This window comes from Caldalkalibacillus salinus (assembly GCF_016745835.1).
Classification (GTDB): domain Bacteria; phylum Bacillota; class Bacilli; order Caldalkalibacillales; family JCM-10596; genus Caldalkalibacillus_A; species Caldalkalibacillus_A salinus.
Map to the genome: position 1 here is coordinate 1 of NZ_JAERVL010000004.1, position 57,671 is coordinate 57,671.

The window sequence follows — 57,671 nt, forward strand, 5'->3', positions numbered from 1 at the left end:
TGACGCAAAGCTATAGGGGCTAACGTGATTGAAGATCACAAAAGCCAGCCAGCTACCGAAAGATATAGGCGAGAAATACCCCTCTTCCTTTTTGAATCAAAAATTGTTAAGGAGAGGTAACAAAATGAAGAAAAAGTTAACAGGACTTATTCACGAAGAAGAAGGACAAGGGATGACTGAGTACGGTTTAGTATTAGGTGTTATTGCAGTTTCAGTACTTGTAATTATAGCCACATTAAGAGAAGAGATTGTAAAGCTTTATAAAGAAGCAGTAACAAACATCCAGTCACGTGGAAGTACTAGTTCATAATCTATATTATATGTAGAACAAACAAGAAAATGAGATCAAAATAAAAATGCCTTACGTAACCACGTAAGGCATTTTCAAAAGAAAACTGAGAGGGATCAAAGTGTGGTTTGATATTTTACTCGTCATAATCCTAACAATTTGTGTTGCAACAGATATTAAAAGTAGAAGAATCTACAATAAATTTATATTTCCCACATTACTGATTGCCCTTATTTCTCATTTGTTCTACGGTGGATGGGAAGCTTTGTTAGGGGCTTTTTTAGGCTTTCTAGTAGGGTTGGGTATCCTTTTAATCCCGTATCTGTTAGGAGGAATGGGTGCTGGGGATGTGAAGCTCTTGGCTCTAATCGGCGCAATTAAAGGTACAACATTTGTGATAGACACAGCACTCTATATGGCCATATTAGGTGGATTAATGGCTATCTTCATCCTCCTATTTAGACCAGGTTGGAAAAATAGATTCAAGGCAATCTTTTATTTTCTATACGCTTTAAGATATGGGGTTAAAATTCCTTTAGGGATGAAGAGGAAGGGAATGCAGGCAACATATCCTTATGGTGTACCTATTGCTGCCGGTGCATTATTATGCTTATTTGCGGAAGGATGGAGAATTTTATGATGAAAAGAATTTGGAGAAATTCTCTTGTCAAAGATCAAAAAGGACAATCATTGCTTGAGTTCGCTATTGTCATTCCCCTTTTACTGTTACTTGTCATAGGCATCTTTGATTTTGGCCGTGTGATGTACACCTATATGCAGGTCAATATCACAACACAAGAAGCAGCGAGGCTGGGTGGACTTGGCAATGATGACGAGACAATCGAGCAACACGCTAAGAATAATTTACATTTAGGGAACCCTGAGAAACTGATAGTGAAGACAAACCCAAGTTATGATGAAAGAGGCCCTGGGGATTATATGACAGTACAGTTAGAATATCCTGTAAACTTTATTACCCCGTTTATGAATAACATTCTGAATAGTCCACACATTGTCCATGCTGATTCAACCATTCGAGTAGAGTAGAAAGGAGGAAAAAGAATGTGGTCTAAAATTAAGCACCTTGTAAAAAAGGAAAGCGGTAATTCCATTGTCATGGTTGCCTTATCACTAGGGGCCTTATTATCTATGACAGGTCTAGTTATTGATGGTGGAACAATGTACGTGACCAAAAGCCATCTTCAAAAGACCGCCAATGCAGCTGCATTGTCAGGTGCTCAAGAATTAACTAATAAAGAAGATGAAGTAAGAAGAGTGGCTAAGGAAGTCTTAGAAAGACATGGCGAGTCGGAGAGCTTAGAGAATATTAAGGTACAGATGGAAGATAGAGTAGACGTTTTTCTTACCAAGCCAGTTGATCTAAATTTTGTAGGGATATTTGGGATTGAGCAGGCAGATGTGAAAGTATACGCTGCAGCCGAAATACTACCGATGAACGAAAGCACAGGGATGGCACCATTCTCAGTACCGAACAATGTTCCTATTAGATCACCTGAGGACCCTGAATATGATGAAAGTGAAGACATTCATACCATTAAGTTTAAACCAGGGAACGATAAAGATGATGCGGAGGTGGATAAGGAAGGGAGTACATCAGACTACGGGATTTTAAGTTATGAGTATACGTATGTCGATACAAATGATCCTGAAACCTGCTGTACTGAAAAAGACGAACATTATCCTGAAGGTGGTAGCGGTAACGATAGATATAGACATGACTTTAAATATGGCTCCGAATCTTGGATCGAAATAGGAGACGTTGTCGGCGTTGAAACAGGGCAAAATAACAAGGGGACAATGGAGGCTATGGATTATCGCTGGGAGAATTGTCCTTACAAGGATGGCAGTGTTGAGGATCCTTGGAAATACCGTGACTGTACACGGGTCATTTTATTGCCTAGAACAGAGGATGCAAATACTAAGACGGGGACCAATAAAAAATATAGAGTAACCGGTTTTGCTTATTTCTTCATTATTGAGCCATATAATAATGGTAAAAAGGAAATTAAGGGTCATTTTGTAGAGAAAGCAGATACTGGTTATGGTAGAGATGGAGATAAAACAGAAAACTCAGGCGCATTCGCAATTAGACTAACGGAGTAGGTGACAGTAATGAGGACAAAATTTATATTAGTTTTGGCAATACTCATGGCAGGAGCAACAACATTCTTTTTCTTTAATAACGTGAAGGACTCATATGAAGCAGAAACAGAATTTACTTCCAATATGATTGATGTGTACGTGGCAACACAAGTCATCGAGAGAAACCAAAAAATCTCAGCAGACATGTTAGAACAGATAACCGTTCCAGATGCAGGTGTACATCCAAACGCCATTCGTAGCATTGAAAATGCTGAAGGATTATATGCGACCGCACGTATAGAACCCGATGAAATTATATTATCTCATCGAGTTTTGTCGGAAAAAGAGGAAAATCTCTTTGTATCTAGAAAGATAGAAGAAGGAAATCGTGCTGTATCATTAGATGTGGATTTTGTACGCTCTGTATCTAACTTGATAGAACCGGAAGATACCGTAGATATATTGCAAACACTGTGTCAGAGTTCTCCTGATCCACTGAGAAGTCAAGATTGTGAGACAGAAGTGATTCAGAATGATGTAAGGGTACTCGCAGTTGGACGTAAGATGTTAGAACCAAACAGTCCAGAAGACTATGTCTCTTATAGTGCAATTACATTAGAGCTTCCACTTGACGAAACATTAGATCTTGTTAGCGAGTCAAAAGTCGGAGACATCTCATTCATATTACAGAGTCGTATCATACCTTCTGATGCACAGCAGGCGGAGTCCGGGACTGAGACTGAAGAGACTGAAAACGAGTCTGAGTCCGAGTCCAATTAACTGATAAGGAGAGGGTTGTCATGTCAGAGCAAGAGCAATTACGCGAACAATTCCTTAATCAGGAAAGAGATAGCGTAGGAAGTAGTAATCATAGTCGCGGAGAGATGATCGCTATATGTAGTCCGAAGGGCGGCGTAGGAAAAACGGTCTTAGCGATCAACCTCGCAGTAGCTCTTTCTAAGAGAAACATTAAAACTGCCTTGCTAGACGGGGACTTTCAGTTTGGAGACGTCACGCTGTGTATGGATTTGAACGACTCCTTTTCAATTAAAGACTTAGATGATGAATTAGAAGAGCTCGATGACTTCACGTTAGATAGTCACATGTTAAGACACGAAAGTGGCGTGAAGGTATTAGCTGCTCCAGACCGCCCAGAGTATGCCGAGACCATCACCCCTATCGTGATCGAAAAAGTGACTCGTATTTTGCTAGGAATGTATGATTACGTGATTGTAGATACAGGAGTAGGTTTCCAAGACCAAAACTTGCATCTACTAGAAAAAGCAGATCAAATACTTGTACTAACGAATCTAGAAATGTCGACACTGAAGAACACGAAGTTGTTTGTGGAGACGTTGGAAATACTAGGTTTAAGGGAGAAAGCTAGAGTTGTAATTAATCGTGCGACGATGGACAGTGTCATTAAGGCATCGGAAGTGCCAGATATTTTAGGGGAAGAAGCGCCGATTTTTATCCCAAATGAGCCACAGATGGTGTCACAATCATTAAATACGGGTATCCCGTTCGTTACGAGTTTTCCAAAATCGGACATGGCAAAGTCTTTACATCAAATGGCTGAGCAGCTCTCCTCTCGTCGGGAAATTAGTTTCTTAGAAACGAAAGAAACGTCGTTGTTGAAATCAATGTTCCGAAAAACTTTCCTAAAGGAGAGGACGTAATATGAGTTTACTAGAAAAAATACAAGCACAACAGCAACAAGGAAAAGCAATAGAAAAAGAAGTTGATGAAGTTTCACAATCTCAAGAGAACCCTACCCGTAAGGAGCTGTTAGCGTCTGTTAGGGAAACGACCCAGAGTGGTAAAAGTAAGAAAAAAGCGAATCCAAAAGTAGATAAAGAGCAGGAGCTTAAAAATAGGATACATAAACAAATAATTAATGAATACAAAGATGACGATATAGAAAAGGTCATTCCTAAACTAGATACTATGGCTATAGAAATCATGAAAGAGGATGACACCTTTAGAGGCAAGATTGATCGCAAATCGGTCATTAACGAACTTGTAAATGATTTAACTGGTTTTGGACCTATCAATCCTCTCCTTGAAGATGAAGAGGTAACAGAGGTTATGGTTAATGGTCCTCATCAAGTTTACTGTGAACGCAAAGGTAAAGTTGAACTAACCAACGTTCGTTTTCGTGATGATGACCACGTTATGAATATTATTGAAAAAATTGTATCTCCGATTGGAAGAAGAATTGACGAGAGTAGTCCAATGGTTGATGCACGTTTACCGGACGGTTCCCGTGTAAACGCCATAATCCCGCCCCTCGCATTAAATGGACCTACCATAACAATTCGTAAATTCGCCAAGGATCCGTTCACGATTCACGACCTCATTAGCTTTGGTACGTTATCAGAAGAGATGGCCGTCTTTTTAGACGCATGTGTTAAAGCTAAGTTGAATGTTTTCGTAAGTGGGGGTACAGGTTCAGGTAAGACGACGACCCTTAACGTTTTATCTTCTTTTATACCGAATGATGAACGTATCGTCACCATTGAGGATGCTGCCGAGCTACAACTTGGACAGGATCACGTTGTATCTCTTGAGTCTAGACCACCTAACATTGAAGGGGAAGGGGCCATCACGATTCGTGATCTCGTAAAAAACTCTTTACGTATGAGACCCGAACGCATCATTGTCGGTGAGGTACGTAGTGGTGAAGCCTTGGACATGTTACAGGCCATGAACACTGGTCACGATGGTTCACTAGCGACAGGTCACTCTAATAGTCCACGTGATATGATTGCCCGCCTGGAAACCATGGTATTAATGGCTGGGGTGGACTTACCGGTACGAGCGATACGTGAACAAATTGCTGGTGCAATTGATGTTATCATTCAGCAAACTCGAATGAAAGACGGGACAAGAAGAATAGTGGCCATAACCGAAGTCCAAGGGTTAGAAGGTGATATTGTTGTTTTACAAGACATATTCGCTTTCCAACAAGATGGTATAGATGCTGACGGTAAAATCCAAGGACGCTTAGTTCCGACAGGTGTTCGTCCGAAATTCTACGAACGGTTGGAGAACTCAGGGATGGAAATTCCTCCTTCCGTCTTTGTAGCTGAAGAGGAGTGGGGTCTATGATCTATGTTGTCACATTAATGTTTGGAATCACCTCTCTTCTTGTTTTTTACCTCATCTTTAACACCTTATTTCTTTCAGATCGTCGCACTTCTAAAAGAATGAGAAAGTATTTAGACGCTGGGGACAATCAGAGAGTAGATAAGCAGCTCGTTAACTTTTTTGTGAATATGAAAGTCCTGAAGAAACAAGCAGCTCAACAAGCAGCTGAACGTAGTAGCAAAGATAAAGAATTGGTTCATATGTTACATCGAGGAGGTGTACCGTTAAAGCCTGAAGAGTACAATATGTTTAAATGGATTATCACAATCGTGCTCGGATTGTTACTTTACGCAATTGCAGGGAATATGCTCTTTTTATTTGTCGGTGCAGCTGTGGGTTATACGGCTCCTAAGTTTTGGCTCAAGCAAAAAGAAAAGCAGAGAACTAAGAAATTTAACGATAATTTAGCGGATACTTTATCTACTATTGTAGGTTCACTACGTGCCGGTTTTAGTTTCCCACAGGCACTTAAAACGGTTGTAGATGATGCTGATGAAGGTCCGATTAAGGAAGAATTTGGAACTGTCTTAAAGGAAATGCAATATGGTAGTACACTAGAAGAATCATTAAATGCACTAAAGGAACGCATGCCGAGTGAGGATTTGGATTTAATGGTTCAGGCGGTTGTTATACAGCGGCAGGTTGGGGGGAACCTTGCTCAAGTCTTAGAGGGGTTAACAAACACCATACGCGATAGAGTTAAGATTCAAAGACAAATTGTAACTTTGACTGCACAAGGTAAACTTTCAGGAAGAATCATAGGTGCACTTCCTGTCATTTTAGGATTTGCAATGTATTTTATCGACAGTGACTATATTATGATATTATTCAATACTGCAATTGGTTTAGGTATGGTTATATTTGGTGTGATTGCAGGAGGAATAGGCTTTTATCTTGTAAATAAAGTTACAGACATAGAGGTGTAGTCATGTTTTTAGTAATGATAAGTTTTTTTATCACAATGACACTCGTGATTTATTTCTTTCTATCCTTCTTTGACCGAGGTAAAAAACATGATATTGAGAAGGAGAAGAGGAGGAGGCTTGCTCACTTTACAGGTGAAGACGGTGAATTATTCGTCGGCGAAAAAGATGATTCAAGCTTAGTTGGGCGTATCTTTCTACCCTTCTGGAGAGAGTTAAGAAGGAGTTTTAAGAAGAAAATGCCCGGGGAAAAACAAGCAAAGATTGAAGTTAAATTACTGCAGGCTGGAAACCCATTTGGTATTACTGCTGTTGAGTACCGCTTAGGACAAATCTCTCTAGCTATTTTATTGCCTATCATTGTTGGCATCTGGTCTATATTTGCAGACATTGGTTTAGGCGGTCAATTATTTATGATTATTATTGCCGTAGTAGTAGGTTTGTTTCTTCCTAGTATGTACATCAAATCGAAAACACAGCAGCGTTACAAACAAGCACTAAAAGAGCTGCCGGATACATTAGATTTATTAACGGTAAGTTTAGAGGCAGGTCTTGGGTTTGATGCTGCCTTAAGTAAACTCGTTCAAAAACGTTCAGGTGTGCTCAGTCAGGAATTTCATCGTAGTCTAGAAGAAATTCGCTTAGGTAAAACACGAAAAGAAGCTCTTAATGGTATAAGAGAACGTTTAGCTGTTGACCAAGTTTCAAATGTTATCGGAAATATTATTCAAGCTGAACGACTTGGAATTGGTCTAGTACAGGTGATGCGTGTCCAATCTGCAGATGTTAGGGATCAACGAAAACAAAGAGCAGAGGAAGAAGCCATGAAGGCACCGGTTAAAATGCTATTTCCACTCGTATTATTTATATTCCCTAGTATTTTTATCGTTGTAGTTGGCCCTGCTGCAATTGGTTTTGTAGACGCAATGAGCAGTATGTAAGTTTTAACCCCTGTTTTATAAGGGGTTATTTTATTTTATAATTTTAGAAAGTAAATTTTTGTCAGAATATGTCTAGTTTAACCTTTTGTTAGCTCAATCCAAAATAAATATTTACAAATATATTCATATAGAGTAAGATTCAACATCATATATTTTTGCATTGCATCTTCAAGCCAATCAATTTTTGATATGAAAGGAGAGACAATGACCCATCGATTCAAACTCATTACAGCCGTACACTTATTTTTAGTAAAAGAGGACCACATTCTACTTCTGAGACGGTACAACACTGGTTACGAAGATGGTAAGTATAGCGTCGTAGCAGGTCATCTTGATGGTGGTGAAGAAGTCAAAACAGCGATGATGAGAGAAGCACGGGAGGAAGCTGGAATAGAGATAAAACCTGAACATTTAGAAGTGGTTGGCGTCATGCATCGTCAGTCAACGGATGAACGTATCGATTTCTTTTTAACTTGCCATGAGTGGAATGGTAACGTGACGAATATGGAACCTCACAAGTGTGATGAATTAGCTTGGTATCCGATAGATGGTTTACCGTCAAACATCATTCCTTATGTGCAAAGAGCTATACATAACTATCAATCTGGAGAATGGTTCGATTCTTATGGCTGGGAAAAGTCCCAAGTTTCTATTAAATAGGAGTATCTCTTTTAAAAAGAAAAAGAGCTGAAATGACTGTGTGGACTGTCTGTTGACAGTTCTTTTTTTATTTGTAAATCAATACTGAACATTTATGAGTGGGACTTTAGAATCAATTTTATAAAAAAGACAAAAAACGACAACTTAACAATAAATAACATGGTAATATTTATCTATATTTACAATAAAATGACGTTGGGTGTCAGATATGTACAGAGACTATAGTTTTAAAAGGGGATTATTTTTATGAAAGTCGGACATTTACGTGTTGCGATTGTATTGACCATGATAGGGAGTGTCTTTATCGTCGGAGGTTTGATTACACTTGTACTCACTTAATAGACTTGTGGCTTATTCACTTTTTAATAATCTTAGTAAGTATTCATAAAGCGGACGGTGAACGGGATGAACATAATCGTGATAGAACAAGACCAAGAATATGTTGATCTTTTGCTTCAATATATTAGAACAACTAAAAAGGGGAAGGATGTGAGAGTTTCCCATTTCACAGATGTGGCTTTATTCTATAAACAAAGTACACAATTAAATGCAGATGTCATCCTCATTCATGAGTCATTAATAGGCCCACAGTTTGACTCGTCTATCGTCCCAACGTCATCGTTATGCTTCATGCTAACAGAACAAAAACAATCGCAGGTCATGTTGGAAGGCGATGACAGCATTGATGTGGTATTCAAGTATCAGCCTTATAGTAAACTGCTCCATTCTATAAGACAATCCATGAATAAGAGTAAAGAAATACGGATGAGTAGCAAAGATAATAGTAGCAAAGTCATCGCTGTACATTCCTCTTCTGGGGGGACAGGTACAACGACTCTATCACTGACATTCTCTTCTCAACTCTCTCTATTTGATTTAAACGTTCTGTATGTCAATTTGGAGGAAATGAATTCGATCACATCCTTTCTTACTACAGAGGAAGAAGATGTATTCTCTAAACTATTATATTATGCACAGTCTGAGCGTGGGGCTGATAAGCTTGAACAGCAATTGTTAAGTTGTATCCGTTTCGACCCGAAATGGAAAATGGACTATATCCCACCTTTACACCTACCCGAGGAACTTAATGAACTATCTTATGATAATGTGACAACTCTTATACGGGCGATTCGTCAATTGCAATACGATTATATTATTTTAGATGTTGGACATTTGAATATGACCGTTCGAGACGCCATATTGTCTAGTTCGCACCAAATCTTTTGGATGATGAATGATTGTTTCCATAGTGTGAACAAAACGAAGCGTCATGTTGAATTACTCCAGTACAAAGATGAGCAGAAGACCAAGGCGTGGTTGGCCAAGACTTTTTTTCTATGTAATAAATATACAGGACAAAGAACGACGCTAGCATTCACACAGGACTGGTCTGTCACGGAGTATCTACCTTACATCCCCGAATGGAAAAATATTGTGAGCAAAGATCAAATGTTGACATCTCAAGTCTTCAATGAAAAACTTATACGTTTGCAACAACGCCTCAGTACTGAAGGGAGGGCTGTCCATGAATGAATATGAGTGGTTAGAACTAAAAAGAGAAGTCCAAAACAAAATAGACTTATCTACGTCTGTATCCGACAGCGACCTTCAGCAAGAAATTGAAGAAACTGTATTTCATTATGCTAAACAGCAATATATCGGTGTAAAAGAAAAGAAAGCACTAGTCGAACGTATTTTTCACTCACTAAGAGGGTTGGATATCCTACAGCCGTTAATGGATGATCCACACATTACTGAGATCATGATTAATAGTCCTAGGGAGATATTTATTGAGCGCGAAGGTAAGGTTTACCAGGAGAAAGTATTATTTGAAAATCAACAAAAGTTAGAGGACATCATCCAGCTTATTGTCGGTAAAGTTAACCGCATTGTCAATGAATCGACTCCAATTGTAGACGCTAGGCTAGAGGATGGTTCACGGGTGCATGTGGTACTACCTCCCATTGCTATAAAGGGGCCAACGTTAACGATTCGAAAATTCCCACAGAAACCCATAACGATGGATCAGTTAATTCAATGGGGATCGATATCAAAGGAAGCGGCCCTTTTTTTGCAAAGTTTGGTCCAAGCCAAGTTTAATATTTTTATAGGAGGAGGAACAGGGTCAGGAAAAACAACTTTTCTCAATGTATTATCCAGCTTTATTCCTGCTGAAGAGCGGGTGATTACAATTGAGGATTCTGCAGAGTTACAGATTCAAAATATTCCTAACCTCGTAAATTTGGAGACGCGAAACCCAAACACTGAAGGTAAAGGCGGTATATCTATTAAGGACCTTATTCGGGCATCGTTACGTATGCGCCCTAATCGTATCGTTGTAGGTGAAGTGAGAGGATCAGAGGCTTTGGACATGCTACAAGCTATGAATACAGGACACGATGGTTCTTTATCTACGGGGCACGCCAACTCCACTCACGATATGCTTAGTCGCTTAGAAACAATGGTATTAATGGGTGCCTCTTTACCAGTGGAGGTCATCAGAAAGCAAATATCCTCTGCTATTGATATTATGATTCACTTGTCACGACTCAGAGATATGACTAGAAGAGTAACGGAGATTAGCGAAGTGCTCGGTGTAGAGGATGGAGAAATTAAATTGAACCCATTATATGTTTTTGAGGAGCAGGAGGAAAGAGACAGCTTTGGGGCTATTGAAAGCTCACAGAACGTTCATCACTCTAAATTAGCGCAAGCGGAATCCAGACCTGGTAAGGTTGTGGGTGAGTTGAAGCCTACAGGTCGGGTGTTGCAAAAAGACTTTAAGTTAAAACTTGCAGGTGTTCAAAACCCGTTAATATCCATGTAACGCTATTAAAGTAAATCATAATTTATAGAGGGAGGTGGTATAGGAGTCAATGTTGACATTGCTGGCGCTTTCGTTAGTTGCAGGTGGATTGACCTATGGGTATTTGATAATTAGAGATAAGCGTGCGTCCTATGTGTCTGATTCATGGCAAAAAGATGAGGATCAGAATGGTGCTAGGAAACGTGTTCATCTAGCTCATGAAAATAAAAATCTCAATCAAAGTAAACAGCCTATTCACTATGAAACATACACGATGAGCACCTTTGAAAAAGTCGCATGGGCTTCATTGGCTATGTCTGCCCTTTTCGTTTTAGGTTATATATTTTATCAACGAATCCCGTTCGCGTGTTTAATATCACTTGCCGGCTTATATTATCCAAAGTTGAAAAGAAAACAAATAATTACCAAACGTCAACGGATATTGAATATGCAATTTAAAAATGCATTACACGCTTTATCTTCTAACCTATCTGCTGGAAGATCAATTGAAAATGCTTGTCTAGAAGTCATAAGCGATTTGAAACTTTTGTACCCAGACCTTGAAACATTCATGACCAAAGAATTTGAACGGATGACAAGGAAAATGCAAAACGGTGAAAGCTTAGAAGAAGTATTTTTAGACTTTAGTAAGAGGAGTGGTGTGGAAGATATAAAAACTTTTACTCAGATTTTAGTCGCATGCAAACGAAAGGGTGGGGACCTTGTGGATGTTATACGACGAACGAGTCAAATTATGGGTGAAAAGTTAGAAATCCAACAAGAGATTCATGTTCTTCTCGCACAAAAAAAATTCGAATCCCAGTGTCTTAGTATTATTCCTTTTACCATGGTTGCCATCCTTGCGTATAGTTCACCAGATTACGTCGCACCATTGTATGAAACTGCCGTCGGAACAGTCGTCATGACCATTTCATTATTAGCATTAGGCATGACTTATTGGTGGTCCACAAAGATTATGAATATTGAGGTATAAATGCAATGACCATACTGTTTATTTGTCTTGTTATACAGTGTTTGTGTCTCATTATACTTTGGTACTCGGCACACCGTTATTGGTTAAGACATGGGAATAATAAGCTAGATATAACGGCATACAAGGAAGCATACGCTCTACCATTCTTGGCACACATGTCATTCTATCTCGTAAAACACCTAGCATTACCTGTACGTTTTTCAAAGGTCGTACTTCCCCTACATCAAAGATGTATGATCATCTATGGTCAACAAGAAGGGAGTAAGCATACAGAATTTTTCATAACGCAATTGATATCTACTGTGATCACATCAGTTTTCATGACAACCTTCCTAGGATTAGCGAGTGGGGACATGGCACTATTTTTCTTTGGTTTATTTTTGTGCTTTCTAATCCCATATATTCTCATAATTGGCTTGGATAAACAGATAAATGAAAAGCATTATGACATTCATATGCAATTGCCAGAATTGATAGACAAAATGACATTATTTATAAATGCTGGTGAAACGGTACAGAAAGCACTCATCCAAAGTGTTGATCTCAAGGTGACCTCAAACAGTTTTTTTCAACAAGAGTTACAAAAAACGATTAAAAGACTGGAGCAGCAAATATCATTACCTCAAGCATTAGAGGAGTTAAGTCAACGTTGTGGTCTGCAAGAAGTCTCAGTTTTTACAACGACAATATTGTTGAATTATAAACGCGGGGGACATGAATTGGTAGACGCATTGAGAGATCTGTCAAAACGTTTATGGGAAAAACGTAAAATAGCAACAAAAACAAAGGGTGAACAGGCTTCTTCTAAACTTGTGTTTCCGATGGTTATTATTTTCATAATCGTAATGGTGATTATAGCGACACCAGCTATGATGATGTTTTAACGATATTTTACTTAGTATTATCTGATAAGGGGGATAACTAAAATGGCACAAGCATTTAAAAAATTTTGGAATAATGAAGAAGGGTTAGGAACATTGGAAGTGATTCTGATTGTAGCTGTATTAGTTGGAATCGCCATTCTATTTAGAAATCAGATTATAGAATGGGTCAACAAGATTTTAGGAAGTACGGATAGTCAGATCGATCAGTTTGACGCAGGATAGGCCGATGAGAGGTAGGATGACATTTTTTAAAGATACGAGGGGGAGTTTCACTTTAGAAGCAAGCCTCATTTTTCCTATTATATTCGTTCTTATAATCATGTTTTTGTTTGTCTCTATCCTTATTTATCAGAAAGTGACACTACACTATGTTGCATCTTTAGCAGCTGATCGTACAGCTTACACATGGGATAACAGCTTTAAACAACCTTTTGAAGGTGAATTTAATATATCTGAGCGAGATGATTTGTATTGGAGATTAACCGATGATCGTTTACTCAGCTCTATGTTTGGTCTCACTATGAGAGGAGAAAGTAACGTCACACTCGAGAAGGATAGGGAATATACGGGACTGTCAGAGAGAAAGCTATATCGTATTGTCCCTTATTTACCAAACGACCTTGAGGGCACCATGACTTTTCAGAATGGAACGACGTCACGAAGTATCAGGGTAGAGATTGAAAGCCCGTTGCGTATGCCACAGTTTATAACACATATTTTTGGTGAAACGCTAAAAGCTTTCGGTCAGTCAATTATCGTTGACCCCGTTGAGTATAATCGAAATGTCCAAATGATGTGGGATTATTATGATAAGTGGCCAAAAGACACAAATATAAACAAGATTCTTGAAAGGCAAAGCCAAAAAGAAGGTTCTTAAGCTTGTTCGTGATGTTTTACATCTAATAGATAAAAAGTGAACAAAGGTAGGGTTCAAAAACAGAATTTTGTATACTAATTTTTTTATTCGAATAACGAAGGACTGGTGATGCAACTCTTGAGACAGTTCTATTCATCTGAAAGGGGTTCAGTCTCCCTTTTTCTAATGATGATATTCATTGCAGTGTTTTTCTTTAATGCTGTACTCATCGATTACGCACGTGTCATGGCCGCTAAAAAGCAGGCAGACACTGTCCTTAAGTCAGCCACTAGATCGGTCATGTCTTCTTACGATACGGACCTTTTTCAACGTTTTGGCTTATATGGCCTAGAGAATAAAAACAATGAAGAGATGCTCAAAAGTATCATAGAAGATAGGCAACAAGATCAGGGCCTTTTTGAATTCGTTGACCTGGCTATAGAGGAAGTTGAAATGGAGGTGCCAGAGGAAAGACATTTAGGTCATGAAACTATTTTTACTAACCAAATCCTCGAAGATATGAAGTACAAAGCGCCTGTTAATTTCACATTGGAAGTCATAGATAAATTTAAACCTATGGCTCTAAGCTTAGGAGAAGCTTCATCAGCAGTAGATAAACTCCAGGATATCCAAACTTTATATGAACAACGAGAGCAAGAAATTGGACACATGTTAGCTCAGCAGGAACAAGCTTACGATTTAATTGATCAAAGTATGTACCGAGAATTAGTACAAGAGAACAAAATCGTTGATGGATATGAGGGTTATGTTCAAGCGTACTATGATGATCACCAATCTCAAGAAGAAACGCTTGACAATAGCATGGTTGGTGGGACAGACGATATCACAGCTCAAACCACCATGCATCAGTATAAACAAGATGCAAATGATCAAATTAAACAGTTGCAGGCTTTGCTGGATGCACATGAAAACAGTCTACAGATAGCAAAAGAAGCAGTGGCTGAAGCGCGACATTTCAATCATCAAATCAAAAGACGTATACAAAGAGAGGATGCCCAGGAGGATTATAAAGCTGTATATCATGATCAGTCCGTATCTGATCCTGTTAGGGCTAATGTAGATGGTAGAGATGCAATAAGAGAGGTGGAGCAAAGCTTAGAAGTCATGGTTTGGAAACAGAGTTTCTTCGATCAACTAGAACTTAGGCTAGAGGATCAAATAGAAGCGACTTCAGGGATCGCCAGTAACATAGAGCATTTTGAACAGAACTATAGACAAGCAATAGACTTAAATCCAGAATTAATTGCCGAGAGTGGCAAGGTTACGTTGTATCATGAAACTTTACAAAATGATAAACAAGCTATGCAAACAAAACTCAATGCTTATCAGAACGAAGTCCATTCCTTATTACAGGAACAGACGGAGGCTATTCAGGAACAGGAGGAAGGGCGTTCCAAAGACATTGAGGAGACCTATAAGCAGGAAGGGAATGAACAGCTTAACAGGTTTAAAGAGTGGTTAGAGAATATTAAATCCATTGATGAAAAAAGAGAGAGCTTTGAGCAGGTCTCTGAGTTGGCCAAGCATTATAAGGACATCAACCAAAACAGTCGGAATTTGTCCTCTCATAACCCCACTACATTTGAAGCAGAAAAAGGGGATGAGGCTATGGGGAATGCTGTAAACGGTATGAATCAATTATTTGGTCAAATGATAGATCATCTCAATACGATGAGAGACCACTTATATACTAATGAGTATTTAATGGAACGTTACACATCCTTCGAGCCTTCACGTTATGAAGGTATAAGTGTGAGAAATATGCACGAATATACGGATATATTCGACGTTCAGCAGCAGGAAATAGAATTTAGCCTGTATGGTTTATCTAGTCCAGAAGGTAATCTCATAGCTGCATTTGGGGAAATATTTGCTTTGAGAATGGCCATTAATACACCTAATGCATTCCAGTATTGTACAAGAGCAGGTCATCCTTTAGCTGTGCTTGCTTGTGTTATTGCCAGATCGATTCAGGAGGCGGTTAAAGATGTGCAATCTATGATCCGCGGCCAAAGTATAGCGCTTTTTCCTAAAACCAGCGTGCTCGTCAATTATAGAGACCACTTACGTTTCTTGTTGTTTATGCACTCAGGTCGTGATCGCCTATACCGTATGCAAGCTCTGATACACAACAGTGGGATAGACTTGGTACAGAAACAAACATACTTACATGCTAAGAGCGTTTCTTCGTTTCGTTTGTGGTTCCTACCAGGGGTGATGAAAGCCGTCAGCTATACCCCCTTAGACCAAGGAAGAATAGAGGGGAATATCTATTACATTGAGAAGCGTTCGGTATTCTCCTATGAGTAGTAGACTAGCCCTTGATCAGAGTGACAAATAATAAAATTCAGTCGTTACGAAAGAGAAGGTCATATGAGACACAAGCCTAACAGTTTTAAGACCCAATCAAACGGCGGTATTGTCCTTGAAGCGTCCATTATTTTACCTTTTTTTCTGTGCTTTATGCTCTTTTTAATCACGCTTATTCGGATTGCTCTAATAGATATTACCTTACACCATGGTGTGAATGAGGCTACAAAACAATTAGCTAGTCAAATGTATTTGGCCGATAAGACTTACCAAGCATTTAGTGAATCCGAGTATGGCACAGATTTAGAAGAGAATGTTGACAAGATAAAGGCGGATATGAACCCGTTAAAGGATCTCTCCGCTGATCAGAAACAAGAACTTGAGCTTTACTCAGAAATGGCACTTCAAACCTTGAGAACGAATCAAGGTTGGAGGGACCTAGAAGATCAATTCTATCACAGTATGGTAGGCCGTTACTTTCGTCCATTAGTCGATCGCCATGTTCATCATGCATGGATAAATATTGAACATGTGATGGTGACAGATGTTCAGCTTCCTAATCTAAAAACAAAAGAGCACCCTTATGTCAGTCTAGAAGTCCGTTATGACATGCAGCTCCCAGTTCCGTTCTTTTACAAAACTGTCCATTTTCAACATCGAGCGTATGAAAGAGCCTGGGTAGGTGATCACTATCTAGATCAAAATGGAAGACGTACGGGAGATGAAGATAATAGGGAAGAGGAGGAGAAGAGCGAAAATGGGGACGGCGATCATGACGGTCAAGACGACAAGGAAGAGAACCGAGAGAATGAGGAGGATGATGAAGAGGATAATCTCATCATTCATTCTGTCACATCACCCGTCCAAAGAGGCAGAGGTGTGACCATTATTGCTGAAGGTCCACCCAATCAAACGGCTAATATACGTCTTTATTATCAAAGTGGTTTCCAAAAAGAGGTGAGTTGTACTTCTAATGCTAATGGCTGGTTTAAATGTGATATTCGTATAGGCGGAAACTCAAATGAAGGATCTTACACCGCAAGAATGACCGTAGATGAATTGGAAGATGAAGGGTCATTTCAGGTCCTTTCTAAGGCGAATATGGAAGAGTACATCAGAGATAGGGAAGGCCAGGTTAATGGCCATTAACTGAGGAGTGACACAAATGGGGGCATATATTCTATTACTACTAGTGATTTGTATCGCATTTTATACCGATATACGGACAAATAAAATTCCTAATGCACTAACAATTGGTGCTGTCTTAGCAGGGGGCCTCTTTCACCTTTTAAGTCATGGTGTGAGTGGGTTAATCTTAGCTACAAGTGGACTGTTGATCGGAGGGGGTATATTTTTCATATTGTACTTGATCGGAGGCGTTGGGGCAGGGGATGTGAAACTTTTTGCCGGTATAGGAGCATTAGGCGGTATAGATTTCGTACTATACTGTGCGATGTACTCCATCTTGTATGCAGCTTTTGTAGGTGTGATCACCCTATTTTTTAATCGCGTACATAGGAAGCGTATGTTTCATTTCATCCTTTTACTGGTAACCAATCTTAAACAGTGTGTTCATCATATGAAATACACTGGACAGAAAAAGGAAAAAGTGCACTTTCCATTTATGATTGCGGTTATGCCTGGTTACTTAACAACACTCTACTACTTTATGTAACATTTAGAACGGCTAAATGTTAGTTATAGGGGGGGGGAAGAATGAAGGCGCAATTACAGGGACTCATTTACAAATATGTTCAAGAACAAGGCAAGTATTTAATTTTTGAACAGGAATCAGGTCTTTCTTACCACCATCTGGGGAAGCTCCAAGTACAGATGATGATAAACAACAATATTCCTCGAGTACTCCCATTAGAAATAGAGGAGAAAGACCTTATACTGAGACTCAGATATACGATGGGTACAAAAAGAGCTCTCACTCACTGGTTAAAAGGCAATACACTGACACAAAAGTCTTTTCTTTATATGCTCTTAAGAGTTGTTCAAACCATAATTGATAGTCAAGATTTCATGCTCCCAGAAAGAGGTTTTGTCATTAGTTCGGATTTTATCTTTGTAGAGGATGACGTTTCTGATTTGTGTTTATTATATCTGCCTCTCAAAGAACACAAGGATGTCCTCACAGCTGAGAATCAATGTAGAACGCTCGCTTTGTCACTCATCCCATATATTGATGAATTAAACGGAGAAGTGATACAGGAGCTCATGCGTCGATTGCAAGGTGAAATCTCGCTACTTGAGTTGAAGGATGCGCTTCAAACGTGTCTAAAACAGATGGCTTATCTAAACGGTCCACAATCAAATGAACGATTAGGGCATAAGGACAATCAAGGAGAACCACAATTTGAGCAACAGGTTCAACAACACAATGCTGAGGATAAGGTAAGGGTTCATCCTTCAAGCAATAAACAGAATCCTCCAAGAAGTGTATCAATTAAACCACAAGTACATCAGCCTTTTCAGCGGGAAGGAAACCCATTCGCCAAGCGCGCCTTTAAACAGTGGCCTGAAGTGAATCAAGGCAAGGGGATAAACCAGAAGCATAATAACCATGCTCACCCGAAAGACACATCCGTGTACAGTCAACTACCCGCACTAAGCTCTAGGGGAAAGACTTACCTCTTTTTGATGTGCTTGATACTAACAGCGTTGGTGTGGAAAGGGTACGAGCTTTTTCCCTCGGAAGGGATGCTATATTTATCTATTGGATCCACGATACTGATATGGAACGGGGGATTCATTTTTCACTCTATTTGGCGGCCACAAGCATTGTTAAGAGGTGCTAGAATGTCTGCAGCCAGTCCAGATGTAGAACAAAAAGAAACCTCTGGACAACCTCAAGATTCTATTTCGGCTCAATCTGGCTCTTCTCCTCTTAAGCGGCAATCATTTGCAAAAAAATCAAAGGCGAATGAGAAGGCCAATAATAAAGCAAATTCCCTGTCACAACAGAGTGCTAAACACGTTGACCAGGGGCCCGAGAAAGGCAACCAGCCAGGACTTCAACATTTAAGGGAAAACCACAGTGTGCGTGATCAAAAACTGCACGACCAAACAAATGAAGCTCAGGCTTCCTTGGATCAATATTATGCTCAACTCCCACAGCAAACGAAAATCCTTCATGCTTCAGCACGTCGGGAAGAAGATCCGACCGTTGCACTAGATCAGCATAGAGGGGTTAACGCCTTAGGTGCCTCAGTCGACTCCACTTATACGCTTATCAAGGCGTCACAGTCAGGGCAGCAAGAGCGCATTACCATACAACACACGCCTTTTGTCATCGGTCGGAATGAAGGGAAAGTGGATTTTGTTGACTCAGAAGCTGGAGTATCTAGAGCTCATTTTGAATGTGTTCAACTGGGCGAGGGGTTATTTATTCGCGATTTAGATTCGAAGAACGGTACGATGCTCAATGGGGAAAAAATAACGCCTAATGAACTTTTGAGAGTAACCGAGGGCGATGTTATTAAAATAGCATTATCACAATATACAATAACGACTGAGGCTCATATGAGAGAAAGTCAAAGTGCGTTATGATGCTTTTTCGGGTATATGCTACAGAAAGGAGGAAGTCAGGTGAGAAATAAGAGGGGACAGTTAATGGGTGGAGACATCTTACAAGATCGCTATCTGATCCTTTCTTTACTAGGTCGAGGTGGAATGGGCAGTGTATATTTAGCCAAAGATTTAAGATTAAATGGTAAACAATGGGCTATTAAAGAAGTGAAGACGACAATGGAACAACAGATGTTTTTAGATGAAGCGCACATGTTGTCAGGTTTAAGTCATCCTTCACTACCTCATATTATAGATTTTTACCCCCCAGACAAGGATGGTTACAGTTACTTAGTCATGGATTATATACAAGGTAAAACGCTGCACCAAGAATTTGAAGATGATCAACGTCAATTTACGACAGATCGAGTCGTACAAATTTCTATTCAAATTACAGAACTATTAACCTACCTCCATACCCAACAACCTCCTGTTATTTTTCGTGATTTGAAACCGAGTAACATTATGTTAAACGGGGAAACCGTAAAGCTCATAGATTTTGGTACGGCTAGGTGGTATCAACATGGCAAAAAGGAGGATACCATCCCTTTGGGAACAGTAGGGTTTGCCGCTCCCGAACAGTTTGAAGGAAACCAAAGTGACCCACGAACAGATATCTACTCATTAGGGGCGATGATGTACTATTTATTGACGCAGGGACAGTATATTCATCAACAGGATAATCGGACGACCCTTACTTTAAATAGGCTTATGAGTGGAACTTTGAACAAGTCTAAACTCGCTAGCATTATCAAAAAGGCCACGCGTACGAATCCAGAGAATCGTTATCAAAGTGCTAGTGAGATGCAGGAGGAACTCCAGTCATGCGTAGATGATTTACATCTACGGCTTCATGATCAAAACCAAACACTAGCGCCAGTTCAAACTTTTAATATGCCTACAAAATGTATATTGATAGGTTCTTTATGGCCAGGAGCAGGGTCTACCACCCTAACTATGAATATGGCGAGGCATTTTGCGAGACAGGGAATACGCGTGGCATATGTTGAACATCCACAAATTTCTCCGTATATGTTTGACTATCTTAACATCGCATATAAAGAAGAAGTTGTAAGCGATCCGCAAGTGCTGCACATACACCATATAGATCATCATGCTACACGTAAAGATAAGGGAATGTCAGACGAAACAGTCTTAAGAAGATGGGAAGAAGATGGTGTTGTCTGGGGGATGCGCGATCCGAGGCAATCCTATAACGACACGTGGACAAAAGATGATTTCTTTCAAACACTATTTCTTTATAAAGATGTGTCTATCATTTTAATTGATATCTCTACGTTATGGTTGTCTGATGGCGTCGATGCATTTTTACCATTTACAGACCATGTGTATCTTTGTGTTGAGCCCGATCCGGTAAAAGTTGATCGCTTGGCAAGTCCAGACACGACGGAGAACCGAATCTATCACCACTTATTAGAGCGAGATAGTAAAGAGGACATAAATTTAGAGCTGATTACAATGAAAATGGCACATACGGTACCGTTGAAGGAATGGAAAAACTGTTTTGTAAAACAGCCGAACACGTATATTCCGTATGTTCCTTACCCCGTCATAGCACGTGCGAGTTGGAGGAGTGAGTTTATTATTGATGACAAGGATTATGGATCAGTTATGGAGGAAGCATTACAGGACATCAGTGAAAAATTTATACCCGATACAATATTAGCGAGCACACAAAAAAGCCAGTCTTCTATATCATTTTCAAAATTAAAACAGTGGTTCCAATGGGCACGGAGCAATTAATTATGTGTATATGTGGAGGAGATCAATGTTAAAGTGGCTAAAATTATTTATTCCAGTATTGATATTAGGGACAGGTATTGCATTTATATTTGCATTTGAATTTTATCTAAAGGATAAAGTTTACACTATCCCGGTTATTGTCGCTGCAGAAGATATTGCATTTAAAGAAAGTCTTACAGCAGAGAACACAGAGGTGGTGCACATTAGAAGAGATCATGTCATTCAAGGTGCATATTCCCCTGAAGTCTATCAATCTGAAGTGTTGGGACAATTATCTGCCATTGAAATTAAAAAAGGGACACAACTGTATTCAGCTTTGATCGATCATCACAACCTCACTCCTAGGTATGACAGAGGAGAATTTATTGCGCCTATCCCTAATCGGTGGATATATGCCGTACCTGGGAGCTTACGTCGAAGTTACCATGCTGATTTTTATGTCACAAAAGAATCGAATGATGTTGTTTTAGAAATTGATGAGAAATCTGGAATGAGTGATATTGAGTTAGACACAAAACCAATCTTATCAAATGTTAAAGTCTTGCATACGAGAGACTCTTCGAATCGAGAAGTTCGTAATATACAAGAGAGTGAGTATGATGCGACCGCTAATATCTCAAATATCGAAATAATAGCCACGGAAAAAATGCTAAACACAATGAAGACATACGTTGAACAAGGCTATAAGTTGTATATCACATACAAGCAGCAGCCCGAATAGTAGGTTTTGATGTGGGAGATATTCAAACAGAATATGATGTATTTTCCAATTATTCATCTTGATCGTTATAAAAAAGTGTGTATAAGAGAAAGGAATGGATCCATTTGAAATTAATCGCACAATATATGGGGCATGATGATGAACTTTACAATTTTTTATATCAAAGTCACGATTTAAGTGTGCACCGTATTGATAGTCTAGATGATCAGGTCCATGGGGACATCCTTATCGTTTGTGATCAAGTTTTACATTACAATGATTTGCACGTATTAGCTAAATATACGCATCAAAAAAAATACTATTTATATCACAAAAATGAAGATGAGCAAACAATATCTCAAATTGAAACGATTTGTGATAGCGCTAATATCACGATGGTGCCCGTAGAAGGTACAGTAGATCAACAAGCGAGGTGCATCATAGATAGTCTAGGACCAAGTGATGCTCAGCGAAGATCCAATGTAGTATGTTGCTTTTCTACCATTGCGAATATAGGGCTTACTTCAACCGTTCTAAGTGTGGCGACTAGTATTCAGTCCGTAGTAGAAGGAAAAATCGGTGTTCTAGGTTTGAATGCTTGGGATGACGGGGTGGATCATCTCCCTTATAAAGGAAAATATCTAAATGAAGTCAAAACCCAACTCACTAATCAACTCTTAACGCCTGAGAGATTGAGAAGCTACTTTCATTATGATGATAAATTAAAATTTCACTACCTAGGTGGAAATCAGAATACCAAGATGGAAAGATTGTTCACGACCCAAGAAATAGATTATCTTATTACTCTGGCTCAGAAAGCGTTTGATCTCGTGATCATCGACGCGGGTAGTCATTTCGATAATGCTAACTTATTAAGAAGCCTTTTAAATTCAGACCTAAAGCTACTCATTGTCAATCAACAGAGAAAAGCGATTAAAAAGTTTGAGCAACAGTTCCAACATGTCATCAGTCCGCTAGGGTATACCAAAACGGATTTTTTGTTAATCCTTAACGCTTATGTTGATGACCCAGGCCTGCCGAGTGAGAAAGATATATACACTGATTTGGGAATACCATATTTGACATCTGTACCGAGCTTAAACCATATCGGGATAAGCTCAGAGACACATCAGAAATTACTCTATTTTTACGAGAATTCAATGTATCAAGAGGCGATTGATCATATTGCAAGGGGTATTATTGGAAGAACCAGACTTAAGGTAAAGCAAACGGTGACTCATACAAAACCGCGCCGTCGATGGCAGATATTAACGAGACTTGGAGTGTAAATATGACATTACAGGATAAATCAAATGAGTCTGTTTTTGATTTAAATGCGTATCTAAATGAGCATGCTGTCACAGTTGAGCATCATGTAAGTACAAAGGATAAGACGTTCAATTTTGAGCAAGTATGGAGAAAAGTGAAGCAATATATTGATCAACTTTATGATTCTAAAAAGGTGTCCACGCAAGAAAAAGAACAACGCCTACACTTAGAGTATCAAGCTATGATAGGTCATACAGCATCCGAAAAGTATCTCATCGACGAGATAGAAAGCTATCTTAGAGAACAACACTTGTTACATGTAGGATATCCTGCTTTTTATCATTCTCTTGCAGAAGCTTGTTTTCATGAAATATACGGCTTTGGTAGCTTTGCCAAATGGCAGGCATTCCCCCATTCGACAGACGGCATTATCCAAGGTAAGGACATCTGGTTCAACATTAACGGCAAATTCATACGCCAAAAGGAAACGTTACGAGATGAAGCGCATGTGTGGGAAATTATCCGTACGTTACAGCTAAGAGTCCGCGGACTTCGTATCAACGAAAACCAACCTGAAGCTGAATTTGATCGTGAAGATGGTACACGAATAAAGGTGGTCGTTCCTCCACGATCCTATAAACCTACCATCATATTTCGTCGCTTTATCATCAATCAATATTCCTTTCAGGAACAAGCAGAACGAGGTACGATTGCGACAGACGATGTGCCCCTATTTGAAAACCTAGCAAAATTACAGCTAAACACAATCATTTCAGGGAAGGTGCAGTCAGGTAAATCAACATTCCTCAAGACATTCTATTCTGCAAGAGACCCGAATCTTGTGGCTGTACTTATTGAGTCTTCGCCTGAAAGTTATCTCAAAAGAGATTTCCCTGAACGCCTTGTTCATGACTTTTACACAAGCGATGGTAACATCCATCAAGTCATACGCGATGTTTTGCGTACTCCCCATGACTACATTATTGCGCAGGAAGTCAGGGGAATTGAGGCAGAAGGTGCCATTGCCGGAACTGAAAGAGGGACAAGAGGTTTACTCATGACCTATCATATTACAAATCCTAAAAATGTACCGAGGCAACTAGCAAAGCATATAACGGACGCTTTTCCTGCTCGAATTGAACATCATGAGATGACGAGAATAGCGGAGCAGTTAGATATTGGTATTACAATGACCACCCTGTCTAACAATGAGAAGCGGGTGACGTCTGTTTACGAAATTTGCTATGACGATGAAACGGAACAAGCTTGGATTAATACATTTATCCATTACAATGAGGAACTTGATACTTGGTTTTATAATGCTAATATTTCAGAGAGCTTACAAGAAAAAATGAGAGCGTATCATCCACGACGAGCTCAAGCGTTCATTCGACATCTGCGAGATAGGGCAAGCGCGAATCCTTACCATAACAAGACGATATTGAAATGTTATTAGGGGGTTTATATGTGGAGTGTAATTCTGGAGCTAAGCTTCAAAGTACTAGGTTACTCAATGATCATATACGGTTTATGGCGCTGCATAACGCCGTTAGTTAGACCACTTCTAGCTGAGCGTTCGTTAAAGGTCAGCAGACGAAGGCTACGAACGCATAACGAAGTAGAGAGTGCCAAGCGACTAAAACAAAACTCTTCATACATCATTCAGCATTTAGAGATGGTCTACAATTCCCTAAATAAAGAGGACCGACCACAAGCCGTGACACAGTTCATTTTCTTAACACTAGTCCTATTCTCTGTTTCTACAATATTACTGACAATGGCTTTACAAGATATTATTTTAGGATTGTTTTTAGGGTTACTTATCGGTTCGCTACCTTATACGACAGCAAGGATAAGGTTGAGTGGACTTCGAGCAAGAAATTCAATCACATTTTTAAATATCTTTCATATTATTTTATCTCATTATCAAAGCACTGGAAAAGACATCTACTTTACGTTGGTCAACACGTTACAACAGGTCCAAGATCCAGATATGAAACAAACTTTAATTAAGCTGGTTAATGCGATGCAAGTTCAAAAATCACCTAGAGAATTTGATCGTGCTGTGCAAGTGTTTATCTACTCTATCGATAGTCAGTTTGCGAAACGTTTTGGCAAATTAGTTTTAAAAGCGCATATCTCAAGAGCTGATATATTCCAATCGTTGGTCCATTTAGATCAAGACATAAGAAAGAGAAAAGTAGATATTGAGGAAGAAACAACGCGAAACCAAGATACGGTTTGGCAAGGGTATTTTTCAATGTTTGCCTTACCATTGGCCATTTTCTTCTCTTACCAGATGTCTGGTGTGCTTAATTATTGGTATTTTTTCACACAAAAGACGACGTTATCGTTATTTATTTTATGTTTGGTATTAAGCGGCCTGTCCACACTTATGGCCAGTGCAATGCGAAAGCCAAAAGCAGATATCTAAACGGTCATGAACAAATACACTTTGCACTAGAATCGAATGGAGGTGTCTTATGGAGTGGATACCTATTACAACCTATATTATTTATAGCACTGTGGTACTCGTAGCCACACTAAAAATGTATCAATTTTTAACGACAGAAACAGAGCGCAAACGTTACCGTACAAAGATTCAGCGAGTGGTTGATGAGCGTAAATATGAAATGATAAAAAAAGCTGAACAGACATCATTAGAAAAGAAGCTAAAACGAGCGGGTGTCCCTAGTATTATAAATGCATTTCGTTTCCAGGTGTGTAGGTGGACGGTGATCAGCACCCTTTGTGTTTATTATGTCATCCTACCGTCGATTGACCAGCATAGTGTCCCAATGTCTTCTCTGCTAGGCGTTGTGACGCTGCTTATTCTGAGTAGTCCAAGCTTACGTTTTTCACTAACGAATTATTTATTAGATCAACTTAGGTTATTTAGGGAACGTAAAAAGCATCAAGAATTATTCACCCTGTTTGACATGCTTCAAGCAGAACTCACAAGTTTAACAGAGGGACAGGAAATCAATGTATATAACCTTATACGCGAAAGTGTCCCATACTTTCAGTATATTAACCATGCTTTGTTAAAGTTTCTTTATACCTGGAAATACGACCCTCGCCTGGCTAAGACACAGTTTTCAACTGAAGTAGGAGGTGAAGATGCAGAAACACTCAGTAATATCTTGTATAAAATTGATGATACGTCCAAGGAGGACGCCATACAAATTTTAAAGGGCGCTTCTAAAGTGTTCTCAGTTTCCTATTTTGAAGGGGGGAATCGAAAGAAGGAAAAACGTTTTATTCTTATAGATACCTTTTTCTTTTGTGTAAACTTACTGACGATTGCATGGCTATTACTGATGATTGTGACGATGTTTACCGATCTATTAGAAACGACTAATTTGTAAATTTATAAAAATAAGAGCTAAACTAGGAGGAATAAACGATGAGATTAGCAATTAAAGAATGGTTGTTACTAGGAATAGGCGTCTTAGTTATTAGTACATTAGTGTTCAATACAATGTATGATACTGTGACGGATAAAGCGAATGAAATGGACAGTACGATTAACTCTACGAACCTACCAGAACAGGGGAGCGAAGGATAGCGTTATTATTGTTTTTATCGACATAGTAGTCCAAGATTTTGAAATGTTCATTTATAAGGGTGTGTGAGTGACGTGAGAATAACACTGTTTGAATGGCTACTTCTTCCGTTCGTGCTTTGGGGTGTTTTTCAAGGCGCGTTGTATTACCATGCAAACCAGGTGGAGGAGGCCATACATATTGCAATGTATGAAGGCTCAAAGAAAGCTGCTGTTCAAGGGCAATTCACAGACGATATATATCAGGACATGCTGCAATATCTCGAGCGCATCCATCACTTTGATCCGAGTAAGGTAGACATTAAAGGAACAGAGACAATCACGGAGAGAGGAGAATATTTACATTTAGAAATGAGTGTACCGAAGCCTCGAATGCACGTTTTGCCACTCTTTAAGGTTCAATCTCATCATCTATTTCACTTTGAGAAATATATGATGAGTGAATATATTTCGGAGTGGGGGCAGTCATGAGGGAAACCATTAGAGTTTGGATCATTGTAACCTTCTCTATCCTTGTGTGGGTGTTACAGTTTAATCTCATTACAGATATTAAGGCGAGCCGCTACTTAAAAGAAGAAGTAGAGATTGCCCTTCATGATGCTGGACTTCAATTAGATGAGTACGCATTAGCGCAAGGGGATGTTATTTATCACCAACAGCGGGCTTATGACGCGTTCGTCAATAGTCTTGAAAAAAATACAAAACTGAATTACCTAGAGCCAAGTGCTCTATCATTTTATGAGGATTCTTTTGAGGTCGTCGTCTTCGACATACTAGATGAAAGCAATACGAGATTTCCTGTTGAATATGAACATCCAGATTATTTTCTATCCCGAATCTATGAAGGTCCCACCATTATTGCCGTTGTAGAAACTTATGGGCCGCGGTATTTCAACGGTGTGAAACAGAAAATTAGAAGAGGAGCTTCTTACACGTATTATCACTAAATTTAAGAGGTTCTATGATGAAGAGACAGCCACTCATCCAATAGATTAACCGATATAGACTTTGACTAATACGAACACGATGTGCCCCCCTTAACGAAATAAAAAAGGAGGGGTGCCCCTCCTTTTTTGAGTATCAATTGGTTGTCTCTTAAGTATAGTTATTATGATTCATTAGAAATTTTGTCTCTAAACGGATTTCCTTTACTCGTTTTCTCACCTTGATTTTGACTTTGGTTTTCTTTTTTGTACGAGTTATTTTTTAGGTACTGATCAATTTCGGATTGTGTGTTATTTTTAGGTTTCTGCTGGTTACTGCTGTCCTGTTTAGTATACATGCTCTTCTGATAGTAATCGGGGATATCCTTCTTTTTCTCTTGGGATGGTTCTTGTTGTGATGCTTGATCTGAACTTTTTGCCCCACTATTATTTTTCATGAAGTTCTTACGGAAATCGTTGTTGCTTTTCTTGTTTGTGTCTTCGGCTTGCTGAGGTGTTTTTTCAGCACCTTCAGCTTCTTTTTTCTCATTATGCGTTGATGCGACGTTTTTATTTGTAGACTCATCACTGACATCGTCTTTTTTCACATCATCATTTTTTTTGAGAAAGCTTTTACGGAAGTCATTATTACTTTTGTTTGGAACTTCTTGAGCTTCCTCTTCACTCGCTTTTGCTTCTTTTTCCGTATGCTCATCTTTTGTGGGTGCAGCTTCTTTGGATTGTTCTTCTTTAACTAGTTTTTCGGCTTTAGGATTTTTTTTCAAGAAATCATCGCTGAATTTGTTTTTTGAGCTTTTAGTGTCTTTAGTATCCTCTTCATCGAAGACAGGCACCTTTTTGACAACGGTACCTTCTGTAAATTCGTCAATGGTGAGTAACCCTCTGTTGTCAATGAAATGATACTTTGTGTCAACGTTTTTCACGTGTTGTAAAGCTTTATGTATAGAAGAATCATAATCATAATTTACAATAATCATTCTTGTATCTTCTTCAAACTCAGACTGATAGAAGGCAGATTTCCAAACAATATCTCGGTCTTCCTTGCTTACATGAAGTTTAATTAAGGTGAGGGTCCCCTCACTATCTCTTGCGACTAAATCAATGATATCGGAATCGACTTCTTTGTGTCTCTCTTCAACCTCCAATCCCTCTTCAATGAAGTCGGGACATTCTATAATGAATTCTTCTAAAAGTCTTTTACTTTCAAAAATATATTTAGACAAAAACTTGAGGTGACTCTGATTATCTCCTATTGTACGCATGCTCATTCACAACCTTTTTCAAAAATTTTAAAAATAGAAGAACGCTTCGAGGACAGAAGAAATGGACAAGTTTGAATGTCCACAGAAGGTTACAATGTTCTACTCTTTTCTATGTATTTCAACAAATTTTTCAGATTTCCTTTCTTCTTGTCAAAAATTTTTAACCAAGTATTATTAAGTATTTATGAAGGGAAAATGACAGTTTCGTATGTGATTATGTTAAGCACATATCAGATATAAATCAGATTGTAAGTACAAATCAATAAATGATTCGCACAACTCGACATCATTTACGGGGGGCGTCCTTAAATATATATAAAACTTCGTCTGTAAATTCAAACGAACCTAGCCTTTCGCTTATTTTAACGCCCTCTTAGAGTCAGTCAGGTTTGTCATAGTAAAAAAGGCAGCTGCCCCAAAGATAGGTCAGCTGCCACACGTGTTATTTTAATTTTAGTGATCGATGGTAAAACTTTTTTCCAATTCATCCACTAGTGTGCCAACATAAGCAACGGCTTCGTGAATCGGCTCAGGTTGAGACATGTCAACTCCAGCATATTTCATCAGTTCTAACGGCTTCATCGTTCCTCCTGCTTTAAGTACTTCTAACCAGCGATCAATTGCCGGTTGACCCTCACGTTGAAATAATTGTGCGACAGCAGTTGAAGCGGTTAAACCTGCTGAATAAGTATATGGATATAAACCCATGTAGTAATGTGGTTGACGCATCCAAGTCAGACTTGCGCCTTCGTCAATGTCAACCGTGTCGCCCCAAAAATTCTGAAGTAAATCCCGCTTCTGTTCTGATAGGGTGGATGCCGTTATGGGCTGTCCTTCCTCTGCCAATTGATAGACTCTACGTTGTAGCTCGCCTTCGAGTAAATGAGTCACAAAATTATGGTAGTACGTGCCTAAAAATTGAAGAATGACCCATCTTTTCATTCTAGCATCGTCCGTTTGAGAGAGGATATGCTGACCTAACAACAACTCATTCATTGTAGATGGGGCTTCGACAAAGTATCTGGAAGGTCGGGTATTTCCATAACTTTGATGCTGTCCTGCGAGATAGAAGTGTCCCGCATGTCCTAACTCATGTGCTAGGGTGAAGACGCCTCTCATCGTATCTGTCCATGTGACCAAGATGTAGGGGTGCACGCCGTAAGGACTAGAACAGAAGGCACCAGTAGATTTCCCTACATTATCTGCAAGGTCAACCCAACGCTCTTTGAGACCACGTTCCATAATATCGGTGTATTCAGTTCCCATGACCTGTAAGGCCTCTAAAATGGTTGCACTCGCTTCCTCGAAAGTGGTGCTAGGGTTGTATTCAGGGTCTAACGGTGCCTTTAAATCGACGAATGTCATTTTGTCTAAACCTAATACCCTTTGCTTTAATTTAGCGAGTCTACGCATATGGGGAGCAAGCTCTCGTTGTATAATATCTAACTGGTTGTGGTACATTTCCTTACTCACCTGTTGGGGTTGAAGGAGCATATCTGTGACGGACTCATACCCTCGTAATTTAGCGATATTCACTTGTTTTTTAACTTCTGTGGCGTAAGTAGCCGCGATGGTATGTTTGTACTGTTGTAACGTATGTACAAAGGAAGCATAAGCATTTCTACGCAACTCAGTGTCAGGAGAGAATTCATATTTGTCTTCAAACAGCGCAAAAGACATCGGTTGTGATTGCCCACTGGCGTCTCGAATATCATTAAATTGCATATCGGACAGCTTCGCTCTTTGATAAATCATATACGGAGCGTTATGGATTTCACTTAATGATGCCAGGACTTCTTCCGTTTCAGCTGACAGGCGATAGGGCTTTTCTTCTAACATGTCGTTTAGACTTTTTGAGTAAACGTCTAAGCCGTCTTCTTCTGCAATGTACTGTCTTAACGTTTCCTCAGGCATCTCAAGTATCTCTGTACGTATAAATGCGAGTGAGGCGCTTACTGTAGATACGAGCGCTGCCACCCGAGAAGCGTTGGCCTGATTGGTAGGGTTCGTACCATCCTCAGATGAACGCAAGTTGGCATAAGTGGCCACACGCATTAGGCGTATGCTGAGCTTTTCCTCCGCCTCGAGACAATTGAGTAAGGTTTTAGGGTCCTCAGCTAGTCTCCCTTGATATTGTGTGACCATAGGTAAATCTTGTGAAATTTGATTGATTTCACCCTCCCATTCATGTTCGGTTTCAAATAAATCCTGCAGATTCCAAGTCATAGATTCAGGGACTTGATCACGCAATAACCGTTTTTCCATACAAACATCTCCTATCTTTAGTTAATGGGTGCACATTCTTTTGTTAAGAAAGCCAAATATTTCGTAAGGCTAATAATATATTTATTATAAATGGTGTCGCCATTTTCGAATAGTGTTTATTTTTAAAAAAATCCAAAAATGCACGGCTCATTTACATGATCTGACAAAAACCTGATAGGTGCTCTTTTGGGATATTTTTAGTATGATAACATTAGAGTGATGTAAAAATATAAAAGGTTGTAAAAGGGTATGTGTTGAAGATTCAATTAAAAAATAGAACAATACAACGATAAGGGATTGTCATTTGAATATATAACGTTGATACATATAGTAAATACAGGAGGGACAGCATTGAGTCATACAGAAGATCGATGTCTAGAATGTGGACAAGTTCTAGAAGAAAAAACTTATGCCCTATATCGTCAACAAACACCAAAAGGTAAGCATACAAAGGGTACAGACAAAGACGACGCCATTATTGGTTTTTTGTGTAGGATGTGTAGCAAGAAAAGAAAAGTTAAGCCGATAAAGAGTAGAAACGAGTTACATAAACTGAAGGAACTTTTTTAAACACAATCGAAGATTCAAAACAACATGAAAGTTAGCAAATATATTTACCAGGTTTAGTCATCTCAGAACATTGAGGAATAAGGTGAGTGGGGGAGAAAATGAAGTTTGCAGGCGAGGTTTATAAATGTAAGCTCATTGTACTATTGTCTATACTATTACTTTTCTCAAGCGTGCCTAACCATCAAGCATACGCCCAAATAGCTTTAAATAGTAAATACGCGGTGGGTATAGATGCTCAATCGGGTGAAGTGCTGTTTGAGAAAAATGCATTTGAGACTGCTTATCCAGCTAGCATGACAAAAGTGCTCACAGCGATGTTGCTAATGGAGCATGTGGAGGAAGGGGAAGAAATCACCTTTTCAGCGAATGCTGTTAATCAAGTACGCAGTCGCTCACCCCTATACTTCTATGAGGGAGAAACGATTAAAAGAGACGATGCTTTGATGGCATTAATTGTGGTTAGCGCGAATGATGTGGCTACGGCGATTGCTGAACACATTGCAGGTACTGAAGCGTTATTTGGGGACATGATGACGCAAAAAGCCCATGAGTTAGGGGCCACTCAGTCTCAATTTAAAACGCCAAATGGGCTTCATCACCCCGAACATTACACAACAGCGTATGATATGGCACTGATTACGAGAGAGGCAATTAAGAACGACCGTATTTTAGAAGCATTAGGAACTAAGAGTGTAAAAGTGTCAACATCCAGACAATCGATGGTCATTACCAATCCCAGTCGTATACATGATGATCCGGACAGCTTAGGCGGTAAGACCGGATTCACCACTCCAGCAGGAAATACACTGGTGAAGATAGATGAGCGAGATGGAAAAACAGTCATTAATGTCATCATGAAGTCGAATATCGCTTATATATACGATGAAATTAAAAGTATTTCTCAATTTAGTATGAGCCAGCTTGAAAAGGTTCCCGTCATTGATGAAAATAAGTGGACCAAAACAATGATGTTGCATGACAAGCCTGTGTTGGTTGGACCAAAACGCTCAGTCTATCTCAATAGAAAAATTAATACCAACCCTTATACACTTCATTTTAAACAGACGGAAAGTTTTACATTAAACGAGTTAATATTAAACGGTCTTCAAAAAGGGCAAAAAGTAGGTGAACTCACCATTATGAGGGGGGAGGATGCAGTTGAGACTGTAGATGTCATGACGCTCCACCACTCTATATACGAGGAAAAAGAGGAAGAACAATCATACGTTTATGTTTGGTTTATGCTCGCTCTGACTCTATTTGGGACTCCATTTACTTATTTCGGTTCCGTTCAATTAAGAAAAAGGCACCGACTGATGAAAAGAAAGAAAAAGATCAAACAGCCCATCTATGAAATGAATAAATACTAAGGTTAACAACAAACATGTGATAGGAACGGGGCGTGTAACATGGTTAACATTGAAGTAATACGCTCAATAAAATGGATCAATTGTAACTCCTATATTGCATCTATGCTACAGTGGTTGACTGAGGATAACCTTATTCCTGTTGTTCCTGGACAGGAAGCAACCGTCATCGGAATCGGTTATGAAGTTCCTCAGTTTGTCTTAAAAATATGGGACAAAGAAGTCACAACGGACGCTAAGCGTCAATATGAACAGCATCACATATTATTAAATTCAGGCTTGAACGTACCGGAAGTATTAGGGTGGGGCGTGAATCAACTCGGGCATGAAGTATTAGCGATGACCTATCATGGGCGTCCCATTGTCCAACGACCTTGGGAACATACCGAAGCATTCGCTCATGCTTTGGTAAAACTCCACCAGTTATCCGGTCATCCCTGTGCGCTTTTCAAAACCAAATATGATCCACACAATCAAGGCCAAGAGTCTTATTATTCTTATACATCTTTAGTCCATCATTTTTTCCCTTTCATTGAACAGCATCCCGACATCAACAGCCTGGTTGCGGCCATTACAAAAGAACTTCCCCCTCCCATTTTAACAATGACTCATGGAGACTACACATTAGAAAATTTTCTCTATCAACATCAACGGTATACCATTATTGACTGGACAAGTGCACAACTTCAAGATTTTCGTTACGATTTTGCTTGGGCTAGCTTTTTACTGTACTTATATCACGGAAAACAAATATACGAACGTTTTAAGGATATTTACTTACAACATCACTATATCGATACCGTCACTCTTAGCCGCTTTGAAATGTTAGCAGCCCTTCGTTGGCTGTTGTTAGATCGCTTGATATCTTTCCCTGAAAAAGATAAAATCCAGTATGTTTGGGCATTCATCTTTCAGAAGGCCAATCATTCCAAAGACCTACTAAAGAGGTGAGATACTTAGAAATCCTAGGTTTTTTACACCAATAAAATTTAGAATTTTTTATCAAAATAGGACTAAAGGTATAGTTGCTTGACATATACAACCTTTTGTTAAGGTAAGTTTAAACAAACAGAGACTATGTAATCAAAAATGAATCACAGAAGGGAATTCTTCGTGCGATGTCGAAATTAGGAAAGCCAAAAGAAAATAATGGGCATAAGAGTAATAAAGAAGAACTATAGAGTAATAAAGAAGGACTATTTTATCACGAGATAAGAAAATCTTTGCCTATATCAATAGTCCTATAAACGTTTACGGCGAGGAGAACACCTAGTAAAATAGAAAAGATGTAACATAGCCATGCAACTTAATAAAAATGCAGGTTATCCTATTTAGGTCCTAATCATAATATTGATGTATCATAGGAGGTATATATGGACAGGGTATCACTTAGACGCGCGACAGAAGAAGACTTTGATTTCATATGCCAAATACATAAATCGAACTTTTACAGCCTACTTGAAGCTCAGGTCGGTTGGGATGATGAGCTAGAACGTGAGCAGTTGAGCTATATATTTCGTCCAGGAAATGATCTCATAGTGGTGTGGCGTGGAAATGATGTTGGTTATTTGTCCTATGAAGTTGAGAACGATGTCTTACATATTAAACAACTAGAACTTCATCCGGACTATCATCGACAAGGCATAGGATCTCAGGTCATTGTTGGCATGAGGTTTAGCCATGGACTGCCGATGACGTTAGCCGTCGCTAAGAATAACCTAGCAGCCATTTCTTTCTTTGAGCAAGTTGGTTTTGCTTCTGAGTCAGAACGTACCATTACGAAGCAGGGGAAAGAAAGGACTGCGGCGATTTCCCACTTGGTCATGAATATAGCGCAGGTTTAGACGATTTGCTACTTGAGTTGTGGACAAGGAGAAAAGTCCTCGATCAACCATGAAGTCCAAGTCCTATCTTTATAAGGGGGACCAACATGAGAATTCTTGAGACAGCACGTTTGTCTTTAAGAGAGATGACAGAGGAAGACATCCCATACTTATTACAGATTTTTACCGATCCACAAGCGATGGCCTATTATTCATCAACCAAAAATGAAGCTGAGGCCCGCACTTGGGTAAGGTGGGTTCGATCATGTTACGAGAAAAGCGGGATAGGATTGTGGATTGTCGAAGAGACAGAATCGTCACGTTTTATCGGACAAGTGGGGTTAATGCCTCAAGTTATTGCGGGTCGAGATGAGGTTGAAATAGGCTACTCATTGGTAAGACATGAATGGAATAAAGGGTATGCCACAGAAGCGGCTATTGGTTGTCGAGATTATGGATTTCATCACCTGGGCTTAACACGACTCATCTCCATTATTGACCCTCGACATACAAAAAGTAGAAATGTCGCTCTTAAGGTTGGTATGGAATGGGAGAAGCAAATCATCAAATGGGAGAAAAATGTGGACATCTATGCCATCTCAGTATCTAGACAACATGATATTGAACGTTATGGTCCCTTTTGGAAGGAAGATGGTGCTCAAGATATTTTGCAGCTCAAACGCGCACATAAAAATAAGTCTTGGTGAAAACGAGATGCATCCTTTCGCTGTTGAAAGGGTGTTTTATTATGAGGAGGGATTGCTTATGCCACGAGTCAATGATTATCAAGCACGGATAGATGAATCTATTCAAAAGCTTGGGGGGTACTGGAAACCACTTTCTTCACTTGCCCGATTAATAGAGGAATTCGGTGAAGCGTGTGAAGAAATCCTGAATGCAGGAGAAGCGAGTGTCGAATCGTTTATCTCAGAACTCACAGATCTTTATATTATCTCTACGTGTATTGCCAATCAGTACTGTGCCGATTTGGAGGAAGAATACAAACTATTAGGGTATACAAGTCAGACATATGAATTATATCAATCCCTACCTGTTCCTGAAGATCTTCAGCGAGCCACACTAGCCTTATCACCTGCCGTAGGACAGATTGCTCGCATATTAAATCATTATGAAGGGGATAAAAAGAAGAAAAAAACGGAGAAAGAACAACGCGTTGCAGCTGAAATCGCTCACTTCCATCTTAAGCTTTTACAGCTAGCCAAATGTCTCAATACGAACTTATTTACCCAAATAGAAAAAATACTTGAGAAGAACTTATCTAGGGATATAGGACGCTTTGAACTCACCCATGATCCTACGACAGAACCAGCTAGGAAAAGGTTTATTGAACACTTAGAGAAGCAGGAATTATTACAATCTAGGAAAATTTGGGGTGGCTCTCCTTGGCAATTACATCTTCCACTTGAAGATAACATTCAACAGCAACTGCCATTATTCAGACGCTTTATAACCTGTGCCCCCGTAGAAGGGTTAGAAGGGTTGGTCCTAGAAGTTAACATGCCCCCGGAAAAACAACATCTGATTCCAGGAGTATACAGTGAGATCATTGCGGACATTTTATCATATCTTACACAGCAAGACGATTACGTTAGTGTCCCATCAACAATAACACCTTCTGCAATATTAAAAGGTGAGACAGTCTCACTTTATTTAGGGAAGCATGCTGCTGAGGTCGTCTGTTTTGGGGCGCACTTACCACAAGAGGACCCGCGTTACATAGCAAAACAGGGTCAACTTTTCTTATACTTCAAATTAAAATAAAGTAGATAAAGGAGAAGTGATACAATGGGCATAGAAATAGAACGTAAATACCAACTTAATCAATTTCCACAAGAAGAGATTGACAGTGGGCGGATACAAATACTAGCCTCGCAAATCTTTGAGCAAACATACCTCGCCTTGTCAGAAGAGCAGGAGATCAGGGTACGTAAAGCCGTATATGTAGATCAAGAAGAGAAAAGCGTTCAATATACTCATACATTTAAAAAGGGCCATGGCATGGCAAGAGAAGAAATTGAATACAGGATTGATGAAGAGATATATAATCAATTGATGGAGGGGAAAACACCACTAGTGAAGAAGAGAACCGTCGTCGAATATGATAAAATTTCCATGGAAATAGACGAATATAAGGGTTTTGATTTGATCACAGTCGAAGTAGAATTTAACACCGAAGAAGAAGCCCTGGCTTTCGAACCCCCATCTTGGTTTGGTGAAGAAGTGGGCAGTAAAAAAGAGTACCGTAACAAGACTTTATGGAAGTCCTTGCAGACGTCATTTGGATGATACGCATTGAGTCAGTTTTAAGAAATTAAAACTTCAATATACGATTGAATCGTTGATAAAATTAGAGGTGCTGTGTGATGTTGGTCAAAGGGTTGAATCATATTTGTATATCTGTATCGGATTTAGATAGTTCCATTCAATTTTATACTGATGTATTTGAAGCTGAAATATTGGTAAAAGGGAGGTCTCTTGCTTATTTTGACCTCGCTGGGATGTGGCTGGCGCTTAACGAAGAAAAAGATATACCACGAGAAGAAATACGGTCTTCGTATACGCATTTAGCGTTTAGTGTCGACGAAACAGATTTTGACAAGTTACTGCATAAACTACACAAGCTGGAAGTCGAAGTATTAGAAGGAAGAGAAAGGGATGAGCGAGACAAACGATCCATCTACTTTTTGGACCCTGATGGTCACCGATTTGAGTTTCACACTGGTACATTAAGTGATCGTTTGGATTATTATAGGGCAACAAAACCTCATATCACGTTTTTTAAAGAGGCATAATGTCCCAAGTGAGGGGAGGCTCTATAAACGGTGTGGTGTACACACAGTTTATAGGGCTTTTTTTTAGGGCTCTACAATATATGTTGGGGTATACGGAAAATTCAAAAAGCATTAAAAACACGCAAGCTCCTCTATCCTACATACTTGAATTTGGCCAAAACAAGTAGGGGTACTAGATGAACTCAGACATGCGGATGATGGGATGTGCTGGAGGGTTTATCTACCGCCTTTATGAAGGCCTTCTTTCCCTTATGATATCAATAAAAAGAAGGGCCTGAGTAAGAGCGGCCGTAAGCACGTCCCAACATCACATTAAAACGAGTAAAAAGTCTATTTGTTAGCATCAGGGGAGTACGGAGCTTGCGCTTCTTACCCCAACATTTGATGTACCCTTTTTTTAGACTTAATCACTCTTAAGATTTAATGTCATCATAATAAAATGGAACCATGATATATGTTTAAAAGTGAAGCAACTTGTTCCGCAATGTGTTATACTTAATATAAATATAGTATAATATAATATGACCTAATAGAAGGGAGACGATAACATGAAAACCAAGATTGGAATTAATGGGTTTGGTCGTATTGGTCGTATGGTGTTTAGAAAAGCCGTGCTAGACGATGCTATTGACATAATGGCCATCAATGCCAGTTACCCGGCAGAAACGTTAGCTCACTTGATTAAGTATGATAGTGTGCAAGGCTTTTTTGACATAGATATTAAAACGGAGGAAGACGCGCTTATCATTAACGGCAAACGAATAAAGCTTCTTTCCAGCAGAGACCCACTTACCTTAGGATGGGGAGAATTAGGCGTAGACGTTGTGGTTGAAGCGACCGGCAAATTCAAGGATTACGATGGTGCTAAGAAACACCTTAGTAGCGGAGCGAAAAAAGTGATTATTACGGCCCCTGGTAAAGGTGAAGACGCTACGATTGTCATGGGCGTCAATGAAAACACATATCGCCCTGATCAACATCATATTATTTCGAATGCATCATGTACGACGAACTGTTTAGCCCCCGTTGCTAAGGTTTTGGATCATCATTTTGGTATTGTGCAAGGTATGATGACAACGGTTCATGCATACACCAATGACCAGAAGAATCTAGATAATCCTCATAAAGATCTCAGAAGGGCCAGAGCGTGTGCACAATCAATTATTCCAACTTCGACCGGAGCGGCTAAAGCTGTAGGAAAAGTGTTACCTCGTTTAGACGGGAAGCTCAATGGTATGGCTCTGAGAGTTCCCACGCCAAACGTCTCCATTATTGACCTTGTCGTCGATGTTGAAAAGAACGTAACCGTTGAGACTGTTAACCGTGTGTTAGAATTGGAAAGCCAAGGTACACTCCAGGGTATCCTCCAATATATTGAAGACCCACTCGTATCCGTCGACTTTGTAGGGAATGAACATTCATCAATTATTGACGGGGCGAGCACTATGGTACTAGGAAGTCGACAAATAAAAGTCCTAGCTTGGTATGATAACGAATGGGGCTACTCCTGTCGTGTCGTTGACCTTGTAAAATATGTAGGGGACGCTCTTAGCCGTTCACTGTCTTACCAAACCCAAGTAACCGTATAGAGAACAGGTCATAAAAACATAATCATATTGATCGAAGAAATAGACACTTTACCTCAAATGAACACCTTCATGCTATAATGAGAAAAAGAAGTGGCCTAGAGCCTAGGTGAGAAAAACACATGGCCTAAACTTAAAAAATAGTCGCAAGGCAATGAATAGAAACTTAAACATCGGCCCAAGAGAGGTCATGCATGAGGGGGAACATTATGGGGATAAAAGATTTTTTCTCAAACAGAGCGGAGACCCAGGAAATACATCGAGATGAACGGTTACAAACAAGGTACTATAAAGCGAACCTCAAAAAATCGTTGGACGCTGTTGACGATTTATTGAAAGCGGATGCACGTATTAACGTCCTATCCTACTCAGAGGATCATGGCGAAATCACCGCAGAGTTTTTAAAACCTAAAAAAGCATTTATAGTTGTGAGTTGCATTACAGTCTTTCCTTTTAGAACGGCTGTTGATTTTACAGTCACGACTAAAACGACCTTCTTACCTTTCGACGCTGGTTTTAGTAAACGAGAAGTCATCCATTTTTATGAAAAATTGGATCAAAGATTGACGTTTGCTGGTACGGGTCTGTCGGAGAAAAAATAATAAAGACATAAAAACAAAACCCCCAAAGTATCATCATTCACGTCCATTTACACAGAATGATATACAAAATGGGGGTTTAAGCAATATAATCTTTTTTCGAGATGCCTGTTTCTGTATGCTCATCCGGGTGTAAGGTATGAATAGTAATCTCAGGGCGACAGCCTAATCGTAGATTAGCACCCGTTTGTCCAAGTCCTCCACTTATATAGTACTTGCGCTTAGTATCTTCTTGAATGCCACACAAGTATTTCTTTAAGGGTTTTAGTCCCATTTTTAGTGAATGAACGGGTAGGGGGTAGTAGATCTGTCCCGAGTGGAAATGCCCACAAATAAGATAATCAAAGTGATGGGGTAATTGTTTCACGATCAATGGATCATGTGTTAGAATAAACCGCACGCCGACTTCCGGAACTTCAGCGAAAGCTTGTCTAATATTAGAATGACCTGAATAGTGATCGTCTATACCGATGATGTGTACAGGCGTACCGTCAACAGAAAGTGTATGCGCCTCATTTTCCAAAACGTTAACCCCTAACGCTTCCATTCTCTTCTTTAAGTGAGGTAAGTGTTCTGATATGATCCAGTCATGATTTCCCCACACTGCATAAACACCGTATCGAGTAGGAATGTCCAAAATCTCACTCAAAAAGTTCATGAAACGATCTATACTCTGGACGCGATCAAGATAATCACCTGTTAAGGCAATCATATCAATTGTCTCAGATCCTATTAAATCTTTAATTTTCTCCGGTGTCACGCACAGTTTTTCCACATGTAAGTCGGTCAACTGAAGGATATTAAGTGGCTTTGAAAGCTGTTTAGACGGTGATACAGGAACATTAACATGCTTAAGTTCGGGACGATACGTATTCCAGTAAGCTTTTGAAAGAACAGAAACCCCCGCTAATGTCAAGAGAGATGTGAGTAACATAATTAACAACTCCTTTATATGAGTGCGAACTTTCACCTACCGATGACAATAAATGGGTTAGACATCGTAAAAATGCATTTATATTTCACGTTCATCTATATATACATATGTCTATACTTTTTTATATAAATTTTTATATAAGCACTATCTTCTATCATACTAGAAATAACTTTCGTTCTCTATATATAAATTATGGATATCTTGTTATAAAATTTTTATGGATAAAGCCCTCGTGAGCACAACTTAACGTTTAGCTTGTGAGCATAAAAAAACACCTCCCCGGTTGGAGAGGTGATAAAGCAAAAGGTAGCAATTTTTAAGTCACGATATTATTCGCCATGAATGACGTATTGTGCGATGTTCTTTGAATGATCTCCCATTCTTTCCAGATTACTGAGGTAATCAAGGAAAACAGCACCCGCATTACCTGTGCATAAATTATTATTTAAACGTGTGATATGGCTCTTGCGGAAATTGCGCTCCATACGGTCGATCTCATTTTCATTTTCAAGGACTTTCTCTGCAAGGCTTTTATCCTCGTCGTTGAGTGCTTGTATCGCTTGCCCAATCGTCTTATCAGTGAGGTTAATCATCTTCTTCAGATCTGCAAGTGCTTCGTCGGAGAACTCAACTTTATGCGTTATCGTGTATTCTGCGAGCTCCACAAGGTTTTCGGCATGATCTCCAATCCGTTCGATATCGTTCACAGTCTGAGCCAAGATAGAGGCCTTACCAGATTCTTGTTCGTTTAAAGCACTTTGTTGCAACGTGGAGAGATAAGATGTAATTTTGTCATCCAGATCGTTAATCAACTCTTCTTTTCGAAGGGCGATATTGCCAAATTTCTCTTGGCGTGTAAAGAAATAATTAACCGCATCGTTCAGCGATTCTTTGGCATGTTCACCCATACGAATAATCTCATGATGGGCTTGACCTAACGCCACAGATGGATTTGGTAACAAACGATCATCTAAGTATTTAGCTCCAAATTCTAATTCCTTCATTTCTCCTGGAATCATGCGTGTCACGAGTACGGCTAATAACGCCACAAAAGGCAGTTGAATAAGGGTATTGGACACGTTGAAGATACCATGTGCATAAGCGATCTGCATACGAATATTGGCGTCTGTGATGTCACCCAAGAAAGCCACTAAGTTCGCTACTAAAGGCAGAATAATGATGAATATAGTCGTCCCGATAATATTAAATATCACGTGAACTGCAGCTGCACGTTTGGCTGCGACAGTTGCCCCGATGGCAGCTATAACTGCAGTAATGGTTGTCCCAATATTGTCACCAAACAGGACGGGTAGTGCAGGAACGAGTTCAATCATACCCTCATCGGCCAGTGTTTGAAGGATCCCGATAGTCGCACTCGAGCTTTGTACGATCACAGTAAACACAGTACCGACAAGGACGCCTAATAGTGGACTGTGAGAAAGGTCAACGATAAACTCTTCAAATATGGGGAGGCCCCGTAAGGGCTTCAAACCGCCACCCATTGAACTTAAACCTAGAAAGAGCATCCCGAATCCAAAAATAACTTGTCCATAATATTGATACATTTTCTTTTTCACAAAGAAAATGAGGAATGCGCCGACGGCGATGATCGGCAGGGCGTACTCTTCAATCTTAATCCCGATTATAAAAGCGGTCATGGTTGTTCCTATGTTAGCCCCCATGATAACCCCAATAGCCTGTCTAAGCGTCATTAACCCGGCGTTAACTAACCCGATCGCCATAACGGTTGTCCCTGTTGAAGTTTGTAAGAGTATCGTGACTACAATACCGACAATAACGCCCATTACTGGGTTAGAGGTATATGTCTCAAGAAGACTGCGCATTTTATCTCCTGCTGTCTTTTGTAAACCGTCGGACATATACTTAATACCAAATAGGAAGATCCCTAATCCTCCTATAAATTTAAAGATGATGTCCTGCCATTCAGTCCAGCCCATATTGCTAATAATCCCCCTTAAGAATTAGATTACAACTACTTACCTTTTGCTAATGTTCGACAGAAAATTGCACATTCGATCAATATTATATCCGATATTAGTCTAGTTGAAAAGAAGAATTCATTCTAACCTTGACGAAAAGGCGAGAATAAGCCACACTAAAGATAATATCACGTTGGAGTTGATGAAGATGCGTTGTCCTTATTGTGGACATCTTGGCACGAGAGTATTAGACTCTCGACCATCAAATGAAAATAGATCGATACGTCGCCGTCGCGAATGTGAAGAATGTAACCAGAGATTCACGACGTTTGAGATGGTAGAAGAACCGCCACTAATGGTGATTAAGAAAGATGGCATGAGAGAAGAATTCAGTCGTGAGAAAATCTTACGTGGTCTCATCAGAGCGTGCGAGAAGAGACCTGTTCCATTAGAAAAACTGGAAAATATTGTTCACAATATAGAAAACGAGCTAAGAAGTGTGGGACATCAAGAAGTCCCAAGTCAAGAGGTAGGCGAAAAAGTCATGGACGAGCTATACAAAGTAGACGAAATAGCCTATGTGCGATTCGCCTCTGTATACCGTCAATTTAAAGATATCTCGGTTTTTATAAATGAGTTGACAGACCTCCTGAAGCGCTCTTAATATATGAGAAGAAATGACTGTTACGAAGGAGGGAAATTATGGCCCTCGTCTGGAATGAGATCCGACCCATGGACGGATTTCGAATGATATTAAGTGATGCTTTATCACCGTTGCACTATCGTACTCTGACACACTTATATCAACCTATTATGGGTGCTAATTCCTATGCGTTGTACCTTACGATGGCTCACGAAGCCGAAGGGGAACGCTTATTTTCTTTTGAGCGAAATCATCAATGGCTAATGAATATGATGGGTTTAGCCCTCGATCAGATTTATCAGGCACGACTGCGCTTAGAAGCCTTAGGGTTGATTAAGACGTATCGAGTGAAAAAGGATGATGAGTTTAGTTTGTTTGAGTATCATTTGATACAGCCGCTTTCACCTCAAGCGTTCTTTAGTGATGATATATTAAGTATTTGTTTATATAATAAGGTTGGGGCTAACAGATATAAAGATATCCGTGCACGGTATTCTTCATATTACCCACCCCCTTCTCAAGATATACAACTTCAGAATAAAGAGCTAACCAAAGAATTTCATGAAGTGTTCTCATCTATTTCTCCATCTGAACTTGTCGTGAATAAGGGGAGCGAGATACAGCAGGTATTACAGGAATGGGAGCAAACTTACCCCGTCCCTGAGCCCGATCATGAAACGGCCCAGCTGGCTTTTGAGAAAGTGGATATAGATTTAGATCAGCTACGTGCGTACATGATGAAGGGGATTGTGTTTGAACAGGTTGTTAACGAAGACACGCTACCCATCATCAAAAAACTGACTTATTTTTACCAGTTAGATGAATGGAGCCTAAGTCGTATTATTCAGGACGCTTTATCCGTTGACGAAGCACTAGACATGAATCAATTTCGTCAAAAAGCAAAAGAATGGTATCGTCTACAAGAAGGTGGTAAACCACCGAAAGTCATTCATCAAATACAGCCACAACATAAAAAAAAGATACATAAGGAAATGAACATGTCCGATGAGCAGAAACATTTGCATCGATTAGAAAACATGTCGCCTCTTCAACTACTTAAAGCATATCAGGGTGGAGGCAAGGTCGCTGATGCCGATGTGAAACTGGTTGAAGAACTCCTTGTGGATTACCAATTGTTACCGGGTGTTGTCAATGTACTAATTGAGTATATCTATCTGACCAATGATTTTAAGCTACCGAAAAATCTTGTCACAAAAGTGGCTGCACATTGGAAAAGAGCAAAAGTTGAAGATATAGTACAAGCCCAAGAGCTGGCCAAGAAAGAACACCAGCAATACAAAGAATGGAAAAATCAGCAGTCAGGCCACAAGACTAAAGGAAATGGCTCCAAAGGCTACTCAAATGCTATGTATCCCAAGCAGGTCAAAAAAGACACACTCCCATCATGGATTACCCAGCAAGAAAATGCACATACGCCGGATGGGAACGAGCAACAGATCGAGTCAGATAGTGAAAGAACAGGAGCTTCAGAAGCTTCTATGAGTGATGAGCATAAGAGAAAAAGAATGGAACAGCTCCTGAAAGCGCTAGGTGAGTGGGAGGAAGAAGGAAAGGGGGAGAGATAAAATGGAAGCCCTAAGTAAATCTTTAGAACAATGGATGAGCAATAAGAATCTGCACCAACAGATGAACGCAACCCTAGAACGTTATCTCAATGATCCTTTTTTTCAACAATGGTGGCAGCAGTTCCCTGATTGGACCAAAGATGATCTCACACCATTTCTGACGTCAATAAAGGAGTATGTCAAAGAGCAACAACATTGTCAGGGATGTGGTGGTTTGGGCCAGTGCCAGAACTTGATAAGAGGCCATTGTGCTGAATTAACAAACTACGGTCAGCAAATTGGAAACGTGTATCAACCTTGTCACTATTACATGAAATCTCAAGAAGAAAACAAACGTGAGAATCTCATACAAAGTCATCATGTGCCAAAAGATATCATGGAAGGGTCCTTACGCCTGTTTGATCACCAAGACCAAGGGCGACTGGACGCTTTTAACGCTGTCATGGATTTTTGTTTAAATACAAAGCCTAGGGAAAGTGCAATAGGGTTATACCTCTATGGTCCCTTAGGTGTCGGTAAAAGTTTTCTTTTAGGGGCTGCTTGCAATAAGTTGGCTGAGCGTGGGATTGCGAGTTATATGGTATATACGCCCGATTTCTTCCGTGAGATGAAAGGGGCTATCGCTGAACACAAAGTAGATGAGAAACTACAGCTTCTAAAGGAAATACCTGTCCTGATCTTTGATGATATCGGTGCGGAAACGATGTCCGCCTGGGCTAGGGATGAAGTGCTGGGCTCTATACTACAATACCGCGTCATGGAGCGTTTGCCCACTTTATATACGTCTAACTATAACTATGAACAACTAGAAGAGCACCTTGCTTATTCTCAAAAGGGCGGGATTGAGCAGCTAAAAGCTAAACGAATCATGGAGCGTATACGTCACTATACGGACGCCTATTTCGTCAATGGTGTTAACCGCAGGAGTCGTTCTTAAAAGAGACCCCGTACAATCGGGTGTCTCTTTTTTTTACCGCTTGTACGGGGTCACAACCTGTATACACGAACGCCTACCTCTTCTCATACACTGCAGTATCAGTTGAAGGAGGGGGAGGTCTTGGACATTACGTTATCCCATTGGTTATATTTGATAGGCACCTTCATCATCATCGTGACAATGCTATTCAGAAGAAATGTTGTCGTACCGGCCATTTTAGTGACGTTTTTTGTGACGTGGAGTTACTCAGGGTCAATCATTGTGGGTCTTCAGTCTATGTTTAAAGCAAGTTTAACAGCCGCAGGAGAACTATTTGATATCTTTCTCATTATTGCCGTGATGACAGCACTCTTACATGCTCTAAAGACTGTTGAGGCAGATCAGAAAATGATTATTCCTTTTCAGCGTATCATGAAGAATGCCCATATTTCGTTTTGGGTTCTCGTCCTTGTGACTTATACTATTTCATTGTTTTTCTGGCCAACACCGGCGGTTCCTTTAGTTGGAGCCATCCTTATACCCGTGGCCATTCGCTCTGGGCTACCCGCTGTGGGTGCAGGAATGGCGATTGCGATATCAGGACAGGGGATGGCGCTTTCGTCAGATTATATTATTCAAATTGCGCCAACATTGAGTGCAAGTGCGGCTCAACTAGATGTCGCTGCAATTTCAGACCGTGCACTTACCCTATCATTGATTGCAGGTGGGACGGCACTCTTTATCGCGTACTTATCCTTACGAAAAAAAATGGAAAACCCTTCCGATTCCCACCTTCAGCAGTGGGAGAAAGAAAATAGGAAAGTAAATCGTGCTGAAAGTAATGAGAGCCAACAAATAACGATGACAAAAAATCAGTTAAAAGGGAAATGTTTTGCTTTCTTTGTACCACTGACATTTTTGTTCATCGTGGTCTACATGGCGTATGCAAAATTTTCACCCCATATGGAGACGATTCAGGGTGGAGATGGTGCAGCCCTTATAGGGGGTGCAGCTTTAATGCTGCTTATAACGACAACCTTAACAAAAGACATTAAAGCTTCATTAGAACAGGTTAGTACGCACATTATTGAAGGCCTATTATTTGCTTTTAAAGCGATGGGAATTGTACTGCCTATCGCTGGATTCTTTTTCTTAGGGAGTGGGGAAACAGCGACTAAAATAATCGGTCAATCGTCAGAAGCGCCAGCGTTTTTATTCGAATTGCTTGAAGCAGGGCAGCATATCATTCCGGAGAATGTTTGGTTTAGTGCGTTTGGGATACTGTTACTTGGCATGGTGACCGGTTTAGATGGATCTGGCTTCTCCGGATTACCCCTTACAGGCGCCTTATCAGAGCCTCTCGGCGCAGCCGTGGGCATGGATCCCGTTACCTTAGCTGCTTTGGGACAGTTAGGTGCGATTTGGGTTGGTGGGGGGACGTTGATAGCTTGGTCGTCACTTGTAGCCGTCGCAGGTTTTGCTAAAGTCCCCGTAATGACCTTAGTCAGATCCAATTTTATCCCTGTTATACTAGGCTTAATAACCGCTACGATCGTGGCCATCCTCTTTTTCTAATTAGACTGTGTAGATTATATTTTTGAGTATATAAAAAGATGTGGTATTTATAAATAAAAAAGCCTAAACCTGCTCATCCGTTACAGGTTTAGGCTATGACTTATATTCTGTTCTGTATTTTATCAATAAACATCTCCATATAAACACATCACGCACGTTTATCTCACAGGATGCTTGTTTTGAGCCAGATGACTTGACTAGATTTTCAATTAATGATAATGAACGTGTGATTGTGTTTCACTAACTGCATTTGAAGTTACTTTCAATTGACCGTGATCAGAGAAATGAACGGTGATGTGGGTCACATCGTTAGATTCTAAGAGTATATCAGTGATACGATCTTCTATCTGCTCCTGTACCACTCTGCGTAAAGGACGTGCCCCAAACTCATATGAATGACCTAACGTCACAAGTTTCTCTTTCGCCTCAGAAGTGACGTTCAACGTCATGTTTTGTTCAGCGAGCGCTGTTTGCAGCTCTTCTAACATGATATCCACAATTTTTAAAAGATCTTCTCTGCCTAGAGGTTGGAATTCGATAATGCTGTCAAATCTATTAAGAAATTCTGGTTTGAAGTAACCGCTAAGGGATTGAACCACTGAACTTTGCTGTGCTTCAGCGTCATGAGCAAAACCGAGTGTTCCTTTGCGTTCGGTGACACCAGCATTACTTGTCATGATAATCACGGTGTCCCTGAAACTCACTCTTCTACCTTGGCTATCAGTGAGATGGCCATCTTCTAGAATTTGTAGGAACATGTGTTGGACATCAGGATGAGCTTTTTCAATCTCATCAAGTAGGATAATGCTATAAGGTTGGCGACGCACTTTTTCCGTTAATTGTCCGGCCTCTTCGTGTCCAACATAACCTGGAGGAGAGCCGATTAACTTAGATACAGCATGTTTTTCCATAAATTCACTCATATCTAAGCGAATCATGGCATCCCGGTCACCGAACAGCTCTTCAGCCAGACTCTTGCTCAGTTCAGTTTTTCCGACCCCGGTTGGACCGACAAAAAGGAATGTTCCCACTGGACGACTATGACGTTTTAACCCAGTGCGGCTCCGACGTATTGCTTTAGTAACTTTGTCTATCGCTTCGGATTGCCCAATCACTTTAGAGGAGAGACGTTGTCCCAGTGCCCTAAGTTTATACTGTTCGTCTTCCTGTAGTCTGCTAACCGGAATACCCGTTTTATTTTCAACAATGTGTTGAATATCCGTCGCTTTTACTTGCACATTGAGATTTGTTGAACCCTCATTTTGCGTTTTAACTTGTTCCAATTGTTCAAGTAACGTTTGTTCGTTATCACGAAGTTTAGCGGCTTGTTCGTAGTCTTCTACTCGGGTGGCCTCTTCTTTTTGGGCCCTGACTTGTTCTATCTGATTCTCAATGTTAGTTGTATCTCGTTGCGTCACTGAGAGGTTTGCCTTAGAACCTGCTTCATCTAATAGATCAATCGCCTTGTCTGGTAGATGACGATCTTGAATGTAGCGATGACTGAGGTTTACGCAAGCTTCAATGGCCTCGTTTGTAAATTGCACACCGTGATAATCTTCATACTTTGTTTGAATCCCTTTTAAGATTTGTATAGCGTCTTCCACAGTTGGCTCATGAACCATGACAGGCTGTAGTCGACGTTCTAAAGCAGCGTCTTTTTCGATCTGACGATATTCTTTTAACGTTGTGGCTCCGATTAATTGAAGCTCACCACGTGCGAGTGCTGGTTTTAGAATATTACCAGCATCCATGGAACCTTCGGCAGAACCCGCTCCGACGATAAGATGAATTTCATCAACGAATAATATGACATTTTGACGTTCTTGTAACTCTGCTACGAGATTCTTCATTCGTTCTTCAAATTGTCCTCTAATCCCCGTATTGGAGACGAGTGAGGCCACATCTAAGAGATAGATCTCTTTATCCGTTAGTTTAGAAGGCACTTGTCCTTCTATCATGTTAAGCGCAAGACCTTCTGCAATAGCCGTCTTACCGACCCCAGGTTCCCCGATCAAGACAGGGTTGTTTTTATGACGTCGATTTAAAGCTTCAATGACACGCGTGACTTCCTTATCTCGGCCTATAACGGGATCAATCAGTCCCGCCTTGGCAGATTCGGTAAGGTTGGTACCGAGCTCATCGAGAAGTCCGCCACCAGCGCGTTTTTGAGATTGTCCTTCTTTTGATTGACCATCACCAGAAGACAAACCATGAATGAAATCATTAAAGGAAGAGCCATCCATCATAGGGTTCATATCTGACGATGACATTTTAGCTCTCAACTCTCGATAACATGATTCACACAAATTGAGTTGGTGTTTTTGTCCGTTCGTTTGTACAAACATTTTTATATCAGCATTGTTGAGATGACAATGATCACATAGCATACTTTTCACCCCTTATAATGTTCGTAATGATCTATTGTATAAATCATAAAATGTAATCCTAAAAAATTAAATAAAACACGTCAAACACTATACAGTGCCATTAGACAGACAGTGTCTTTTAACATAAAAAAAAGTCTGATGCTAACGTATGATGTATTTTAACCAGTTTAATTTGACCTTAGCTGACCTTTGCTAACCATTATAATTTGACCATATTTGACTTTCAAGTGGGGATCATTGGAAAATAAAAATCCCCCATAAAGACGTGGAGGATTTAGCTTGATCAAACGGTTGTGTCGGATGAATTTTGAGGGGGCAGTGTATTACTTATTTTTTAGGCACATAAAAAAAGCCTTATAGATTAAATCAACCTATAAGACTTCTTTTAACTATGTGATCAGTTTATTCTTCCACTTTGTTTAAATGAAGTGGGGGTGGAGTTAACCATCCTTTTTCTTTTAGTAATCTTAGCATTTTCCCTCCTAACGTGGCACGCTGTGTGTGGAACTGAGCGTACATCGCGATAAGGTCTTCTCGGATGCCTTGACCCATATATGTACTGCATGCGACTAGACCCGCCGAACTGTCTGCTGCGATCATCGTCGCGATCTCAGGATCATTAAAACGTGCACCGGTAGGGATATCTTCTAAGTTAGCGTGAGGCCTTTCAGGAGGTGTAGGGGGTAACCCGATTTCATTTTCCTTCAGTACCTGCTCTAATTGCTCTATTTCTTGTTTTGTATTGTCCATAATGTTCAGGATAAGCTGTTTTAAATCTTCATCCCCCACATGATTAATGAGTGTTTGGTAGGAAACTAATTTCCCTTTTGCCATCAATAAAAATGTCCATGTCCCATAAACTTCTCCATAGTGCATTGGCTCTTCTTTTGGATTTCCACTTAATATTCCCATTTTCATCCTCCTAATAAAATCTATGTTCATGTATTTACCACCTATAAAATGTTGTCTATTGATTAAAATAACCTGTCTTTGACATTTTATGTATGGGATAAAAATCATTGTAATTAAGAAGTTAGACATTAGAGGAGTGGGAAGAGCTATATAAAAAAAAGACCCCTTAGGGGCCAGGGCCAGTGAAAAATAAAAACTTAATATTAATTCATGCTAAACCGCCATCGACGACAACATTTTGACCGGTTATAATTCGACTCCATCGACTCCATGTAGAAGCAAAGCACGTTCGTGTCCAATTGAAGTCAACCACCTCGTCAGCTGACTGTTGACTCTGATAATAAAAAAAGTCAACCATACAGGTTGACTCCTTTGTATTTATAAGTTTTTTTAATGGTTTATGTATGGTGGAGCATAGCGGGCTCGAACCGCTGACCTCTTCGCTGCCAGCGAAGCGCTCTCCCAGCTGAGCTAATGCCCCAAAATGTTATGAGCAAAGACATGTGTATGCTTTGCGAGAATAATTATAGCAACTTTATAACGCAAATGCAACTCATTTTTGATTCATTGTCTTATATATTAATTGATGACTTATTTTTTGCTGTCATAAGACGACGGTAGCAGTGCATAAGATGTTGTCACGAGGAAAGGCTTCGTTTTAATCAAAACGGGGCTTCCTTCGTGTGACTAAAATTAAAGGCAAGGGCAAGAAAATATAAAGTTCCGAAACTTTTTAAATGTTTTTGTGTCTAAAATATGGAAATAGGGGTTGAAAAATAATTCGATAACCGATATATTATGTTTATTGTCATTTTTTTGACATTTCTAAAAAAGGGGTGGATGTTGTGGAAACCTTTAAAAGGTTAAAAGCCTTTTATTGGCCCTATAAGCGTTTCTTTTTTGGTTCTATTATAGGGCTTATATTTGCAACGGCAATTACCGTCGTTTATCCATTGATCCTAAGGTTTGTGATTGATGACGTATTTCTTGCAGGTCAATGGGAGTTGGTCCCTTATCTCGCCTTTGGATTTATCCTCATTATGGCACTGAAGGGAATAGCGACCTACATTCATCAATTCTTTGGAGATATGTTTGGCATCCGTGCTGTGTATTTGCTACGTAATGCGTTATATAAAAAGCTTCAATATTTACCTTTCCGCTATTACGATAACGCTAAAACGGGAGACCTCATGTCCCGTTTGACTGCAGACGTAGAAGGCTTTCGTTTTTTTCTTTCCTTTGGTTTTGCTCAATTACTTAACTTTGTTCTGTTGGTCAGTTTCAGTTTGGGGATTATGCTGTACATAAACGTACCCTTGGCTTTGGTTACATTAGGTGCCATGCCTTTTCTAGCGATCGTGGTTTTTCGATTTGATAAAAAGGTACATCCTGCTTTTACAAACATCCGTAAATCTTTTGCTCAGCTAACAACAAAGGTACAAGAAAACATCAGTGGGATGAACACCGTCAAATCCTTATCTAAAGAAGACTTTGAGATCGGACGATTTGTTGATAAAAACGATCATTATAAACAAAGCTTTCTCCATACATCTAGCATATGGGCCAAATTCTTTCCCATGATGGAATTTATCGGACATATATGTGTGGTCGTACTGCTTGCTTATGGTGGCTTTCTAGTAATTGAAGGGACTTTGAATCCTGGGGACCTCGTTGCCTTTTTTAGTTTAGTTTGGTTTATTATTGGACCGATGATGCAGTTAGGGTTTATTGTGAATACTTTTTCTCAATCAAAAGCGTCTGGGGAAAGATTATTAGAAGTGCTAGATGTCCCAGAAGATATCGTGAGTCCTTCCCAACCCGTTGAGTTAACTGGCGAGCGTTTAGAAGGTCATGTGCGTTTTGAGCACGTGAGCCATCGTTATAGTGAAGATGAGGAAGAATATGCCTTACATGACGTGTCTTTTGATGCACCGAAGGGCACCACGATAGGTCTCATCGGGGCCACGGGATCAGGTAAAACGTCACTGACGCAATTGTTGACAAGGTTTTATGAGGCAAACGACGGGGATATCACCATTGACGATATTGATATCAAGCGTTACGCCCTAGAAACATTAAGGAAAAATGTAGGTGTCGTCCTACAGGAAACGTTTCTGTTCTCATGCTCAATTAAGGATAACATCTGCTATGGGCGTCCACAGGCGAGTATGGATGACATCATAGATGCGGCTAAAAGAGCCCAAGCGCATGATTTTATTATGGAACTTCCTGAAGGTTACGACACCATGTTAGGTGAACGTGGTATGGGACTATCGGGAGGGCAGAAACAAAGAGTGGCTATCGCCAGAGCACTCTTAATAGATCCGAGTATTCTTATATTGGATGACGCCACAAGTGCCGTAGACATGGAAACCGAAGTTAAGATCCAGGCTGCACTTCATGAAGTGATGGACGGCAGGACAACATTTGTCATTGCCCACCGTATCTCATCTATTCGTCACGCTGACGAGATTTTAGTGCTTGATAAAGGAAGGGTCATCGAAAGAGGTACCCACGACGAACTCGTCGAATTAAATGGAGCCTACAGACGCATTTACGACATACAGTTCAAGGACCGACAAACGGTTATGCAGAACCAAGCGGTGCTGTAAGGGGGAGTGAATATGTCTCAACAAACGAAACGTGAACGTTTTCAATATTCGATAGATACAGCGATTGAGAAACCATTTAACTGGTCGCAGGTGTTACGACTCTTTTCCTATATGAAGCCGTACGCTAAGAGCCTGTTACCGTTAGCGATTATCGCCATGCTGATTAATACTGGCGTTCGACTTATTGTACCGCTCATGATTGCGTCTGCTATTGACCATATGATTGACATTCAGGAATACTCTTTTCTGGTCATCCTGACAATGGTTATTGCGGGCATGTATACCTTGAACTACGTGGCTAATGTGTTCCGGATAAAATGGATGAATCAATTAGGTCAGAATGTTATCTATGATATCAGGCAAGCGTTGTTTAAACATATCCAGCGGCTCTCACATCGATTTTTTGACCAACGTTCGGCAGGTTCCATACTGGTGAGGGTCACGAACGATATTAACTCGATGCAGGATTTATTCACTAATGGTGTGATTAACCTCTTGATGGACATCATCATGTTAGTGGGTATTATCGTTATTCTGCTGTTCTATAGCCCAAGTTTGACGTTGGCGATCATGGTTGTATTGCCATTGATGTTCTTTATTTCAACGAAGCTTAGACGAAAGATTAGAAAGTCATGGCAAGTGGTACGTTTGCGACAATCAAAACTGAATTCACACTTGAATGAAAGTATCCAAGGTATTCGTGTCACACAAGCGTACACACAAGAAAAAGAGAATATGGGCTTTTTTAATCGAATAAATGAAGAGAATTTTGAATCCTGGCGTGATGCCACTCAGAAGAATGCCATCTTCCGACCATTTGTAGAAATGTCGGGGGCGATCGGGACGGCGATCCTCATTCTGTACGGGGCTTATTTATACCAGCAAAGTGCGATAACAGCGGGGACCTTCGTTGCTTTTGCCTACTACTTAGGGATGTTCTGGGAACCGATCTCTAGGTTAGGACAGCTATATAACCAGTTGTTAGTGGCTATGGCGTCCTCGGAGCGTATTTTTGAATTCATGGATGAAAAGCCATCCGTCCCTGAAAAAGAGGATGCTATTCAGTTGGATCATATTGAAGGCAAAGTGGTATTTAAAAACGTTGATTTCGGGTACGATCATAGCCGTAAAGCTCTGAATAATGTGTCCCTCACAATCGAAGCAGGACAGACCATCGCATTAGTCGGTCATACCGGGTCAGGAAAAACAACCATCACCAACCTCCTCTGTCGCTTTTATGATGTGACGGGTGGGGAGGTCCTAATCGATGGGCAAAACGTGCGCGACCTTACACTGGATAGTCTGCGAACTAAGATCAGTATCGTTTTACAGGATACATTTATTTTCTCTGGTACGATTATGGAAAATATTCGTTTTGGACGCCCTGATGCCACGGATGAGGAAGTGATTGAAGCTGCTAAGGCTGTAGGTGCAGACGCATTCATCCAGCGATTGGTAAACGGATACGAAACAGAAGTAGAAGAACGTGGAAACGTGTTATCTATGGGAGAAAGGCAATTGCTCTCATTTGCCAGAACGTTACTCGCTGATCCACAAATTCTCATTCTAGACGAAGCGACGGCGAGCATTGATACAGAAACAGAAGTGATGATACAAAAAGCGTTGAAAAGGTTATTGGCAGGTCGAACGGCAATCATGATTGCTCATCGACTATCGACGATTAGAGAAGCAGACAATATTTTCGTATTAGATCACGGTGAAATTATAGAACAAGGAAATCATGAGGCGCTCATGCAACAGAAGGGTGAATACTATGATCTTGTTCGTTCTCAATTTAATGTATTAGAAGCGGGATAAACTAAGCGGGATAAAACTATACTAAGAATAAGGGGAGACAACAAAAAGGTTGTCTCCCTCTTTATATCTGAGATATGCTAATTAAGGCATCTGTGGTGTCCTAGTAAGATACATAAAAAGGAGAATGGTCGTCATGAAAGAAGTTTTTTTAGCTCTAATCGCCGGTATTATCGTTGGGCTCGTATTTAAGTTGATTCGTCTTCCTTTGCCTGCGCCCCCTGTATTGGCTGGTGTTATGGGGATTGTGGGTGTGTATTTAGGAGGGGTCCTAGCGGATAAAATCATGAGTCTTTTTTAGATATTAGGGGGGAGCCCCAAAAGATTACCCCTGTAACGCTTGTCATTTTTCATAGGGATTGCTATGCTTTTAGAGGTATGGTTGGTGTTATCGCTTACATGAAGTGGGCGTACATAAAACCGCCTAAAATTTGAAAGAATGTAAAAAGAACAAAATTATGAGAGAAGGTGTTCTAGGTGGATTTTTTATGGGGGATTCTCGGTATTTTAACTGTTTTTGCGATTGCTTTTCTGTTATCCACTAACCGTAAAGCGATCAGCTTGCGGACGGTCCTAGGAGGACTTGCCATACAGCTTACGTTTGCGTTTCTTGTATTAAAATGGGAATTGGGTAGACAAGCTTTAACCAAACTCACCGAGGTTGTATCCAATATTATTGATTACGCAAACGACGGTTCCATATTTTTATTTGGCGAGTTAGCAAGTGGTGAAGGGGCTGTCATTTTTGCTTTTCAGGTCCTTACAATTATTATCTTTTTCTCTGCCTTAATCTCTGTGTTGTACTACATAGGTGTAATGCAGTGGTTCATACGTATTATCGGTGGGGCACTACATAAGGCCTTAGGTACAAGTAAAACAGAGTCCTTATCTGCCACGGCTAATATCTTCGTGGGGCAAACGGAAGCCCCCCTTGTCATTCGACCGTACGTATCAAAAATGACACAATCTGAGTTGTTTGCCGTTATGACGGGCGGTCTTGCTTCTGTCGCCGGTTCGGTATTGTTCGGTTATCACTTGATGGGTGTACCGTTAGAATACTTACTCGCAGCCAGTTTCATGGCTGCTCCAGCCGGTTTAATCATGGCCAAGGTATTAGTACCTGAAACAGATAAGAGTCGCTCAGACGAGAGTGTGGAACTCGAGGCAGATTCAGAATCTGCGAATGTGATTGATGCGGCAGCTAATGGTGCGTCAGTAGGTTTGAAACTTGCTTTGAACGTTGGAGCAATGTTAATGGCCTTTATTGGCCTTATTGCTCTGATCAATGGTTTTCTTGGCTTTGTCGGTGGCTTGGTAGGTTACGAGGCGTTATCTCTTAATATGATCTTAGGTGCCATCTTTGCACCAATCGCCTTTGCCATTGGTATCCCTTGGAGTGAGGCAGTCACAGCAGGGCAATTTATTGGAACAAAAATTGTGGTTAATGAATTTGTCGCTTACGCCAACTTTACAGAGTCTATGGACCAGTTGTCGGAGAAAACTGTGGCTATTATCAGTTTCGCCTTATGTGGTTTTGCAAACTTATCTTCACTAGGGATTTTATTAGGAGGTTTAGGCGGTATTGCGCCTGAACGTAGAGGTGATATCGCTAAAATGGGGATAAGAGCCATTATCGCAGGGACACTTGCCTCATTGTTAAGTGCCTCTATTGCGGGTATGTTATTTTAAGCAGACACATTAATGAACTCTAAGGAGCCAACCTCTCTTTATTAATGAGGTTGGCTTTTTTTGTGGCATGCCTTTTAGCGTACGAGTAGGCAAGTATGTACAAACATGATACGATAGATGTAGAGATTTGATGTCTTTTAAGTGAGAACGGAGGTTAATTCATGAGCATCGATAGTATATTAAACAAGGCGTTGGCAGGGGAACGGATCAACGTTGAGGAAACAGTGATGTTATATGAGAGTGATGAGATAGAGAAAATGGGTCATGTGGCCGACCAAATCATGAAAAAGTGGCACCCTGAACCGATGACCACTTTTGTTATAGGGCGAAACGTAAATTATACCAACGTATGTGATACTTATTGTAAGTTTTGTGCCTTCTACCGTGCACCGGGGAAAGACGGAGGCTACACGTTGTCCAATGAAGAGATCTTTAACAAAATACAAGAAACCATCGATGTCGGTGGAACCGAAATTTTAATGCAAGGTGGAACAAATCCGAACTTGCCTTTTTCATATTATACGGATTTATTACGAGAGATTAAGAAGCGCTTTAATATACACATGCATTCATTCTCTCCAGCTGAAATCTCAAAAATGGTTGAGGTCTCTGGCCTACCGTTAGA

General features: G+C 40.0%; 56 protein-coding genes, 1 tRNA gene and 1 riboswitch (1 of these 58 running past the window's edge). Of the genes, 48 read left to right on the forward strand and 9 right to left on the reverse strand.

Going from position 1 to position 57,671, the window contains the following annotated elements:
• A riboswitch (cyclic di-GMP riboswitch) is annotated at positions 1-60 on the forward strand. This riboswitch is flagged as partial in the annotation.
• Positions 61-124: 64 nt separating this feature from the next.
• From JKM87_RS03720 to JKM87_RS03780, 13 genes are all read left to right on the forward strand, one after another.
• Complete coding sequence (locus JKM87_RS03720; RefSeq protein ID WP_202078110.1) at positions 125-310, forward strand: Flp family type IVb pilin; 186 nt, start codon at positions 125-127, stop codon at positions 308-310.
• 100 nt (positions 311-410) lie between these two features.
• Positions 411-929 (forward strand): prepilin peptidase, encoded by a 519-nt coding sequence (locus JKM87_RS03725; RefSeq protein WP_202078112.1) that lies wholly within the window; start codon positions 411-413, stop codon positions 927-929.
• On the forward strand, positions 926-1,336 hold the full coding sequence (locus tag JKM87_RS03730; RefSeq protein ID WP_236838583.1) for a TadE/TadG family type IV pilus assembly protein: 411 nt from the start codon (positions 926-928) through the stop codon (positions 1,334-1,336). The genes JKM87_RS03725 and JKM87_RS03730 overlap by 4 nt, the downstream gene beginning before the upstream one ends.
• Before the next feature lie 15 nt (positions 1,337-1,351).
• On the forward strand, positions 1,352-2,413 hold the full coding sequence (locus JKM87_RS03735; RefSeq protein ID WP_202078114.1) for a pilus assembly protein TadG-related protein: 1,062 nt from the start codon (positions 1,352-1,354) through the stop codon (positions 2,411-2,413).
• Between the two features lie 9 nt (positions 2,414-2,422).
• On the forward strand, positions 2,423-3,172 hold the full coding sequence (gene cpaB, locus JKM87_RS03740) for a Flp pilus assembly protein CpaB (protein WP_272899172.1): 750 nt from the start codon (positions 2,423-2,425) through the stop codon (positions 3,170-3,172).
• 20 nt (positions 3,173-3,192) lie between these two features.
• The gene (locus tag JKM87_RS03745) at positions 3,193-4,071 is read left to right on the forward strand and encodes a CpaE/TadZ family protein (RefSeq protein WP_202078118.1); all 879 of its coding nucleotides are present in this window, start codon (positions 3,193-3,195) and stop codon (positions 4,069-4,071) included.
• Between the two features lies 1 nt (position 4,072).
• Complete coding sequence (locus tag JKM87_RS03750; RefSeq protein ID WP_202078120.1) at positions 4,073-5,503, forward strand: TadA family conjugal transfer-associated ATPase; 1,431 nt, start codon at positions 4,073-4,075, stop codon at positions 5,501-5,503.
• Entirely contained in the window at positions 5,500-6,468 is a 969-nt protein-coding gene (locus tag JKM87_RS03755) for a type II secretion system F family protein (RefSeq protein WP_202078122.1), read from the forward strand. The genes JKM87_RS03750 and JKM87_RS03755 overlap by 4 nt, the downstream gene beginning before the upstream one ends.
• Before the next feature lie 2 nt (positions 6,469-6,470).
• Entirely contained in the window at positions 6,471-7,406 is a 936-nt protein-coding gene (locus JKM87_RS03760) for a type II secretion system F family protein (RefSeq protein WP_236838584.1), read from the forward strand.
• 204 nt (positions 7,407-7,610) lie between these two features.
• The gene (locus tag JKM87_RS03765; protein ID WP_236838585.1) at positions 7,611-8,066 is read left to right on the forward strand and encodes an NUDIX hydrolase; all 456 of its coding nucleotides are present in this window, start codon (positions 7,611-7,613) and stop codon (positions 8,064-8,066) included.
• A gap of 417 nt (positions 8,067-8,483) precedes the next feature.
• The gene (locus JKM87_RS03770) at positions 8,484-9,599 is read left to right on the forward strand and encodes an AAA family ATPase (RefSeq protein ID WP_202078126.1); all 1,116 of its coding nucleotides are present in this window, start codon (positions 8,484-8,486) and stop codon (positions 9,597-9,599) included.
• Positions 9,592-10,893 carry a TadA family conjugal transfer-associated ATPase gene (locus tag JKM87_RS03775; RefSeq protein ID WP_202078128.1) on the forward strand — a complete coding sequence of 434 codons (1,302 nt, stop codon included), beginning with the start codon at positions 9,592-9,594 and terminating at the stop codon, positions 10,891-10,893. The genes JKM87_RS03770 and JKM87_RS03775 overlap by 8 nt, the downstream gene beginning before the upstream one ends.
• A gap of 49 nt (positions 10,894-10,942) precedes the next feature.
• Positions 10,943-11,866 carry a type II secretion system F family protein gene (locus JKM87_RS03780; protein ID WP_202078130.1) on the forward strand — a complete coding sequence of 308 codons (924 nt, stop codon included), beginning with the start codon at positions 10,943-10,945 and terminating at the stop codon, positions 11,864-11,866.
• Positions 11,867-11,917: 51 nt separating this feature from the next.
• Here JKM87_RS03780 and JKM87_RS03785 read toward each other — a convergent pair whose 3' ends face one another.
• Positions 11,918-12,070, reverse strand: a complete 153-nt coding sequence (locus tag JKM87_RS03785) for a hypothetical protein (RefSeq protein WP_202078132.1) — start codon at positions 12,068-12,070, stop codon at positions 11,918-11,920.
• A 29-nt stretch (positions 12,071-12,099) separates the two neighbouring features.
• Between JKM87_RS03785 and JKM87_RS03790 the strand changes: the two genes are divergently transcribed.
• The 16 genes from JKM87_RS03790 (at position 12,100) to JKM87_RS03865 (ending at position 27,755) form a co-directional block, all read left to right on the forward strand.
• Positions 12,100-12,750, forward strand: a complete 651-nt coding sequence (locus tag JKM87_RS03790) for a type II secretion system F family protein (RefSeq protein ID WP_202078135.1) — start codon at positions 12,100-12,102, stop codon at positions 12,748-12,750.
• Positions 12,751-12,792: 42 nt separating this feature from the next.
• The gene (locus JKM87_RS03795) at positions 12,793-12,972 is read left to right on the forward strand and encodes a Flp1 family type IVb pilin (RefSeq protein ID WP_202078137.1); all 180 of its coding nucleotides are present in this window, start codon (positions 12,793-12,795) and stop codon (positions 12,970-12,972) included.
• 16 nt (positions 12,973-12,988) lie between these two features.
• Positions 12,989-13,627, forward strand: coding sequence for a TadE/TadG family type IV pilus assembly protein (locus tag JKM87_RS03800; protein WP_202078139.1), 639 nt, complete (start codon positions 12,989-12,991; stop codon positions 13,625-13,627).
• Between the two features lie 165 nt (positions 13,628-13,792).
• A complete protein-coding gene (locus JKM87_RS03805; RefSeq protein WP_202078141.1) occupies positions 13,793-15,937 on the forward strand; it encodes a coiled-coil domain-containing protein in 2,145 nt (714 codons plus the stop codon).
• A gap of 63 nt (positions 15,938-16,000) precedes the next feature.
• Complete coding sequence (locus JKM87_RS03810; RefSeq protein ID WP_202078143.1) at positions 16,001-17,086, forward strand: hypothetical protein; 1,086 nt, start codon at positions 16,001-16,003, stop codon at positions 17,084-17,086.
• 16 nt (positions 17,087-17,102) lie between these two features.
• Positions 17,103-17,612: an A24 family peptidase gene (locus JKM87_RS03815; protein ID WP_202078145.1), complete on the forward strand. Its 510-nt coding sequence runs from the start codon at positions 17,103-17,105 to the stop codon at positions 17,610-17,612.
• Positions 17,613-17,653: 41 nt separating this feature from the next.
• Positions 17,654-19,492, forward strand: a complete 1,839-nt coding sequence (locus tag JKM87_RS03820; RefSeq protein ID WP_202078147.1) for a DUF6382 domain-containing protein — start codon at positions 17,654-17,656, stop codon at positions 19,490-19,492.
• 39 nt (positions 19,493-19,531) lie between these two features.
• Entirely contained in the window at positions 19,532-21,274 is a 1,743-nt protein-coding gene (locus JKM87_RS03825) for a protein kinase domain-containing protein (protein ID WP_202078150.1), read from the forward strand.
• A gap of 25 nt (positions 21,275-21,299) precedes the next feature.
• Positions 21,300-21,995 (forward strand): CpaB family protein, encoded by a 696-nt coding sequence (locus JKM87_RS03830; protein WP_202078152.1) that lies wholly within the window; start codon positions 21,300-21,302, stop codon positions 21,993-21,995.
• Positions 21,996-22,099: 104 nt separating this feature from the next.
• On the forward strand, positions 22,100-23,263 hold the full coding sequence (locus JKM87_RS03835; RefSeq protein WP_202078154.1) for a hypothetical protein: 1,164 nt from the start codon (positions 22,100-22,102) through the stop codon (positions 23,261-23,263).
• Positions 23,233-24,699: an ATPase, T2SS/T4P/T4SS family gene (locus JKM87_RS03840; protein ID WP_236838586.1), complete on the forward strand. Its 1,467-nt coding sequence runs from the start codon at positions 23,233-23,235 to the stop codon at positions 24,697-24,699. Before JKM87_RS03835 ends, JKM87_RS03840 begins: the two co-directional genes overlap by 31 nt.
• A 9-nt stretch (positions 24,700-24,708) precedes the next feature.
• Positions 24,709-25,677, forward strand: coding sequence for a hypothetical protein (locus JKM87_RS03845; protein WP_202078156.1), 969 nt, complete (start codon positions 24,709-24,711; stop codon positions 25,675-25,677).
• 49 nt (positions 25,678-25,726) lie between these two features.
• On the forward strand, positions 25,727-26,611 hold the full coding sequence (locus tag JKM87_RS03850; RefSeq protein ID WP_202078158.1) for a hypothetical protein: 885 nt from the start codon (positions 25,727-25,729) through the stop codon (positions 26,609-26,611).
• Between the two features lie 38 nt (positions 26,612-26,649).
• A complete protein-coding gene (locus JKM87_RS03855) occupies positions 26,650-26,811 on the forward strand; it encodes a hypothetical protein (protein ID WP_202078160.1) in 162 nt (53 codons plus the stop codon).
• Between the two features lie 72 nt (positions 26,812-26,883).
• Positions 26,884-27,279 (forward strand): hypothetical protein, encoded by a 396-nt coding sequence (locus JKM87_RS03860; protein WP_202078162.1) that lies wholly within the window; start codon positions 26,884-26,886, stop codon positions 27,277-27,279.
• Positions 27,276-27,755 carry a hypothetical protein gene (locus tag JKM87_RS03865; protein WP_202078164.1) on the forward strand — a complete coding sequence of 160 codons (480 nt, stop codon included), beginning with the start codon at positions 27,276-27,278 and terminating at the stop codon, positions 27,753-27,755. Before JKM87_RS03860 ends, JKM87_RS03865 begins: the two co-directional genes overlap by 4 nt.
• Before the next feature lie 161 nt (positions 27,756-27,916).
• On the opposite strand, the gene JKM87_RS03870 is transcribed toward JKM87_RS03865, so the two are convergent.
• Both JKM87_RS03870 and pepF read right to left on the reverse strand, forming a co-directional pair.
• On the reverse strand, positions 27,917-28,975 hold the full coding sequence (locus tag JKM87_RS03870; RefSeq protein ID WP_202078166.1) for a PDDEXK family nuclease: 1,059 nt from the start codon (positions 28,973-28,975) through the stop codon (positions 27,917-27,919).
• A gap of 492 nt (positions 28,976-29,467) precedes the next feature.
• Complete coding sequence (gene pepF / locus JKM87_RS03875; RefSeq protein ID WP_202078168.1) at positions 29,468-31,279, reverse strand: oligoendopeptidase F; 1,812 nt, start codon at positions 31,277-31,279, stop codon at positions 29,468-29,470.
• Between the two features lie 351 nt (positions 31,280-31,630).
• Here pepF and JKM87_RS03880 point away from each other — a divergent pair, with 351 nt between their 5' ends.
• The 10 genes from JKM87_RS03880 to JKM87_RS03925 all read left to right on the forward strand — a co-directional run bounded on the left by JKM87_RS03880 (position 31,631) and on the right by JKM87_RS03925 (position 40,040).
• Positions 31,631-31,849, forward strand: coding sequence for a hypothetical protein (locus JKM87_RS03880; RefSeq protein ID WP_202078170.1), 219 nt, complete (start codon positions 31,631-31,633; stop codon positions 31,847-31,849).
• A 98-nt stretch (positions 31,850-31,947) separates the two neighbouring features.
• Positions 31,948-33,219, forward strand: coding sequence for a D-alanyl-D-alanine carboxypeptidase family protein (locus tag JKM87_RS03885; protein ID WP_202078172.1), 1,272 nt, complete (start codon positions 31,948-31,950; stop codon positions 33,217-33,219).
• Positions 33,220-33,258: 39 nt separating this feature from the next.
• Complete coding sequence (locus tag JKM87_RS03890; RefSeq protein WP_202078175.1) at positions 33,259-34,167, forward strand: phosphotransferase; 909 nt, start codon at positions 33,259-33,261, stop codon at positions 34,165-34,167.
• A gap of 422 nt (positions 34,168-34,589) precedes the next feature.
• On the forward strand, positions 34,590-35,060 hold the full coding sequence (locus JKM87_RS03895; protein WP_202078176.1) for a GNAT family N-acetyltransferase: 471 nt from the start codon (positions 34,590-34,592) through the stop codon (positions 35,058-35,060).
• An 86-nt stretch (positions 35,061-35,146) separates the two neighbouring features.
• Positions 35,147-35,746 carry a GNAT family N-acetyltransferase gene (locus tag JKM87_RS03900; RefSeq protein WP_202078178.1) on the forward strand — a complete coding sequence of 200 codons (600 nt, stop codon included), beginning with the start codon at positions 35,147-35,149 and terminating at the stop codon, positions 35,744-35,746.
• Positions 35,747-35,804: 58 nt separating this feature from the next.
• The gene (locus tag JKM87_RS03905) at positions 35,805-36,821 is read left to right on the forward strand and encodes a nucleoside triphosphate pyrophosphohydrolase family protein (RefSeq protein WP_202078180.1); all 1,017 of its coding nucleotides are present in this window, start codon (positions 35,805-35,807) and stop codon (positions 36,819-36,821) included.
• Positions 36,822-36,845: 24 nt separating this feature from the next.
• Positions 36,846-37,346, forward strand: coding sequence for a CYTH domain-containing protein (locus JKM87_RS03910; protein ID WP_202078182.1), 501 nt, complete (start codon positions 36,846-36,848; stop codon positions 37,344-37,346).
• Between the two features lie 80 nt (positions 37,347-37,426).
• Positions 37,427-37,852: a metallothiol transferase FosB gene (fosB, locus tag JKM87_RS03915; protein WP_419761835.1), complete on the forward strand. Its 426-nt coding sequence runs from the start codon at positions 37,427-37,429 to the stop codon at positions 37,850-37,852.
• 548 nt (positions 37,853-38,400) lie between these two features.
• Positions 38,401-39,441: a glyceraldehyde-3-phosphate dehydrogenase gene (locus tag JKM87_RS03920; protein ID WP_202078184.1), complete on the forward strand. Its 1,041-nt coding sequence runs from the start codon at positions 38,401-38,403 to the stop codon at positions 39,439-39,441.
• Positions 39,442-39,647: 206 nt separating this feature from the next.
• A complete protein-coding gene (locus tag JKM87_RS03925) occupies positions 39,648-40,040 on the forward strand; it encodes a cytosolic protein (RefSeq protein ID WP_202078186.1) in 393 nt (130 codons plus the stop codon).
• 76 nt (positions 40,041-40,116) lie between these two features.
• Here the strand turns inward: JKM87_RS03925 and JKM87_RS03930 are convergent, their stop codons facing one another.
• On the reverse strand, positions 40,117-40,971 hold the full coding sequence (locus tag JKM87_RS03930) for a metallophosphoesterase (protein WP_202078188.1): 855 nt from the start codon (positions 40,969-40,971) through the stop codon (positions 40,117-40,119).
• Between the two features lie 329 nt (positions 40,972-41,300).
• Positions 41,301-42,929, reverse strand: coding sequence for a Na/Pi cotransporter family protein (locus JKM87_RS03935; RefSeq protein ID WP_202078190.1), 1,629 nt, complete (start codon positions 42,927-42,929; stop codon positions 41,301-41,303).
• A gap of 190 nt (positions 42,930-43,119) precedes the next feature.
• Here JKM87_RS03935 and nrdR point away from each other — a divergent pair, with 190 nt between their 5' ends.
• The 4 genes from nrdR to JKM87_RS03955 all read left to right on the forward strand — a co-directional run bounded on the left by nrdR (position 43,120) and on the right by JKM87_RS03955 (position 47,631).
• Positions 43,120-43,575, forward strand: coding sequence for a transcriptional regulator NrdR (nrdR, locus tag JKM87_RS03940; protein WP_202078876.1), 456 nt, complete (start codon positions 43,120-43,122; stop codon positions 43,573-43,575).
• A gap of 38 nt (positions 43,576-43,613) precedes the next feature.
• The gene (locus JKM87_RS03945; RefSeq protein ID WP_202078192.1) at positions 43,614-45,140 is read left to right on the forward strand and encodes a replication initiation and membrane attachment family protein; all 1,527 of its coding nucleotides are present in this window, start codon (positions 43,614-43,616) and stop codon (positions 45,138-45,140) included.
• Position 45,141: 1 nt separating this feature from the next.
• Positions 45,142-46,077 carry a primosomal protein DnaI gene (gene dnaI, locus JKM87_RS03950; RefSeq protein WP_202078195.1) on the forward strand — a complete coding sequence of 312 codons (936 nt, stop codon included), beginning with the start codon at positions 45,142-45,144 and terminating at the stop codon, positions 46,075-46,077.
• Positions 46,078-46,197: 120 nt separating this feature from the next.
• The gene (locus JKM87_RS03955) at positions 46,198-47,631 is read left to right on the forward strand and encodes a hypothetical protein (RefSeq protein WP_202078197.1); all 1,434 of its coding nucleotides are present in this window, start codon (positions 46,198-46,200) and stop codon (positions 47,629-47,631) included.
• 209 nt (positions 47,632-47,840) lie between these two features.
• Here JKM87_RS03955 and JKM87_RS03960 read toward each other — a convergent pair whose 3' ends face one another.
• The 4 genes from JKM87_RS03960 to JKM87_RS03975 all read right to left on the reverse strand — a co-directional run bounded on the left by JKM87_RS03960 (position 47,841) and on the right by JKM87_RS03975 (position 51,411).
• On the reverse strand, positions 47,841-50,018 hold the full coding sequence (locus JKM87_RS03960; RefSeq protein ID WP_202078199.1) for an ATP-dependent Clp protease ATP-binding subunit: 2,178 nt from the start codon (positions 50,016-50,018) through the stop codon (positions 47,841-47,843).
• A 402-nt stretch (positions 50,019-50,420) separates the two neighbouring features.
• Complete coding sequence (locus tag JKM87_RS03965) at positions 50,421-50,930, reverse strand: DUF3231 family protein (RefSeq protein WP_202078201.1); 510 nt, start codon at positions 50,928-50,930, stop codon at positions 50,421-50,423.
• A gap of 208 nt (positions 50,931-51,138) precedes the next feature.
• Positions 51,139-51,288, reverse strand: coding sequence for a hypothetical protein (locus JKM87_RS03970; protein ID WP_202078204.1), 150 nt, complete (start codon positions 51,286-51,288; stop codon positions 51,139-51,141).
• 47 nt (positions 51,289-51,335) lie between these two features.
• A tRNA-Ala gene (locus JKM87_RS03975) sits at positions 51,336-51,411 on the reverse strand.
• Between the two features lie 364 nt (positions 51,412-51,775).
• Between JKM87_RS03975 and JKM87_RS03980 the strand changes: the two genes are divergently transcribed.
• The 5 genes from JKM87_RS03980 to mqnC all read left to right on the forward strand — a co-directional run.
• Positions 51,776-53,542, forward strand: coding sequence for an ABC transporter transmembrane domain-containing protein (locus JKM87_RS03980; RefSeq protein ID WP_202078206.1), 1,767 nt, complete (start codon positions 51,776-51,778; stop codon positions 53,540-53,542).
• A 12-nt stretch (positions 53,543-53,554) separates the two neighbouring features.
• Positions 53,555-55,360 carry an ABC transporter ATP-binding protein gene (locus tag JKM87_RS03985; protein WP_202078208.1) on the forward strand — a complete coding sequence of 602 codons (1,806 nt, stop codon included), beginning with the start codon at positions 53,555-53,557 and terminating at the stop codon, positions 55,358-55,360.
• Between the two features lie 133 nt (positions 55,361-55,493).
• Positions 55,494-55,658 (forward strand): XapX domain-containing protein, encoded by a 165-nt coding sequence (locus JKM87_RS03990; RefSeq protein WP_202078210.1) that lies wholly within the window; start codon positions 55,494-55,496, stop codon positions 55,656-55,658.
• Between the two features lie 176 nt (positions 55,659-55,834).
• A complete protein-coding gene (locus tag JKM87_RS03995) occupies positions 55,835-57,046 on the forward strand; it encodes a NupC/NupG family nucleoside CNT transporter (RefSeq protein ID WP_202078212.1) in 1,212 nt (403 codons plus the stop codon).
• 161 nt (positions 57,047-57,207) lie between these two features.
• A protein-coding gene (gene mqnC, locus JKM87_RS04000) for a cyclic dehypoxanthinyl futalosine synthase (RefSeq protein WP_202078214.1) crosses the window boundary here: on the forward strand, positions 57,208-57,671 show its 5' portion. 643 nt of this gene lie beyond the right edge of the window; the window shows 464 of its 1,107 coding nt (coding positions 1-464); its start codon is at positions 57,208-57,210; its stop codon lies off the right edge, out of view.

Coding starts and splice junctions, on each gene's coding strand:
- JKM87_RS03720 (WP_202078110.1), top strand. CDS start 125: ATGAAGAAAAAGTTAACAGGACTTATTCACGAAGAAGAAGGACAAGGG.
- JKM87_RS03730 (WP_236838583.1), top strand. CDS start 926: ATGATGAAAAGAATTTGGAGAAATTCTCTTGTCAAAGATCAAAAAGGA.
- JKM87_RS03735 (WP_202078114.1), top strand. CDS start 1,352: ATGTGGTCTAAAATTAAGCACCTTGTAAAAAAGGAAAGCGGTAATTCC.
- cpaB (WP_272899172.1), top strand. CDS start 2,423: ATGAGGACAAAATTTATATTAGTTTTGGCAATACTCATGGCAGGAGCA.
- JKM87_RS03745 (WP_202078118.1), top strand. CDS start 3,193: ATGTCAGAGCAAGAGCAATTACGCGAACAATTCCTTAATCAGGAAAGA.
- JKM87_RS03750 (WP_202078120.1), top strand. CDS start 4,073: ATGAGTTTACTAGAAAAAATACAAGCACAACAGCAACAAGGAAAAGCA.
- JKM87_RS03755 (WP_202078122.1), top strand. CDS start 5,500: ATGATCTATGTTGTCACATTAATGTTTGGAATCACCTCTCTTCTTGTT.
- JKM87_RS03760 (WP_236838584.1), top strand. CDS start 6,471: ATGTTTTTAGTAATGATAAGTTTTTTTATCACAATGACACTCGTGATT.
- JKM87_RS03765 (WP_236838585.1), top strand. CDS start 7,611: ATGACCCATCGATTCAAACTCATTACAGCCGTACACTTATTTTTAGTA.
- JKM87_RS03775 (WP_202078128.1), top strand. CDS start 9,592: ATGAATGAATATGAGTGGTTAGAACTAAAAAGAGAAGTCCAAAACAAA.
- JKM87_RS03780 (WP_202078130.1), top strand. CDS start 10,943: ATGTTGACATTGCTGGCGCTTTCGTTAGTTGCAGGTGGATTGACCTAT.
- JKM87_RS03790 (WP_202078135.1), top strand. CDS start 12,100: ATGATCATCTATGGTCAACAAGAAGGGAGTAAGCATACAGAATTTTTC.
- JKM87_RS03795 (WP_202078137.1), top strand. CDS start 12,793: ATGGCACAAGCATTTAAAAAATTTTGGAATAATGAAGAAGGGTTAGGA.
- JKM87_RS03800 (WP_202078139.1), top strand. CDS start 12,989: ATGACATTTTTTAAAGATACGAGGGGGAGTTTCACTTTAGAAGCAAGC.
- JKM87_RS03805 (WP_202078141.1), top strand. CDS start 13,793: ATGATGATATTCATTGCAGTGTTTTTCTTTAATGCTGTACTCATCGAT.
- JKM87_RS03810 (WP_202078143.1), top strand. CDS start 16,001: ATGAGACACAAGCCTAACAGTTTTAAGACCCAATCAAACGGCGGTATT.
- JKM87_RS03815 (WP_202078145.1), top strand. CDS start 17,103: ATGGGGGCATATATTCTATTACTACTAGTGATTTGTATCGCATTTTAT.
- JKM87_RS03820 (WP_202078147.1), top strand. CDS start 17,654: ATGAAGGCGCAATTACAGGGACTCATTTACAAATATGTTCAAGAACAA.
- JKM87_RS03830 (WP_202078152.1), top strand. CDS start 21,300: ATGTTAAAGTGGCTAAAATTATTTATTCCAGTATTGATATTAGGGACA.
- JKM87_RS03840 (WP_236838586.1), top strand. CDS start 23,233: ATGGCAGATATTAACGAGACTTGGAGTGTAAATATGACATTACAGGAT.
- JKM87_RS03845 (WP_202078156.1), top strand. CDS start 24,709: ATGTGGAGTGTAATTCTGGAGCTAAGCTTCAAAGTACTAGGTTACTCA.
- JKM87_RS03850 (WP_202078158.1), top strand. CDS start 25,727: ATGGAGTGGATACCTATTACAACCTATATTATTTATAGCACTGTGGTA.
- JKM87_RS03855 (WP_202078160.1), top strand. CDS start 26,650: ATGAGATTAGCAATTAAAGAATGGTTGTTACTAGGAATAGGCGTCTTA.
- JKM87_RS03865 (WP_202078164.1), top strand. CDS start 27,276: ATGAGGGAAACCATTAGAGTTTGGATCATTGTAACCTTCTCTATCCTT.
- pepF (WP_202078168.1), bottom strand. CDS start 31,279: ATGGAAAAACGGTTATTGCGTGATCAAGTCCCTGAATCTATGACTTGG.
- JKM87_RS03885 (WP_202078172.1), top strand. CDS start 31,948: ATGAAGTTTGCAGGCGAGGTTTATAAATGTAAGCTCATTGTACTATTG.
- JKM87_RS03890 (WP_202078175.1), top strand. CDS start 33,259: ATGGTTAACATTGAAGTAATACGCTCAATAAAATGGATCAATTGTAAC.
- JKM87_RS03895 (WP_202078176.1), top strand. CDS start 34,590: ATGGACAGGGTATCACTTAGACGCGCGACAGAAGAAGACTTTGATTTC.
- JKM87_RS03900 (WP_202078178.1), top strand. CDS start 35,147: ATGAGAATTCTTGAGACAGCACGTTTGTCTTTAAGAGAGATGACAGAG.
- JKM87_RS03905 (WP_202078180.1), top strand. CDS start 35,805: ATGCCACGAGTCAATGATTATCAAGCACGGATAGATGAATCTATTCAA.
- JKM87_RS03910 (WP_202078182.1), top strand. CDS start 36,846: ATGGGCATAGAAATAGAACGTAAATACCAACTTAATCAATTTCCACAA.
- JKM87_RS03920 (WP_202078184.1), top strand. CDS start 38,401: ATGAAAACCAAGATTGGAATTAATGGGTTTGGTCGTATTGGTCGTATG.
- JKM87_RS03925 (WP_202078186.1), top strand. CDS start 39,648: ATGGGGATAAAAGATTTTTTCTCAAACAGAGCGGAGACCCAGGAAATA.
- JKM87_RS03930 (WP_202078188.1), bottom strand. CDS start 40,971: ATGTTACTCACATCTCTCTTGACATTAGCGGGGGTTTCTGTTCTTTCA.
- JKM87_RS03935 (WP_202078190.1), bottom strand. CDS start 42,929: ATGGGCTGGACTGAATGGCAGGACATCATCTTTAAATTTATAGGAGGA.
- nrdR (WP_202078876.1), top strand. CDS start 43,120: ATGCGTTGTCCTTATTGTGGACATCTTGGCACGAGAGTATTAGACTCT.
- JKM87_RS03945 (WP_202078192.1), top strand. CDS start 43,614: ATGGCCCTCGTCTGGAATGAGATCCGACCCATGGACGGATTTCGAATG.
- dnaI (WP_202078195.1), top strand. CDS start 45,142: ATGGAAGCCCTAAGTAAATCTTTAGAACAATGGATGAGCAATAAGAAT.
- JKM87_RS03960 (WP_202078199.1), bottom strand. CDS start 50,018: ATGCTATGTGATCATTGTCATCTCAACAATGCTGATATAAAAATGTTT.
- JKM87_RS03965 (WP_202078201.1), bottom strand. CDS start 50,930: ATGGGAATATTAAGTGGAAATCCAAAAGAAGAGCCAATGCACTATGGA.
- JKM87_RS03970 (WP_202078204.1), bottom strand. CDS start 51,288: ATGGTTGACTTTTTTTATTATCAGAGTCAACAGTCAGCTGACGAGGTG.
- JKM87_RS03985 (WP_202078208.1), top strand. CDS start 53,555: ATGTCTCAACAAACGAAACGTGAACGTTTTCAATATTCGATAGATACA.
- JKM87_RS03990 (WP_202078210.1), top strand. CDS start 55,494: ATGAAAGAAGTTTTTTTAGCTCTAATCGCCGGTATTATCGTTGGGCTC.